At 66.0% G+C, this 52,117-nt stretch carries 48 protein-coding genes and 2 pseudogenes; 23 read left to right on the forward strand and 27 right to left on the reverse strand.

The annotated features are described in order from the left end of the window. The 3 genes and pseudogenes from D0901_RS16405 to D0901_RS16415 all read left to right on the forward strand — a co-directional run. A pseudogene (locus D0901_RS16405) lies at positions 1-209 on the forward strand (sodium:solute symporter); the annotation flags it as partial. 99 nt (positions 210-308) lie between these two features. Beyond that, positions 309-2,000, forward strand: a complete 1,692-nt coding sequence (ilvD, locus tag D0901_RS16410) for a dihydroxy-acid dehydratase (RefSeq protein ID WP_129141377.1) — start codon at positions 309-311, stop codon at positions 1,998-2,000. Positions 2,001-2,005: 5 nt separating this feature from the next. Then, positions 2,006-2,488: a metallophosphoesterase family protein gene (locus D0901_RS16415; protein ID WP_203234885.1), complete on the forward strand. Its 483-nt coding sequence runs from the start codon at positions 2,006-2,008 to the stop codon at positions 2,486-2,488. A gap of 53 nt (positions 2,489-2,541) precedes the next feature. On the opposite strand, the gene D0901_RS16420 is transcribed toward D0901_RS16415, so the two are convergent. From D0901_RS16420 to D0901_RS16430, 3 genes are all read right to left on the reverse strand, one after another. Beyond that, positions 2,542-2,769, reverse strand: coding sequence for an XRE family transcriptional regulator (locus tag D0901_RS16420; protein WP_233440452.1), 228 nt, complete (start codon positions 2,767-2,769; stop codon positions 2,542-2,544). 213 nt (positions 2,770-2,982) lie between these two features. Further along, complete coding sequence (locus D0901_RS16425) at positions 2,983-3,669, reverse strand: SDR family oxidoreductase (RefSeq protein WP_129141379.1); 687 nt, start codon at positions 3,667-3,669, stop codon at positions 2,983-2,985. A 136-nt stretch (positions 3,670-3,805) separates the two neighbouring features. Continuing rightward, positions 3,806-4,909, reverse strand: a complete 1,104-nt coding sequence (locus D0901_RS16430; RefSeq protein ID WP_129141380.1) for a malate dehydrogenase — start codon at positions 4,907-4,909, stop codon at positions 3,806-3,808. A gap of 564 nt (positions 4,910-5,473) precedes the next feature. Here D0901_RS16430 and D0901_RS16435 point away from each other — a divergent pair. Further along, positions 5,474-7,723: a putative bifunctional diguanylate cyclase/phosphodiesterase gene (locus D0901_RS16435; RefSeq protein WP_129141381.1), complete on the forward strand. Its 2,250-nt coding sequence runs from the start codon at positions 5,474-5,476 to the stop codon at positions 7,721-7,723. Positions 7,724-7,737: 14 nt separating this feature from the next. Here the strand turns inward: D0901_RS16435 and D0901_RS16440 are convergent, their stop codons facing one another. Next, positions 7,738-8,532, reverse strand: coding sequence for a TraX family protein (locus D0901_RS16440; RefSeq protein ID WP_203234886.1), 795 nt, complete (start codon positions 8,530-8,532; stop codon positions 7,738-7,740). A gap of 116 nt (positions 8,533-8,648) precedes the next feature. Here D0901_RS16440 and D0901_RS16445 point away from each other — a divergent pair, with 116 nt between their 5' ends. The 6 genes from D0901_RS16445 to D0901_RS16470 all read left to right on the forward strand — a co-directional run bounded on the left by D0901_RS16445 (position 8,649) and on the right by D0901_RS16470 (position 16,379). Further along, positions 8,649-9,605, forward strand: coding sequence for a LysR family transcriptional regulator (locus D0901_RS16445; protein WP_129141383.1), 957 nt, complete (start codon positions 8,649-8,651; stop codon positions 9,603-9,605). Between the two features lie 238 nt (positions 9,606-9,843). Next, on the forward strand, positions 9,844-11,355 hold the full coding sequence (locus tag D0901_RS16450; RefSeq protein ID WP_129141384.1) for an amino acid permease: 1,512 nt from the start codon (positions 9,844-9,846) through the stop codon (positions 11,353-11,355). A gap of 33 nt (positions 11,356-11,388) precedes the next feature. Beyond that, entirely contained in the window at positions 11,389-12,768 is a 1,380-nt protein-coding gene (locus tag D0901_RS16455) for a glutamine synthetase family protein (RefSeq protein WP_129141385.1), read from the forward strand. Positions 12,769-12,941: 173 nt separating this feature from the next. Continuing rightward, positions 12,942-14,327, forward strand: coding sequence for an aldehyde dehydrogenase family protein (locus D0901_RS16460; RefSeq protein ID WP_129141386.1), 1,386 nt, complete (start codon positions 12,942-12,944; stop codon positions 14,325-14,327). 99 nt (positions 14,328-14,426) lie between these two features. Further along, positions 14,427-15,611 (forward strand): iron-containing alcohol dehydrogenase, encoded by a 1,185-nt coding sequence (locus D0901_RS16465; RefSeq protein ID WP_129141387.1) that lies wholly within the window; start codon positions 14,427-14,429, stop codon positions 15,609-15,611. 45 nt (positions 15,612-15,656) lie between these two features. Continuing rightward, complete coding sequence (locus D0901_RS16470) at positions 15,657-16,379, forward strand: glutamine amidotransferase-related protein (RefSeq protein ID WP_129141388.1); 723 nt, start codon at positions 15,657-15,659, stop codon at positions 16,377-16,379. Positions 16,380-16,581: 202 nt separating this feature from the next. Here the strand turns inward: D0901_RS16470 and D0901_RS16475 are convergent, their stop codons facing one another. Continuing rightward, positions 16,582-17,067 carry a hypothetical protein gene (locus D0901_RS16475; RefSeq protein ID WP_129141389.1) on the reverse strand — a complete coding sequence of 162 codons (486 nt, stop codon included), beginning with the start codon at positions 17,065-17,067 and terminating at the stop codon, positions 16,582-16,584. Between the two features lie 429 nt (positions 17,068-17,496). On the opposite strand from D0901_RS16475, the gene D0901_RS16480 reads away from it, so the two are divergent. The 5 genes from D0901_RS16480 to cadR all read left to right on the forward strand — a co-directional run bounded on the left by D0901_RS16480 (position 17,497) and on the right by cadR (position 22,298). Then, entirely contained in the window at positions 17,497-18,519 is a 1,023-nt protein-coding gene (locus D0901_RS16480) for a TRAP transporter substrate-binding protein (protein ID WP_129141390.1), read from the forward strand. 99 nt (positions 18,520-18,618) lie between these two features. Further along, complete coding sequence (locus D0901_RS16485) at positions 18,619-19,053, forward strand: TRAP transporter small permease (RefSeq protein WP_233440453.1); 435 nt, start codon at positions 18,619-18,621, stop codon at positions 19,051-19,053. Further along, the gene (locus D0901_RS16490; RefSeq protein ID WP_129141392.1) at positions 19,050-20,336 is read left to right on the forward strand and encodes a TRAP transporter large permease; all 1,287 of its coding nucleotides are present in this window, start codon (positions 19,050-19,052) and stop codon (positions 20,334-20,336) included. Before D0901_RS16485 ends, D0901_RS16490 begins: the two co-directional genes overlap by 4 nt. A gap of 195 nt (positions 20,337-20,531) precedes the next feature. Beyond that, on the forward strand, positions 20,532-21,575 hold the full coding sequence (locus tag D0901_RS16495) for a GlxA family transcriptional regulator (RefSeq protein WP_129141393.1): 1,044 nt from the start codon (positions 20,532-20,534) through the stop codon (positions 21,573-21,575). A gap of 261 nt (positions 21,576-21,836) precedes the next feature. Then, complete coding sequence (cadR, locus tag D0901_RS16500; protein WP_129141394.1) at positions 21,837-22,298, forward strand: Cd(II)/Pb(II)-responsive transcriptional regulator; 462 nt, start codon at positions 21,837-21,839, stop codon at positions 22,296-22,298. Between the two features lie 20 nt (positions 22,299-22,318). Here the strand turns inward: cadR and corA are convergent, their stop codons facing one another. The 8 genes from corA to D0901_RS16535 all read right to left on the reverse strand — a co-directional run bounded on the left by corA (position 22,319) and on the right by D0901_RS16535 (position 29,219). Further along, complete coding sequence (gene corA, locus D0901_RS16505) at positions 22,319-23,272, reverse strand: magnesium/cobalt transporter CorA (protein WP_129141395.1); 954 nt, start codon at positions 23,270-23,272, stop codon at positions 22,319-22,321. A gap of 150 nt (positions 23,273-23,422) precedes the next feature. Continuing rightward, complete coding sequence (locus tag D0901_RS16510) at positions 23,423-24,193, reverse strand: transporter substrate-binding domain-containing protein (protein ID WP_129141396.1); 771 nt, start codon at positions 24,191-24,193, stop codon at positions 23,423-23,425. Positions 24,194-24,344: 151 nt separating this feature from the next. Beyond that, positions 24,345-25,073 carry an ABC transporter permease gene (locus D0901_RS16515; protein WP_129141420.1) on the reverse strand — a complete coding sequence of 243 codons (729 nt, stop codon included), beginning with the start codon at positions 25,071-25,073 and terminating at the stop codon, positions 24,345-24,347. Continuing rightward, entirely contained in the window at positions 25,073-25,780 is a 708-nt protein-coding gene (locus D0901_RS16520) for an ABC transporter permease (protein WP_129141397.1), read from the reverse strand. The genes D0901_RS16515 and D0901_RS16520 overlap by 1 nt, the downstream gene beginning before the upstream one ends. Before the next feature lie 20 nt (positions 25,781-25,800). Beyond that, positions 25,801-26,571: an ABC transporter ATP-binding protein gene (locus tag D0901_RS16525; RefSeq protein ID WP_129141398.1), complete on the reverse strand. Its 771-nt coding sequence runs from the start codon at positions 26,569-26,571 to the stop codon at positions 25,801-25,803. 241 nt (positions 26,572-26,812) lie between these two features. Continuing rightward, positions 26,813-27,811 carry a succinylglutamate desuccinylase gene (locus tag D0901_RS16530; protein ID WP_129141399.1) on the reverse strand — a complete coding sequence of 333 codons (999 nt, stop codon included), beginning with the start codon at positions 27,809-27,811 and terminating at the stop codon, positions 26,813-26,815. Beyond that, the gene (locus D0901_RS20930; protein ID WP_162500889.1) at positions 27,801-27,977 is read right to left on the reverse strand and encodes a hypothetical protein; all 177 of its coding nucleotides are present in this window, start codon (positions 27,975-27,977) and stop codon (positions 27,801-27,803) included. Before D0901_RS20930 ends, D0901_RS16530 begins: the two co-directional genes overlap by 11 nt. 213 nt (positions 27,978-28,190) lie before the next feature. Then, the gene (locus D0901_RS16535; RefSeq protein WP_129141400.1) at positions 28,191-29,219 is read right to left on the reverse strand and encodes an SMP-30/gluconolactonase/LRE family protein; all 1,029 of its coding nucleotides are present in this window, start codon (positions 29,217-29,219) and stop codon (positions 28,191-28,193) included. 262 nt (positions 29,220-29,481) lie between these two features. On the opposite strand from D0901_RS16535, the gene D0901_RS16540 reads away from it, so the two are divergent. Further along, entirely contained in the window at positions 29,482-31,125 is a 1,644-nt protein-coding gene (locus D0901_RS16540; protein ID WP_233440454.1) for a methyl-accepting chemotaxis protein, read from the forward strand. Positions 31,126-31,306: 181 nt separating this feature from the next. On the opposite strand, the gene D0901_RS16545 is transcribed toward D0901_RS16540, so the two are convergent. Both D0901_RS16545 and D0901_RS16550 read right to left on the reverse strand, forming a co-directional pair. Beyond that, on the reverse strand, positions 31,307-31,744 hold the full coding sequence (locus D0901_RS16545) for a hemerythrin domain-containing protein (RefSeq protein WP_129141401.1): 438 nt from the start codon (positions 31,742-31,744) through the stop codon (positions 31,307-31,309). Between the two features lie 102 nt (positions 31,745-31,846). After that, a complete protein-coding gene (locus D0901_RS16550; RefSeq protein ID WP_129141402.1) occupies positions 31,847-32,926 on the reverse strand; it encodes a tartrate dehydrogenase in 1,080 nt (359 codons plus the stop codon). A gap of 116 nt (positions 32,927-33,042) precedes the next feature. Between D0901_RS16550 and D0901_RS16555 the strand changes: the two genes are divergently transcribed. Next, positions 33,043-33,948 carry a LysR family transcriptional regulator gene (locus D0901_RS16555; RefSeq protein WP_129141403.1) on the forward strand — a complete coding sequence of 302 codons (906 nt, stop codon included), beginning with the start codon at positions 33,043-33,045 and terminating at the stop codon, positions 33,946-33,948. An 85-nt stretch (positions 33,949-34,033) separates the two neighbouring features. Then, positions 34,034-35,347 carry a glycosyltransferase gene (locus tag D0901_RS16560; RefSeq protein ID WP_233440455.1) on the forward strand — a complete coding sequence of 438 codons (1,314 nt, stop codon included), beginning with the start codon at positions 34,034-34,036 and terminating at the stop codon, positions 35,345-35,347. A gap of 16 nt (positions 35,348-35,363) precedes the next feature. Here the strand turns inward: D0901_RS16560 and D0901_RS16565 are convergent, their stop codons facing one another. From D0901_RS16565 to D0901_RS16575, 3 genes are all read right to left on the reverse strand, one after another. After that, the gene (locus D0901_RS16565; RefSeq protein WP_129141404.1) at positions 35,364-36,053 is read right to left on the reverse strand and encodes a TVP38/TMEM64 family protein; all 690 of its coding nucleotides are present in this window, start codon (positions 36,051-36,053) and stop codon (positions 35,364-35,366) included. Between the two features lie 123 nt (positions 36,054-36,176). Beyond that, complete coding sequence (locus D0901_RS16570) at positions 36,177-37,103, reverse strand: ABC transporter substrate-binding protein (protein WP_129141405.1); 927 nt, start codon at positions 37,101-37,103, stop codon at positions 36,177-36,179. 91 nt (positions 37,104-37,194) lie between these two features. Continuing rightward, complete coding sequence (locus D0901_RS16575) at positions 37,195-38,382, reverse strand: TauD/TfdA family dioxygenase (protein WP_233440456.1); 1,188 nt, start codon at positions 38,380-38,382, stop codon at positions 37,195-37,197. Positions 38,383-38,505: 123 nt separating this feature from the next. On the opposite strand from D0901_RS16575, the gene D0901_RS16580 reads away from it, so the two are divergent. Both D0901_RS16580 and D0901_RS16585 read left to right on the forward strand, forming a co-directional pair. Next, positions 38,506-39,393: a LysR substrate-binding domain-containing protein gene (locus tag D0901_RS16580; protein WP_129141406.1), complete on the forward strand. Its 888-nt coding sequence runs from the start codon at positions 38,506-38,508 to the stop codon at positions 39,391-39,393. A 43-nt stretch (positions 39,394-39,436) separates the two neighbouring features. Beyond that, on the forward strand, positions 39,437-39,994 hold the full coding sequence (locus D0901_RS16585) for a hypothetical protein (RefSeq protein ID WP_129141407.1): 558 nt from the start codon (positions 39,437-39,439) through the stop codon (positions 39,992-39,994). 7 nt (positions 39,995-40,001) lie between these two features. On the opposite strand, the gene D0901_RS16590 is transcribed toward D0901_RS16585, so the two are convergent. From D0901_RS16590 to D0901_RS16600, 3 genes are read right to left on the reverse strand one after another with little or no spacing between them, the layout of a single operon-like run. Continuing rightward, positions 40,002-41,741, reverse strand: coding sequence for an ArnT family glycosyltransferase (locus D0901_RS16590; RefSeq protein WP_129141408.1), 1,740 nt, complete (start codon positions 41,739-41,741; stop codon positions 40,002-40,004). Between the two features lie 34 nt (positions 41,742-41,775). Beyond that, the gene (locus tag D0901_RS16595) at positions 41,776-42,060 is read right to left on the reverse strand and encodes a lipid-A-disaccharide synthase N-terminal domain-containing protein (protein ID WP_129141409.1); all 285 of its coding nucleotides are present in this window, start codon (positions 42,058-42,060) and stop codon (positions 41,776-41,778) included. Beyond that, complete coding sequence (locus tag D0901_RS16600; RefSeq protein WP_129141410.1) at positions 42,057-42,851, reverse strand: glycosyltransferase family 2 protein; 795 nt, start codon at positions 42,849-42,851, stop codon at positions 42,057-42,059. The genes D0901_RS16595 and D0901_RS16600 overlap by 4 nt, the downstream gene beginning before the upstream one ends. Before the next feature lie 340 nt (positions 42,852-43,191). Here D0901_RS16600 and D0901_RS16605 point away from each other — a divergent pair, with 340 nt between their 5' ends. The 3 genes from D0901_RS16605 to D0901_RS16615 all read left to right on the forward strand — a co-directional run bounded on the left by D0901_RS16605 (position 43,192) and on the right by D0901_RS16615 (position 46,824). Next, positions 43,192-43,854, forward strand: a complete 663-nt coding sequence (locus tag D0901_RS16605) for a response regulator (RefSeq protein WP_129141411.1) — start codon at positions 43,192-43,194, stop codon at positions 43,852-43,854. After that, a complete protein-coding gene (locus D0901_RS16610; RefSeq protein WP_129141412.1) occupies positions 43,851-45,287 on the forward strand; it encodes an ATP-binding protein in 1,437 nt (478 codons plus the stop codon). Before D0901_RS16605 ends, D0901_RS16610 begins: the two co-directional genes overlap by 4 nt. Before the next feature lie 373 nt (positions 45,288-45,660). Next, positions 45,661-46,824 (forward strand): zinc-dependent alcohol dehydrogenase, encoded by a 1,164-nt coding sequence (locus D0901_RS16615; RefSeq protein ID WP_129141413.1) that lies wholly within the window; start codon positions 45,661-45,663, stop codon positions 46,822-46,824. A 58-nt stretch (positions 46,825-46,882) separates the two neighbouring features. On the opposite strand, the gene D0901_RS16620 is transcribed toward D0901_RS16615, so the two are convergent. From D0901_RS16620 to D0901_RS16645, 6 genes and pseudogenes are all read right to left on the reverse strand, one after another. Next, positions 46,883-47,674 (reverse strand): M90 family metallopeptidase, encoded by a 792-nt coding sequence (locus D0901_RS16620; RefSeq protein ID WP_129141414.1) that lies wholly within the window; start codon positions 47,672-47,674, stop codon positions 46,883-46,885. 10 nt (positions 47,675-47,684) lie between these two features. Next, positions 47,685-49,250 carry a bifunctional GNAT family N-acetyltransferase/carbon-nitrogen hydrolase family protein gene (locus D0901_RS16625; protein ID WP_129141415.1) on the reverse strand — a complete coding sequence of 522 codons (1,566 nt, stop codon included), beginning with the start codon at positions 49,248-49,250 and terminating at the stop codon, positions 47,685-47,687. A 72-nt stretch (positions 49,251-49,322) separates the two neighbouring features. Further along, positions 49,323-50,015 carry a glutathione S-transferase family protein gene (locus tag D0901_RS16630; protein ID WP_129141416.1) on the reverse strand — a complete coding sequence of 231 codons (693 nt, stop codon included), beginning with the start codon at positions 50,013-50,015 and terminating at the stop codon, positions 49,323-49,325. Between the two features lie 105 nt (positions 50,016-50,120). Next, positions 50,121-50,828 carry a dienelactone hydrolase family protein gene (locus D0901_RS16635; protein WP_129141417.1) on the reverse strand — a complete coding sequence of 236 codons (708 nt, stop codon included), beginning with the start codon at positions 50,826-50,828 and terminating at the stop codon, positions 50,121-50,123. Positions 50,829-50,962: 134 nt separating this feature from the next. Further along, positions 50,963-51,229 carry a DksA/TraR family C4-type zinc finger protein gene (locus D0901_RS16640; protein ID WP_129141418.1) on the reverse strand — a complete coding sequence of 89 codons (267 nt, stop codon included), beginning with the start codon at positions 51,227-51,229 and terminating at the stop codon, positions 50,963-50,965. 272 nt (positions 51,230-51,501) lie between these two features. Further along, positions 51,502-52,117: pseudogene (locus D0901_RS16645) on the reverse strand (malate synthase G); the annotation flags it as partial.

A 52,117-nucleotide genomic window follows, 5' to 3' on the forward strand; every position in this document is an offset into this window, starting at 1 on the left:
CCGCCGTGGCCGGGGCGCTGGCCGGCCTGGCGGGGGCGATCCTGCCGGGCTGGATCCTCCGCGGCAGCCTGGGCGATGCCCTGCTGGCGGCGAGCTTTCCCGGCGGCGCGCCGACCCTGGCGCCCTTCGTCGGGGCCCTGGCGGCGTCGGCGCTGGTGGCGCTGCTGGTCGCCGCGCTTCGCCCGCGTCGGGTCTGGCAAGTGGAGTGAGCCGCTTGCGGTGGGCGTGGCGTTTGCGTGGCACCCGGCGGGCTTTCAGACTGGACGCACTATGCTGACACCACAACGAACAGCCCCGAAGGAGATCCCATGAGCGATCAGCACAACCCGGACAAGCGCCGTCGCCATTCCGCGCCGGTGGTGGACGGCCCCGGCAAGGCCGCCAGTCGTGCCATGCTGCGGGCGGTGGGCTTTTCCGACGAGGACTTCACCCGGCCGCAGGTGGGCGTCGCCTCGACCTGGAGCCAGGTGACGCCGTGCAACAGCCATATCGGCGGTCTCGCCGACGAGGCGCGCGCCGGGGCCGACGCGGCGGGCGGCAAGGGCGTGATCTTCAATACCATCACCATCTCGGACGGCATCGCCAACGGCACCGAGGGCATGAAGTACTCGCTGGTCTCGCGCGAGATCATCGCCGACTCGATCGAGGCGGTGGCGGGCTGCGAGGGCTTCGACGGCGTGGTGGCGATCGGCGGCTGCGACAAGAACATGCCGGGCTGCATGATCGGCCTGGCACGCCTCGACCGGCCCGGGGTGTTCGTCTACGGCGGCACCATCCTGCCGGGCGAGAATCATACCGACATCGTCTCGGTGTTCGAGGCGATGGGCGCGCACTCCCGCGGTGACATCGATCGCATCGAACTCAAGCAGATCGAGGAAACGGCGATCCCCGGGCCGGGTTCCTGTGGCGGCATGTACACCGCCAACACCATGGCCTCGGCGATCGAGGCGCTGGGCATGAGCCTGCCGGGCAGTTCGGCGCAGAACGCCGTGTCGCAGACCAAGCGCGACGACAGCCGCGCCGCCGGCGCCGCGGTGCTCGAGCTCCTCGAGCGTGACATCCGCCCCCGCGACATCATGACCTTCGAGGCGTTCGAGAACGCCATCACCTTGGTCATCGCCCTGGGCGGTTCGACCAACGCGGTGCTGCACCTGATCGCCATGGCCAGCGCGATCGGCGTCGAGGTATCGCTGGAGGATTTCACGCGCATCGGCAAGCGCGTTCCGGTACTCGCCGACCTGCGCCCGAGCGGCCACTACATGATGAGCGAACTGGTGGCGATCGGCGGCATCCAGCCGCTGATGAAGACGCTGCTCGATGCCGGCCTGCTGCACGGCGACTGCCTGACCGTGACCGGGCGTACGCTGGCCGAGAATCTCGCCGACGTCGCGCCCTACCCGAGCGATCAGCGGATCATTCAGCCGCTCGACGCCCCCGTGAAGGCACAGAGCCATCTGCGCATCCTGCGCGGCAACCTGGCGCCGGAAGGGGCGGTGGCCAAGATCACCGGCAAGGAGGGCACGCGCTTCACCGGTCGCGCACGGGTGTTCGGTTCCGAGGAGGAGGCCCAGGCGCGCATCAACGATGGCAGCGTGGTGGCCGGCGACGTGGTGGTGATCCGCTACGAGGGGCCGCGCGGCGGGCCGGGAATGCGCGAGATGCTGACGCCGACCTCGGCGATCATGGGGCGCGGCCTCGGCGACGCGGTGGCGTTGATCACCGATGGGCGCTTTTCCGGCGGCAGTCACGGCTTCGTGGTCGGCCACGTCACCCCCGAGGCGTTCAACGGTGGCCCCATTGCGCTGATCGAGGACGGCGACGAGATCACCATCGACGCCGAGGCCGATACCATCGATGTCGCCCTGAGCGCGGAGGCGTTGGAGCGTCGCCGCGCCGCCTGGCGACAGCCCGAACCGCGCTACCGGCGCGGGGTGCTGGCCAAGTACGCACGCACGGTGTCCTCGGCCTCGCTGGGGGCGGTCAGCGACCTGCCGGAGTGAACGCCGTGACCACGCTGCACATCGCCACGCCGCTGGGCGTGATCGCCGACACGCACGGTCAGTTGCGCCCCGAGGCGCTGACCGTGCTGGCGGACTGCGAGGCGATCGTGCACCTCGGCGATGTCGGGGCGCGCGAGGAGGACCGGACGATCCTCGCGCGGCTTGAGGATCGGGCGCGGGTATTCGCGGTCCGCGGCAACATCGACACCGCCGGCTGGGCCGAGTCGCTGCCGGCGCATCTCGATCTCAACGTCAACGGCCGCCGGCTGCATCTGGTGCACGACATCGCCGACGTCGATGCCGCGACCGCCGCCGAGGTCATCCTTCACGGGCATTCCCACAAGCCGCGCAACGAATGGCGCGACGGCCGGCTGCTGTTCAATCCCGGCGCGGCCGGCCGTCGGCGCTTTCGCCTGCCGATCTGCGTCGGCAAGCTGTGGCTCGATGCCTCGGCGGTACGCGGGGCGATCGTCCACCTGCCGGTCTAGCCACGGACTTTTGCGCTTGGTTGGTTTTTCTTCGTCGTTATTCGTCGTGACGGCTAGGGTGGCGTGATTCGCGAGGAGGGCCCCTCCTGATCGACCACGCCGGCCACACTGTCGTGAATGGCTTCGAGATCGTCGGCGGAGAAGTGTTCCAGGCGTCCGGCGAGCAGGTCGCTGATGCGCTGGGTAGGGATGCCGGCGCGCCGGGCGATTTCCCGGTTGCCGAGTTCGGAGAGGGCGATGCGACGGGTCAGTACGCGCATCAGTCGGGTGCGACGTTCCATGTCTCTGACATCGAAATCGCGCTGCAGTGGGGTCGACTGCGCCGGTCTGGCACAGTCACTGCGTCTTCGTACCGGGTCCATGAGGCTCCATCGTCTGGCTATCGGACTGCCTCAGCATGCGAAATTTTTGCGGCTTAGGCCAGAGGAAATTGTCGCTTTTCGGGGTTTTTTCTTGTCGCCCGTCAAGCGCTCCCGCGAGAGTCGGTCGAGACGTCAGTCGCGCGGCGGCGTGGGTCGCACGAGAATCTCGTTGACGTCGACGTGGGCCGGCTGATCGACGGCATACATCACCGCATTGGCGATGTCGCGCGCCTCCAGGGCATTCTCGGGGACCTGATCGAAGAAGGGCGTATCGACCATGCCCGGTTCGATCAGGGTGACGCGGATCCCGCTGCCGCGCAGCTCCTCGCGCAGGTTGTAGCCGATGCCGCTCACCGCCCACTTGCTGGCGCTGTACATCGAGCCGGGTATGGTGGCGCGGCCGGCGGCGGAGCCGGTGAGCAGGATGTGCCCGTGGCTGCGTCGCAATTCGGGCAGCGTGGCCTGGATGGTCAGCCCCACCCCGTAGACGTTGGTCAGCAGCATGTCGCGCCAGGCGTGATGGTCTGCCTCGCTGAAGCCACCGGGTGAACCGCCACGGCCGGCATTGGCGAAGACCACGTCGAGGCGTCCGAAGCGTTCGACGGCCTGCTCGACCATGGCGCGCTGATCCTCCATGGACGTCACGTCGCAACTGACGGTCAGCACCTTTTCGGGGCCGAACTCCCGGGCGAGGGCCTCGAGCTTGTCCGCCGAGCGGGCGGCCAGCACCAGTTGGTAGTCGTGGCGATGGGCGGCGCGGGCGGTGGCGGCGCCAATGCCGCTGGAAGCGCCGGTGATCAGGAATACACGGTCGTTCATGGTCGTCTCCTCGGGCCAGTGTTTCCAGCATGGTAAGCCGCGAGGAGGATTGCAATGTCAGCCCCGGCACGTCGGGGATTGCGGCCGGGCTGGGGGAGCCGGCACGCCCGTGGCGGGCGCGCCGGTGCGGGCGGGGTTACAGCACGCGATCGGTGCGCAGGACGCTGGCCTCGCTATCGTCGAGGGTGTCCTCCTCGCCGTAGCGTGTCGCCCCGGAGCGCAGGGTGGCGCGCATGTCGAGATGCTGGGCCTCGGTCTCGTCGGGGAGCAGATGCTCGACGGCGGCCTTCTCCTCGAGGAGTTCCTTCTCGGTGGCGTCGATACGTTTCTGTCCCGCGTCGTCGATGGGCAGGCCCTGGACGATCTCGTAGCGGCCGTAGCGACAACGCACCGGGAAGGAGAACACGATGCCCTTGGTCACGCCGTAGCTGCCGTCGGAGACCACGCACATGCTGACGAAGTCGTCGTCCGGCGTGCCCTGGTACCAGTCGCGCATCTGGTCGATGGCGCCCTGGGCCGCGGAGGCGGCGCTCGACTGACCGCGGGCGGTGATGATCTCGGCGCCACGCTTCTGGACCCGCGGGATGAATTCGTCATCCACCCACTTGGGATCCAGCTCCGGCCAGATCGCCTGGCCCATGGCCTCGGCGTGATGCAGATCGGGGTACTGGCTGGCGCTGTGGTTGCCCCAGATGGCGACCTTCTTGATGTCGGCGCTGTTGAAGCCCAGCCGGTTGGCGATCATGCCCTTGGCCCGATTGTGATCGAGTCGGCTCATGGCGGTGAACTGGGCGGGTGACAGGTCCGGCGCGTTGCGGCTGGCGATCAGCGCGTTGGTGTTGGCCGGGTTGCCGACCACCAGCACCCGCACGTCGGGATTGGCGTGGTCGTTGAGCGCGCGGCCCTGGGCGCTGAAGATCTCGGCGTTGGCGGCGAGCAGGTCGGCGCGCTCCATGCCGGGTCCGCGCGGCTTGGCGCCGATCAAGAACGCGAAGTCGACGTTGCGGAAACCCTCCTCGGCGTTGTCGTGCAGACGAACGTTGTGCAGCAACGGGAAGGCACAGTCCTCGAGCTCCATCGCCATGCCGCGCAGCGCTTCCATGGCCTCCGGCCGCTCGATCAGTTGCAGGATCAGGGGCTGGTCGTTGCCGAACACCTCCCCGGCGGCAAGGCGGAAAAGCAGCGAGTTGCTGATACTACCGGCAGCACCGGTGACGGCAATGCGAAACGGGCGTTTCATACGGTCTTCCTAGGCTCGTTGAACGGTAGTGCGGACCAGCGGCTGGCTTCCCGCCGCCGGTCGCGCGATGACTCAATGATCGATGGTAGGTCTTTCGAGGTGAAACTTACCACCCTGGCAAGCATAGCAGGACTGAGCGCGATGCAACCGCACGCGTCCAACCCTGGCCGCTGCAAAGGATAGGCGCCTCGCCCCGAGAGTGTTGCCGGGTATACGGCACCCGGCGAAGGGGCGAGCGGGGCGTTGATTCATGTTTTCGCCATCCTTGCCGAAAAACCGGGTAGGGGAGGTCGGGGCGTTCGGCTCGCTAGGCATTTTCTGACGCGAATTCGCCCTATTGCGGGTTGCTTAATTCGTCCGGCGGGTGTTCGCTAAACAAGAGAAAACAAACATGCAAAGTCTGTAAACAGACCCGGCGCGAGGAGCGAAGTGATGTCGTGCGCTCCGGAGATCATCGGGCGTCTAGGTCTATCACCAGGGAACACAGCGGGGGCGTCGGCCTTGCCGAGCAGAGACCAGGACAGCGAACCAACGTGCCACCGAATACGCAGCGAGCAGGTCCGCATGCTCTACGAGGGTGTGTGGCAGCCGGTCGTCGCGAGCCTGTTGGTCGCCGCGTTGCTGGTCGGGGTACTCTGGCCGGTGGTCGCCCACGCCGAGTTGCTGGCGTGGTTCATCGCCATGCTCGTCGTCTCGCTGATCCGCCTGGACTGTGGCCGGCGTTACCGCCGTCTGCCGCCTGACGAACAGGCTCGGCCATGCTGGTTGCGCCTCGCCGCCGTCGGTGCTCTGGTGTCCGGCGCCCTGTGGGGGGCGGCGAGTCTCGCGCTGTTTCCCCATCAGTATCTGCAATACCAGTTGGCCCTGGTGCTCACCATTGCCGGCGTCGGTGCCGCCGGCGTGACGACGCTGGCGTCCGTCTGGTGGGTGGCGGCGCTGTTTCTGGTACCTCTCATCGCACCCTTGGCCCTCCAGTATGCCTGGGTCGGCAGCGGGCCGGCCTGGAAGCTCGCGACGATGGTCGCGTTGTTTCTGGCCTTCGTGCTGGTGGCCAGTTACCGCTTGAGTCGCGTGTTGCACGAGAACATCCGGCTCAAGGTCGAGATGGGGGCCCGCGAACGCGACCTGCGCGAAAGCGAGAGTCGCTATCGGGCGATCTTTCACGCCTCGCCGCTGGGGGTCTTTCATTTCGACCGGGATGGCCGGCTGATCGATTGCAACGACAAGCTGCTCGAGTTCATGGGTGCCACGCGAGAGCGAGTGATCGGTCTGGACCTGTTCGGCACGCTCGAGGATGCCCGCTTCATCCGCGGGATCAGCCAGGCGCTGTCGGTCGGCCAGGGCTATTTCGAAGGCGACTACACGTCGGTCCTGACCCGGGTCTCGCGGCCGTTGCGTGTGCTGTTCAGCGGCATCCGCGATTCCCGTGGCGAGATCACCGGCGGGGTGGCGGTGGTCGAGGATCTGACCGAGCACCGTCAGGCCGAGGCGACCATCCATCGCCAGGCCTTCTACGATCCGCTGACGGCGCTGCCCAACCGGCGTCTGCTGCTCGACCGGATCGACCAGACCCGGGTACGCTGTCGGGCGCGAGGCGAGCGCGGTGCCTTGCTGTTCGTCGATCTCGACCGCTTCAAGAAGGTCAATGAATCGCTGGGTCATGCGGCGGGCGACCAGATACTCACCGTCGCGGCCCAGCGTCTGGTCGCGCTGCTGCGCGACGACGACCTCGCCGCCCGGGTCAGCGGCGACGAATTCGTGGTGATGATCCCCTCGCTCAGGCATGACGACGACCAGGCCGGTGCTGCCGTCAGGCGTGTCGCCGAGCGCATCATGCAGGCCCTGTCGGTGCCCTACCGGATCGCCGAGCGGAGTCTCAAGATCACCCCGAGCATCGGTTTCGTGCTGTTCGGCGATGACGAGACAAGCGCCGTCGATCTGATCAAGCAGGCCGAGACGGCGATGTACCAGGCCAAGGCGGAAGGACGCGCCAGGGCCTGTCATTACCTGCCGAGCATGCATGTGGTCGCCCTGCAGCGCCTGACCCTCGAACAGGACCTGCGCCAGGCGCTCGAGAACCCGGGGCAACTGGAGCTGCATTACCAGCCGCAGGTGGACAGCGACGGGCATATCATCGGCGCCGAGGCGCTGCTGCGCTGGCACCATCCCAAGCGCGGCATGGTCTCGCCGGCCGAGTTCATTCCGGTGGCGGAAGAGAGCGGCCTGATCCTCGAACTCGGCGACTGGGTGCTGGTTCGGGCCTGCGAGACCCTGCAGCGGCTGGATGCCCGTTGCCTGCCGCGGCTGTCGATCAACATCAGTCCGCGTCAGTTCGGTCAGGCGAACTTCATCGAGGCCGTCGAGTCCTGCGTGAGTCGTTCGGGCATCGATCCGGCGCGTTTGCAGCTCGAGATAACCGAAGGGGTGCTGATCGACGACCTGTTCGAGACCATCGAGACGATGCGCATTCTCAAGGGGATCGGCGTGGGACTGGCGATCGACGATTTCGGGGTGGGCTATTCGTCGCTGTCCTATCTCAAGCGACTGCCACTCGACGAGCTGAAGATCGATCGCAGCTTCATTCAGGAACTCGACGACAGCAACGACGCGGCGATCGTCCAGGCCATCATCGCCGTGGCCGGGCATCTGCACCTGAGCGTGGTCGCCGAGGGTATCGAGACCGCGGAGCAGCAGGCCTTTCTCGAGACCCATGGTTGTCACTGCTTCCAGGGCTTCCGGTTCTTTCGGCCGATGCCGTACGCGGCGCTGCTCGAGGTCTTCGAGGAGCGCCGTCACGCCCACTCGAATCGTTGAGGTCCGGCCGACGTTCAGCGAGCGAGATCCGGTACGAGGTACAAAAGCATGGCGATAGCGGCGAAATGCGCCGGATACCAGGCCAGCCAGAGACGGCGCGGCATACGATAGCCGATCGCGGGGATTCGCTGTGAGGCGCCGATGGCCATCAGCAGGACGACCGTGGCGGTGGCGACCGTGAACGACTTGGCCATTGAGGAATGATTCATCAGCCCCGCCGTCAGCAGCAGTGGGAGGCTCGCGGCCAGGGACGATAGGCGTTCCAGCGGTGTCTCACTGGCGCGGTGCAGCGCGTGGATCGCCAGCATGTAGGCGGGGACCAGCAATAGCCCTTGATGCCCGTACTCCATCCAAGGACCCAGCCATAGCCAGACCAGCAGCGAACCGACCAGAACCGGAAGGGTGATGCGCCAGGTCGTGGTGGCGTCGCGGCGGGTGAGTTTGCGCAGCCAGCTGCCCCAGTACAGACCCAGTGTCAGGGTGAAGCAGATGTTCCACTGGAAGCCGTCGCGCGGCATGGTCAGATAGGGCAGTTGGGCGATCAGGCCGATGATCAGGATGCGTCGCGCGTAGCGCATTGGATCGCGGGTGTTGAACAGGGCGTGCCAGGCGACCATGCCGGCGAACAGCGGAAAGGCGATGCGGCCCAGCGACGAGCCGACCCAGTCGGCGTGCCAGGCCTCGGGCAATAGATAGCGCGTGACGTGGTCGAGGGTCATGGTGATCAGGGCGATCCACTGCCCCCAGCCAATCCAGGCCGAGGAGGGGCGGGCGAGTGCCCCGGGACGTGAAGAAACGGTGGTGCGCATAGCGGGCTCCATGGCATGCGACGCGCTACGATAGCGGGAGACTCCGCCGCTTGCCAGTGCCGGCGTGGTATCTGCGAGGGGCCGAAGAGCGGTGTCGATGCCAGGGAGCGGTCAGGATGCGTGGCGGTTTCGGATTCGATCTACGCAGCATGGAGATCTTCGTCGAAGTGCTCGAGCGCGGCAGCCAGACCGCGGCGGCACAGAGCCTGGGCGTGCGTCAGTCGACGGTCTCGCAGAGCCTGGCCAATCTCGAGGAGGCGATGGGTACGCCGCTGTTCAAGCGCCACTCACGGCCCCTGGAGGCCACCTCGGCGGGGCGCTTCTTCTACGACCGGGCGCGCAAGATGCTCGACGATGCCCAGGCGGTGCGCCGCGAGCTGCAGGGGCGTACCTACCGTCAGCTCCATCAGGTCCGGCTGGCGCTGGTCGATTCGCTGGCCACCGCGGTGGGCGCGCCGCTGATCGAGGCGATCAAGCGGCACACCAGCGGCTACACCCTGACCACCGGGCTGTCGCATCTGCATGGTCATGCGCTGTTGACCCGTCACGTCGACATCATCATTTCCGACGATCGCCTCGAGAACTACGACGGCCTGGAGCGCCACTCCCTGTTGCAGGAACCCTTCGTGCTGGTGTTGCCCGCTCACTGGTCGGGCCCGGTGGATAACCTGCGCTGGCTGTCGCGACGGCTCGACTTCGCCCGCTATACCCCGCAGTCGCTGATCGGCCAGGCCATCGAGCGTCACCTGCGCCTCAACCAGCTGGAGCTGCCGGCCCGGCTGCATCTCGACAACACCTTCGCGTTGCTGCGGATGGTCGACGCCGGCATCGGCTGGACCATCAGCACGCCGCTGTGTCTCTATCAGGCCGGGCTGGAGCGCCTGTCGCTGCGTGTCGCGCCGCTCCCCACCAGCGGGCTCGAGCGTGAACTGACCCTGGTCGCCCGTCGCGACGAACTGGCCGATCTGCCCGCCCAGCTCGCCCGCGATGCCCGCCGCCTGCTCGAGGCGCGCTTTCGCCACGAGCTGGCGGAGCATCTGCCGTGGCTCGCCGAACGGGTGCGGGTGCGCTGAGCCGGTGCTGGTCGCCCCATGCTGACGCCACTGACGCGGGTGTATGGCGCATCAGCGGGCATTATCGATTTTTCCGATAGTCGCCGCCACGCCCCGGTTGATGGAAGTTGCCGGTTTCCCGCGACCCTGACCAGACTCGCTCGTGGTATCGGTCGTTTCGCCGTTTTCGGCTTCGTGCCGCGTCTTCAGCGTTCCGGCGAGAGGACCGTCGTCATGGATCAGGCGGTGGAGCGGAACAATGACAAACAAGACGTCGAGCAGCATCCACTACAAGCAGGAAGATGCGAGCTATTTCGAGAAGCGTGGCCTGCGCCGTCACGCCGGGCCCTGGTCGCTGTGGGCACTGGGCGTCGGGGCGGTGATATCGGGGCACTATTCGGGCTGGAACCTGGGACTGGCCTCGGGCGGCTGGGGCGGCATGCTGGTCGCGACGCTCCTGATCGCGATCATGTACCTGGGTCTGACCTTCTGCATCGCCGAGATGTCGCCGGCCTTGCCGCACACCGGCGCCGCCTACTCCTTCGCGCGTTCGTCGATGGGGCCCTGGGGCGGCTTCGTCACCGGGCTTTGCGAGAACGTCGAATACATCCTCACCCCGGCGGTGATCGTGTTCTTCATCGGCGCCTACCTGACCGGCATCTTCGAGACGAGTCCCGACTTCCAGCCGGTCTGGTGGCTGGTCGGCTACCTCGTCTTCGTGGGGCTCAACATCGTCGGGGTCGAGCTCTCCTTCAAGGTCACCCTCAGCGTGACGCTGCTGGCGCTGGCGGTGCTGCTGGTGTTCTGGTTCAGCGCCTTCCCGCACATCGATTTCACGACCTGGGCCCTCGACATCGCTCCCGGCGGCGGCAAGCTGGAGGGCGGCCACGGCCCCTTCCTGCCCATGGGCATCGGTGGGGCGCTGGCGGCGATGCCTTTCGCGGTGTGGCTGTTCCTGGCCATCGAGCAACTGCCGCTGGCGGCGGAGGAATCGGTGGACCCCAAGCGCGACATGCCCAAGGGAATCATCCTGGGCATGATCACGCTGATCGTCTCGGCGTTCATGATCCTCTTTCTCAATCCGTCGCTGGTCGGTGTCGGCGCCTATGCCCTGGGGCAATCCGGCGAACCGCTGCTCGATGGCTTCAAGGCGATCTACGGCGCCGGCACGGCGAAGATCCTCGCCCTGGTGGCGATCATCGGCCTGATCTCGAGCTTCCACACCATCATCTTCGCCCAGGGGCGGCAGATCTATTCGCTGTCGCGGGCCGGTTACTTCCCGACCTTCCTGTCGGTGACCCATGGCACGCGCAAGACCCCGCACGTGGCGATGATCGTCGGCGCGGCGGTCGGCATGGTGATCATGCTGCTGTGCTTCTTCAGCCTGGGCGCGGCGCAGGGCTCGGCGGTGATCGGCGGCACGCTGCTCAACATGGCGGTGTTCGGCGCGATGTGCTCCTACATCGCCCAGGCGGCCTCGTTCATTCTGCTGCGCCGGAACCACGCCTACATGGAGCGCCCCTACCGCAGCCCGTTCGGCAATGCCGGCGCCTGGGCGACCATCGCCATCGCTCTGGTAACCATCTATTTTCAACTCAGTGACGGGACGTATCGCGTCGGGGTGGTCGGCGTGGCCGCCTGGTTCGCGGTGGGCATCCTCTACTTCGCCCTGATCGGCCGTCATCGTCTGATCCTGTCGCCCGAGGAGGAGTTCGCCGTCGAGCACGGCGAGCGGGCCTCCCAGGCCAAGGGGGCGGGCGCCAAGCCCTGACCCGTGCGCAAGACAACGACAAGGAAAGCGACAATGAGTGAAGGTCAAGCGAGGGCGGTGCGTACCGTCGAGGATGCCCGGCGAATCGTCGAGCAGCGCGGGCTCAGCCACGTCAAGGTAGGGATGTTCGACATCGATGGCGTGCTGCTGGGCAAGTACATGAGTCGCAAGAAGTTCTTCAGTGCGCTGGAGTCGGGTTTCGCCTTCTGCGACGTGGTCCTGGGCTGGGACAGCAAGGACGAACTCTACGACAACGTGCGCTTCACCGGCTGGCACACCGGCTACCCCGACGCGGCGTTGCGCATCGTTCCCGAGAGTTGTCGCGAGGTGCCTTTCGAGGGCGACATGCTGCTGTTTCTCGCCGAATTCGACGGCCCGGCCGGCGAACTCTGCCCGCGCGGTCTGCTCGAGCGGGTCCTTGCCCGGGCCGAGGGGCTGGGCTACGAGGCCTTCGGTTCGCTGGAGTACGAGTTCTTCCTGTTCCAGGAGACCCCCGAGTCGATCCGCGAGAAGGGCTTTCGCCACCTCAAGCCGTTGACGCCGGACATGATGGGCTACTCGATGCTGCGCAGTTCGGTGCACGGCGAGCTCTATCACGACCTGCTGGCGCTGGCCGAGAGCATGGACTTTCCCATCGAGGGCCTGCATACCGAGACCGGGCCGGGGGTTCTCGAGGCGGCGATCGGCGTCGACACGGCGCTCGCCGCCGGCGACAAGGGCGCGCTGTTCAAGACCTTCACCAAGGTCTGGGCACAGCGCCGCGGGCTGATGGCGACCTTCATGGCCAAGTGGTCGCCCGACTACCCCGGCCAGAGCGGGCACATCCATCTGTCGCTGCGCGAGCGCGACTCGGGGCGCTCGGCGTTCTTCGACGCCGACCAGCCGCACTGCATGAGCGACGTGCAGCGTCACTTCGTCGCCGGTCAGCAGCGCTTGATGCCGGAGTTCCTGGCGATGTTCGCGCCGACCATCAACAGCTACACACGACTGATTCCCGGCTTCTGGGCGCCCACCGAGGCGACCTGGGGCATCGAGAACCGTACCTGCGCGTTGCGGGTGATTCCCGGCTCGGACGTCTCGCAGCGCGTCGAATACCGCCTAGGCAGTGCCGACGCCAACCCCTACCTGGCGCTGGCCGCGGCGATCGGTGCCGGCCTCTACGGCATCGAGCAACGCCTAGAACCCGACGAGCCGGTCACGGGCAATGCCTACGAACAGCAGCACCCCGCCCATCAGGCGCTGCCGCGCACGCTGTGGGACGCGGCCCAGCGGCTTCGGGCCTCGCGGCCGGCGCGCGAGCTGTTCGGCGATGCCTTCGTCGAGCACTTCGCGGCGACCCGCGAATGGGAGGAGCGGGAGTTCCGCAAGCACATCACGGATTGGGAGCTGGATCGATATTTCGAAATCATCTGAGGAAACGATGAATACGCTATTGCGCTCCACATCTCGCACGCGGGCGGTGCTCGGATTCCTCACCTACTGGAGTAGGCTCCGGATCCTGCGCTCCGGCCGCGTACGACCTGCGTTCGCTCATAACGCGTCTTCAAGGTTTCCTGCGCGACTTCACTGAGAGAGAAAGTTGGATCATGACCCTACAACAAACGATTTCCCCGGTGGACGGCAGCGTCTACGTCGAGCGCGAACAGGCAACGCCGGCGCGCATCGAGATGGCGCTCGCCCAGGCCGTCGAGGCGCAGCGCCGCTGGCGCGAGGTGTCGCTGGACGAGCGGGCGCGGATCTGCCTGGCGATGGTCGATGCCTTCGTGGCGATGCGCGACAGGCTCTGCGAGGAACTGACCTGGCAGATGGGCCGGCCGATCGCCGCGGCGGGCGGCGAGATCGGTGGCTTCGAGGAGCGCGCCCGCGGCATGATCGCCCTCGCCGAGGAGGCGCTGGCACCGATCCGCCTGGCCGACAAGCCGGGTTTCACGCGCTACATCACCCGCGAGCCGCTGGGGGTGTCGCTGATCGTCGCGCCCTGGAACTTCCCTTTCATGACCGCGGTGAACGCCGTGGTGCCGGCGATCATGGCCGGCAATACGGTGATCCTCAAGCATTCCGCCCAGACGCCGTTGTGTGCCGAGCGTATGCAGGCGGCCTTCGACGCCGCGGGGCTGCCCGAGGGGGTGTTCCAGTTCCTGCACCTGTCCCACGAGGCGGTCGAGGCGGTGATTCGCGATCGGCGCGTGCGTCATGTGTCCTTCACCGGCTCGGTGGCCGGCGGGGCGATGGTCGAGCGCAATGCCGCCGGGCGCTTCATCGCCACCGGGCTGGAACTGGGCGGCAAGGACCCGGCCTACATCCGCGCCGATGTCGATCTGGATGCCGCGGTACCGGGGGTGCTGGACGGCGCCTTCTTCAATTCGGGGCAGAGCTGCTGCGCCATCGAGCGCCTCTACGTCCATCGCGAGATATTCGATGCCTTTCTCGAGCGGGCGGTGGCCTGGGTGCGCCAGTTGCGGCTCGGCAACCCCACCGATCCGCAGACCACGCTGGGGCCGCTGGTGCGCCCTTCGGCTGCCGATTTCGTGCGCCGACAGATCGAGGCGGCGGTGGCCGCCGGCGCCAGGGCGTGGATCGATCCCGGTGATTACCCGTTGTCGGCGCCGGGCAGTGCCTATCTGGCGCCGCAACTGCTCACCGGGGTCGACCACTCGATGGCGGTGATGCACGAGGAGAGCTTCGGCCCGGTGCTCGGCATCATGCCGGTGGACTCCGACGACGAGGCGGTACGGTTGATGAACGACAGCGACTTCGGCCTGACCGCGGCGGTGTTCACCCGCGACATCGACGCCGGCGAGGCGATCGCCCGGCGCCTCGAGGCCGGCACGGTGTTCACCAACCGCTGCGACTACCTCGACCCCGAGCTGGCCTGGACCGGCGTCAAGCAGTCGGGGCGCGGCTGCTCGCTGTCGCGGGTGGGGTACGAGACGTTGACGAGGCCCAAGTCCTTTCATCTCAAACATGCTTGAAGCCGTAAGCCGTAAGCCGTAAGCCGTAAGCCGTAAGCTGAATGGGGGTACTTAACGCTTACAGCTTCAGGCTCATGGCTCTAACGAAACGAGGTCCTTATGAGCCACCACGCTACCAGCCCGTTCACCACCACCTGGAACTATCCCGCCGAGATCCGCACCGGGGCGGGGCGCATTCGCGAGCTTGCCGAGGCGTGCCGGGCGCTGGGCATGACCGCGCCGCTGCTGGTCACCGACCCGGGGCTTGCCGAGCTGCCGATGGTCGCGTCGGCCGTCGAGCGCTGTCGCGAAGCGGGGCTCGCCTGTGCGGTGTTCAGCGCCATCAAGGGCAATCCCACCGGGCGTAACGTCGCCGACGGTGTCGCGGCCTTCCGCGATGGCGGCCATGACGGGGTGATCGCCTTCGGCGGTGGTTCCGGGCTCGATGCCGCCAAGGCGGTGGCGCTGATGGCCAAGCAGGCCGACGGGGTGTCGCTGTGGTCGCTGGAGGATATCGGCGACAACTGGAAGAACGCCGATGGCCGGGCGGTCGTCCCGGTGGTCGCCGTGCCCACCACGGCCGGCACCGGCTCCGAGGTGGGGCGCGCGTCGGTGATCACCGACGAGCAGGCCGAGGTCAAGCGGATCATCTTTCATCCCGGCATGATGCCCAAGACGGTGATCCTCGATCCCGAGCTCACCGTGGGGCTGCCGCCGGCGATCACCGCCGCCACCGGCATGGACGCGCTGTCGCACTGCATGGAGGCATGGTGTTCACCCAACTACCATCCCATGGCCGAGGGTATCGCGGTCGAGGGCATGCGCCGGATCCGCGACTTCCTGCCGGCCGCCCATGCCGACGGCGAGGATCGGGTGGCACGCCAGCAGATGCTGGTGGCCTCGATGATGGGCGCCACCGCCTTCCAGCGTGGCCTGGGAGCGATGCACGCCCTGGCGCACCCCCTGGGCGCGCTCTACGACGCCCACCACGGCACGCTCAACGCGGTGCTGATGCCCTATGTACTGCGGGCCAACGAATGCGCGATCGGCGAGCCCATGGTGCGCCTGGGGCGCTATCTCGATCTGCGCCAGCCGGGCACGACGGCGGTGATCGACTGGGTCCTCGAGTTGCGCGAGCGTCTGGGCATTCCACACAGCCTGACCGAGCTGGGCATCGATGGCGCCCGCGCCGAGCGGGTGGGGCGGATGGCCGTGGCGGATCCGTCGTCGGCTTCCAACCCGATCGCCTTCGATGCGCAACGCTACCAGGCGGTGTTCCTGTCGGCGGTGGAGGGACGCCTTTAGACTATTGGCGAAACCGCCACTTTCGCCAACCGAGGAGTCTGCGATATGCGAATCGGCCTGCTGCAGTGCGACGACGTCGACGAGGCGCTGCAGCCTCGTCACGGCAACTATCCCGAGATGTTCGAGCGGCTGTTCAGTGCCGTCGATCCGACCCTGGAATTTCGCGTCTGGCGCTGTCTCGACGGCGAGATTCCCGGGGATGTCGATGCCGTTGATGCCTGGCTGACCACCGGGTCCAAGTACGGCGTCAACGACGGCGATGCGTGGATCGAGTCGCTGTGTGCGTTCATCCGCGAGCTGTGGGCCGCCGACAAGCCGCTGGTGGGGATCTGCTTCGGTCATCAACTGATCGCCAAGGCGCTGGGCGGCGAGGTGGTCAAGAGCGAACGCGGCTGGGGCGTGGGGATGTCGTTCAACCGTCTCACCGAACGCGCCGAGTGGATGCAGCCGTGGCAGGAGGGGCTGGACCTGGTGGTCAGTCATCAGGATCAGGTGAGCCGACTGCCCGCCGGTGCCTGTGTGCTCGCCGAGAGCGACTTCTGCCCGATCTACGTGATGCAGGTCGGCGAGATCTTCCTCGGCGTGCAGGGCCATCCGGAATTCGCCAAGGATTATTCGGCGGATCTGATGACGCGGCGCCGTGACAAGATCCCCGGCAACCGGGTACGCGAAGGGTTGGCTTCGCTCAATGCGCCGGTCGACGACCAGTTGATGGTGCGCTGGATCCTCAACTTCATGCGCGAGGCGATCGAACGGCGCGCGGCGTGACGCTGCGAGCGGATAAAACGAGCGGCGGCACCCGCGAGGGATACCGCCGCTGAGGCGATGCACGGAAGATAAAGCAGTTTCCGTGCCAATCCGCCGAGGCCCGCGGCGGATGCGCCGGCAGCACGCAAGGGCGGGCAAGAGCGAGGGAGGTCGCCCGTCCGCGGTGCGGCTCGGGCTGGGTTCGCCCCGCAACGGTGCGCGGTCAGCGTTCGCTGGTCAGCCGCTGCATGTGCCAGGCATCGCGGCCGTCGATGGCCAGGTAGAGCAGCGGCGTTCGACGGTACCGCCAGAAGCGTATCAGGGCGCGCTGCTGGTGCTGGCGTCGGGTCTTCTCGCGGGCGAAGGCGTTGCCGTGCAGCACCACCAGATCGGCGTCGAGCAGCCAGCCGGGGGGATGGTAGGGCCAGCTGCGATGAATGGTCTCCAGCCAGGGTGCCGTCTCGCCCGAGACCTCGGGCTGCCAGTACCAGTGCTCGCGGGCGTTGCGAATGCCCCGGGCATCCCACCACAGGGCGCTCGCCGGCAGGCCGGACCGCCGCAACCGGCGGCGACGGGCGTCGCTGGGCAACAGGATGACGTTCTCGCGATGACGCACGCGCCAGGTCGTTCCGTCCCCCAGCCGTAGTGTGGTATAGGGCGCCATGAGGTGGGGATCGATGCGTGCCGCTTCCAGTCCGTAGTTCAACATGTCGCCTCCGGGTCGGTGTGGTGATGCCGTGCATCAAGCAATTTCATGGCCAACCGCGGCCTGTGGCTGTCTGTTCAGGGGCTTGGCCGACCCTTGCAACGGCGATTCGCGGTGACGCCGTATGCGCGTGATCGGCCGGCCGTTGTTGGCTGGTGTTGCGGGGACAGGCATTTCCCGAGTTGAGCCTCGGAGCTTGAGAACGTAGCCAGCGCTGAGGTGGTATCCGTCGGTTATCGCGGAGAGATATCAAAAGGACTGCATCGCCTCATGATGGCGTGGGGGAAATGGTTTGGTCATGATTCGTTGGGCTTGTCAATAGTCTGGTTCGGGGTGCCGCATTTGGAGCCTGATTGGTCGCATATAGTGTCGGAAGTTACGGGCTTTTGTGAGAATTTAAAGAAAGACAATCGACAATAACGAGGGCTGAAAATGACAAGAAAAAAACTTCTGATGGGCGTGTCTTCCCTGGTGCTGATGACTGCCGCCGCCAACGCCTGGTCGGATGCCAAGACATTGAAGTTTCATAGCGGGCTGGCGGAGTCGCGTCCCGAGGCGGCCTATCTGGAACGTTTTTCCGATCTGGTCGAGGCATATTCCGATGGCCAGTTGCAGGTCGAGGTTTACCATGCCGGTTCGCTGGGATTGAAAGAAGCCGACATGCTACGCATCATGCAGCGGGGCATGGTCGATATGGCCCTGATGTATGGCGAATACTACAACCGCGATGCGCCGGAAATGGCCTCGATCTATGCCCAGGGCGCCATCACCGAGGCGGAACAGCACCTCGACATCCTACCGACTCTGCGAGAACTGTATCGCGAGGGCTATGCCGACTGGGGCATCCATACTGTCGGCGGCGTCGTCGCGCCGGTCTTCGATGTGGGCCTGCACTGCAAGGAGCCGATCAACACTCTTGAGGGGCTGCGCGACAAGAAGGTCAGGGTGTGGTCCGGGCATCTCGTCGACACCTTTGAGCGGCTGGGGATTTCGGCTCAGGTCATTCCGCAGAATGACATGTACTTGGCATTGCAAACCGGTGTCGTGGATTGTGCCTACTATCTATCGACTGTGGCCAAGACCGTTTCCCTGCAGGAAGTGACCGACTACGAAGCGTATCTGCACCCTTGGGCAGCGTCACCCTGGATGTTTGGGGTCAGTGACAAAACCTGGAATAACCTGGACGAACAGCAGCAGCAGGCCTTGACCCGAGCCGGTGAGGAGATCTGGGAGGAGACCCGTGAAAGCGCGGTGGATCCGGAGCGCGAAGCTCAGGCCCGTAAGGAGCGCGAGGCCATGGGTATCACCATGCTGCCGGCGTTCTCGGATGAGGATGTGAAAACCTTCGTCGATGCGGCTTGGGCGGCTTGGCACGACATGGCCAGTGAGGCTGGAGACGATGGTATCCGCTACTACGAAACGGTGACCAACGAGCTTCAGGATGATGCCACGTAGGTCGTTCGCGAGAGGGGCGCTGGGATGAAAGTCTTGTCTGTGGGGTTGGACAGACTGGTATATGGGATATTCCTGATAGGCGTGTGTGGTGGGGTGTTCATGACGGGCCTGGTGCTCGTCAGCACCCTGATGCGATACCTCGCCGGGAGCCCCATCGGATTTTCCGATGAGCTTTCCGGTCTGCTGTTTCTCTCGCTCTCGTTCCTGTCATTACCCCATGTGCTCAACACCAGTCAGCACATTCGGATCGACCTGCTGGTGCGCACCTTTTCCGAAAGAATGGCCGTGGCAGCGGATATCATTGCCAATGCGATTCTGGTCATCTTCGCCGGCATCTTCGCCTACCAGTCTTGGGATTTCATGATGTTCTCCTTCCAGATCGAGTCACGTTCCGAGATCAGTGGCGTTCTGCTGTGGCCTTGGATGGCGCTGATGCCCGCCTCGATGCTGCTGTGTATTCTGATCGTCGTGAGGAATGGTCTGCGTAGCCCTGCTCGAAACGAAGGTACGGCATCCGGAGATCACTCGTCATGAGTTGGGCGATCCTCAGTGTCAGTCTGCTGGTCTTCCTCGGCAGTGGTGCCGTGCTTGGCGCTGCCCTCGGTCTGACCGGGTTCATTCTGCTGCATTTCCAGGCCGGCGGTGCATCGGCCTTGGCGATAAATTCGGCCTGGAATCTACTGACCGAATTCACGCTCAGTGCCGTACCGCTGTTCATCTTTCTCGGAGACATCCTGCTGGCCAGTGGCGTTTCCACGCGGGTCTACAATGGTCTCACCCCGCTCTTTCGGCGAGTGCCGGGCCAGCTACTGCATACCAATATCGCGGTTTGCACGCTGTTCGGGGCGGTGAGTGGCTCGAGCACCTCTACGGCGGCGGCCATTGGCTCGGTCGGTTACCCCGAACTGAGCCGTCGTGGCTATTCGCCCAGCATGATCGTGGGGACTCTGGCGGCCGGTGGGACGCTGGGATTGCTGATCCCGCCCAGCTTGGCCCTGCTGATCTACGGCGCGACCCAGAATGTCTCGATCGGCAAGTTGTTCCTGGCGGGTATGTTGCCTGGCCTGATGATCGCCTTGGCGTTCTTTGCCTGGATCATGATTCGGTCGAGTATCGGCAGTTCCGTCGCACCGACACGCGATGGTGAAATGGATTGGCGGGCAGTCAGGCGAGGTCTGCTGGAAGTCTGGCCATTGCCTATCCTGATCTTCTTCGTGCTGGGCACCATCTATATGGGCATTGCAACCCCCACCGAGGCGGCCGCGCTGGGGGTGTCGGCCAGTATCGTGCTCGGTATGACGTGGGGCGATCTCACGACCAGGAAACTGTGGGAAGCCTTCAAGCACGCATCGATGATGTTTGGCGCCATCGCCATGATCCTGATAGGAACCGTGATCTTGTCACAGGCAGTGAGCCTGCTTGGCTTGCCCAGGGCCGCCGTCGACTCGATCGCTGGTCTGGGGCTGGGTCGCTACGGCATCTTGCTGATGATCGTGCTCGTATACCTGGTGCTTGGGTGTTTCTTTGACGGGATATCCCTGCTCCTGATGACTCTGCCCATCACATTCCCCATGGTTACCAGTCTGGGCTTCGATCCTGTCTGGTTCGGTGTCATCGTGACGCTGCTGATGGAAATCGGCATGATCACACCGCCCGTGGGCCTCAATCTTTTTGTACTTTGCTCGATAACCCGCAATGAGGTGGCGCTCCCCGAGGCTGCCATGGCCTCGCTACCCTATTGGATGATTCTGCTGGCGGCCGTTGGCTTGTTCACCGCATTACCCGATCTGGTTCTCTGGTTACCTAATCTTTTTTAGGTGGCCCTCGGTAGATGCCTTGAATATTTTCGTCTATTCTTGAGGCGCGCAGATTTTCGTTTCCGCTGATGTTGCCCGAGTGAATTTCGCGGCATTTCCGTCGACTGCCAGACTTGATCTGGCGTTGGCCGAGTTTTTAATATTTTTTGTTTGGTGGGTCCGGATTTAAATGACAATAACTTCCGGTAAAAAAGTATGGTGATTCGCTCGCGATTCGAGAGTCCTTTAGTTGATAAGAATAGGGCTTTTATCAATGAGGGGGAGGCTGGAAAACGTCGCGTCGTCAGGCGTCGATTTGCTTTCTTGCTATTTGATAATTTTTCCCTGATGGCTTTGACAGGCGCACTGGACGTTCTTGTTACGGCTGAACTCGTGAAATCCGATATCGATTATGATTTTGTCGTCGTGAGCCTCGATGGCAACAAGGTTGTCAGTGATCTGGGGCTTGAAATTACCGCTGATTTACCCTTGGACTCCCTGTCGGAGAAAGATTTTGATTATATATTCCTGTGTGGCGGGTTTCGTCTCGAGTTGCGCTCTTCTTCCACTCTCAGAAACAAGCTTAAAGCGGCGGATCATGCAGGCTGTATTCTGGGTGGGTTGTGGAATGGTGCGTATTTTATCGCCGAGGCCGGGTTGTTGAATGGCTACGAGTGTGCTTTCCATCCCGATGGCCGGGCCATGATGGCGGAAGAGTTTCCGGATGTCGGTATTTCGCAGAGAAACCATGTGATTGATAGGGATCGGGTAAGTTGTGCAGGCGCGAACAGTTCCCTGGACATGATGCTGTCGATTATCAATGCAGACTGTGAAAAAGGGGTCGTCAGTGCCGTCGAAGAGATCTTGAGCTGTGACAAGATGGCAGAAGTGGTCGACGTGTCGGCCATGGGTATAGACCGGGACATGACGCTCCCCCAATCGTTGAAGAGTGCGCTGGAGCTGATGCGCCACAATATCGATGAACCCTTGACGATTGAAGATCTGGCCGCCTTCGTGAATATTTCAAGGCGTCAACTGGAGCGCCTGTTCTTCAAGCACCTCGACGCCACGCCCTCACGCTATTACCTTGAACTGCGATTGACTCGGGCTCGTCAACTCTTGCAACAAACCAACAAATCGCTGACCGACATCGCCGTGGCCACCGGGTTCGTCAGTATTTCTCATTTCAGGCGCTGTTTCGGTCGGTTGTTCGGTATCTCTCCGGGGCGCTTCCGCAAGGGGCATCGCGAGGTCCGATGAGAACCGACTGGTGAGGTGGTGTAGCTTACCGTTGTGGCGGCCCGGAGCCGTTGTGGTTCGGCAAGAGGCCCATTTCCCGACTGTATGCTGTGCCGCACCATGCGTTGACTGTCGGCCAGGATGTGATGCCATGGAAAGGACTCGGGCTTTTTCCGCCCAGGGTAATAAAGGGCCGTGGTGTAGAATTTACGGCTTACGGGGTTCTGTCCTCGGGTTCTTGGCAAGCGGGATGGCATGGGACGGTATCTAAAGGAGGCTGTGATGAAGATCGGCGAACTGGCGCGTCAGACCGCCTGCCAGGTGGAGACGATTCGCTACTACGAGAGAGAGGGCCTGCTGCCCGAGCCGTCACGCAGTGCCGGTAACTACCGGCTCTACGACGCCACACACGTGGAACGCCTGACCTTCATCCGCCACTGCCGGGCGCTCGACATGACCCTCGGCGAGATCCGTACCCTCTTGATGCATCGCGATCATCCCGAACGCGACTGTGCCGAGGTCAACGCACTGATCGATGAGCACATCGGCCACGTGGAGACGCGCCTGGCCCAGCTCGCGAGCCTGCGCCAGGCGCTCGTCGATCTGCGGGCGCGCTGTCGCGGCGATGGCGAGACCGGCGCCTGTGGCATCCTGCGTGAGCTCGCTCAGCCCGCCGACGAGGAGAACACCGATACGCCGCCCACCACGGCGGTGGAGCATATCGGCGGTACCCACGCTCATTGAGACGGGCGGTAGGTGGCGGGCTAGAGCCAGTTCTTGTGCTTGAAGTACAGATACGGTGACACCCCGGCGGCGACCATCAGCCCCAGCGCGAAGGGGTAGCCGAACGGCCAGGAGAGTTCCGGCATGTACTCGAAGTTCATGCCGTAGATGCTGGCCACCAGGGTCGGCGGCAGGAAGACCACCGCGGCGATCGAGAAGATCTTGATGATCTGGTTCTGCTGGATGTTGATGAAGCCCTGGGTCGAGTCCATCAGGAAGTTGATCTTGTCGAACAGAAAGGCGGTGTGGCTCATCAGCGTCTCGACGTCGCGCATCACCTCGCGGGCGGTTTCCTGAATGTCGCCGTGGCCGCGCAGGTGGCGAATCAGGAACGACACCGAACGCTGGGTATCCATCAGACACAGACGGATCTTGCCGTTGCTGTCCTCGAGCTTGGCGAGCTGGTCGATGGCATCCTCGAGGTCCGAGTCCTCTTCCTCGAGCACCAGGTGGCTGACGTCCTCGAGCTTGCGATGGATGTCCTCGAGGGTGTCGGCGAGATTCTCCACCTTCTGCTCGAAGATCGTCATCATCAGGTTCTGGGCCGAGTCGGCCTCGACCTGGCCGCTGCGCGCGCGCAGCCGTAGAAGGCGAAAATCGGCGAGTTCGCAATCGCGGAAGGTGATCAGTCGTTCCGGCTGCAGGATGAAGGCCACCGTGGTGGTGCCATGGCGCCCCTCGCTCTGCGACAGGAACAGCGAGTGCACGTGAATGCCGTCGGCATCGACGAAGTAGCGTGCCGAGGACTCGATCTCCTCGACCTCGTCGGTGGCGGGCAATTCGTCGGCGAGAAAGGCATTGAGCCGTTCGCGCTCGGCGTCGTCGGGTTCGTGGGCGTCGATCCAGGTGGCCTGCCCCAGGCGGCTGGCCAGGGGCTGGGTCTCTTCGGTGACTTCCTTGATGGTCTGGCGCTGCAGCTGAAAGGTGCGAATCATCGACGGCCCTGAGTGATTGCGTGGATGCGCACAGAGTAGGCGTTCGAGCCCGTCAAGCCAACCGAGCTGGCAGGCGGGAAGGGGAAATGGAAGTCCGGGAGGAAAGGGAGCGGGGAGGCGGGCGCCCCGGCATGGCCGGGGCGGGTCGGCTTACTGCTGGTTCTCGAAATACTTGTTGTAGATCTCTTCGTAGGTGCCGTTTTCCTTGAGGGTGGCGAGTGCCTCGTTGAACTGCTTGGCGAGATCCTCGTCACGCTGGCGGAAGGCGATGCCGAAACCGTCGCCGAAGTATTTCTTGGGCTTGGTGATCATGCTGCCGACCACCTTGTAGTTGCCATCCTCGCTGTCGAGCAGGGTCGACTTGCCCACCGGGAAGTCGAGGAAGACGATGTCCAGGCGCCCGGCTTCCATGTCCAGCACGATGTCGTCGGCGGTGGAGTAGCGATTGATGTCGGCGACGCTGCCGTACATGTCGGTGGCGTAGTTGTCCTGCAGGGTGCCACGTTGCACGCCGATGGTCTTGCCCTCGAGGGTCTCCTTGGCGGGGACCTGGATGTCACTGTCGGCCGGCACGAACCAGGCGGACGGCGGGGTGAAGTACGGATCGGAGAACAGCACCTGCTTGCGACGCTGATCGTTGATGGTCATCGAGGACATGATGGCGTCGTACTTGCGCGCCTTGAGCCCGGGGATGATGCCGTCCCAGCCCTGGACGGTCCAGGTGCACTCGATGCCGATCTCCTGGCACAGGGCGTTGCCCAGATCGATGTCGAAACCGGTCAGTTCGCCGTTGGGCAGACGATATTCCATCGGCTCATAGGGGACGTCGACACCGAAGCGCACGGTGTCGTAGTCGCGGGCCTGGGCGGTGCCGGCGACGATCGCGGCACCCAGCAGTGTGACGGTGAGCAGTTTTTTCATCGGAAACATAACCCCTGTTTCTTGTAGTGAACGACCCCGGGCAAGCCCCGCCGGGTCGATGACCCGTTCACGGTATATCACCTGCTTACGGGTCGGAAGAGGAAAAAGTGTCGCGGGCGACAGTTTTCCAACGCGCGTTTGATCTCGTGATTCAGGATTGCGGCTTGAGATGCGCCAGCAGCCGGCCCTCCAGGAAGCGGAACAGATAGAGGATGGCGAACGTCAGGCACAGATAGATGGCCGCGACGAACAGGAAGGCATCGAAGGGCGCGTAGAAGCGGGCATACACGAAGCGCGCCGCGCCGGTGAGGTCCATGATGGTCACCACGCTGGCGATGGCGCTGGCGTGGAGCATGAAGATCACCTCGTTGCCGTAGGCCGGCAGCGCGCGACGGAAGGCGCTGGGCAGCACGATGCGCCGCATCATCTTGGCCCGGGACATGCCGTAGGCCCGGGCGGCCTCGATCTCGCCGCGGGGCGTGGCCTTGATCGCGCCGCGGAAGATCTCGGTGGTGTAGGCCGCGGTGTTCAGCGTGAAGGCGATCAGCGCCGGGTAGAAGGGCTTGTCGAGGATGACCCACAGCCAGGTGTCCTGGATGCCCTCCACGAAGACCACGCCGTAGTAGATGATGTAGAGCTGGATCAGCAGCGGCGTGCCGCGRAACACGTAGGTGTAGGCGAAGATCGGCCACTTCAGCCAGGGCCGGGACGAGCTGCGGCCGATGGCCAGCGGCACGGCCAGGACCAGGCCGATCAGCAGCGACAGCAGCACCAGCTGGGCGGTATTGGCCAGGCCGTGCAGGTAGTAGCCCAGCGTCTGCGCCGTGAAGATCTCGTTGCCGGCGAGCAGCTCGGTGAACCAGGCGTCGAGTCGTTCCATCATGCGCTCGTCTCCCCGAAGCCGACGTTGTAGCGTTTCTGCAGTCGCGCGAAGGCCCACTCCGAGACGCTGGCGATCAGCAGGTAGATCACCGCCACCGGGATCAGGAAGGTGAACGGCTCGTGGGTGGCCTTGGCCGCCTCCTCGGCGACGCGGACCATGTCGGTCAGGCCGATCACCGAGACCAGCGCGGTGGTCTTGAGCAGCACCATCCAGTTGTTGGACAGCCCCGGCAGGGCGTGACGCATCATCTGCGGGAAGCGGATGCGGCGGAACATCAGCGACTCGGACATGCCATAGGCGCGGGCCGCCTCGATCTGGCCGCCSTCCACGGCCATGAAGGCSCCGCGGAAGGTCTCGCCCATGTAGGCGCCGAAGATCAGGCCGATGGTCACCACCCCGGCGACGAACTCGTTGATGTTGATGAAGATGTCGATGTCGAACTGGTCGTAGAGCCAGTCGGTGATCAGGTTGACGCCGATCTGGCCGCCGAAGAACAGCAGCATCATCAGCACCAGGTCCGGCACCCCGCGGATCAGGGTGGTGTAGAGCGTGCCGATGCGATGGAGGAGCCAGTTGCGCGACATCTTGGCGGTGGCGGTCGCCAGCCCCAGGACGATGGACAGCAGCAGCGACAGCAGGCCCAGCTCGAGGGTGACCAGGGCGCCCTGGAACAGGCGCGGCCCGTAACCTTGCAGGTCGATCATGAGACGTGTCTCCGGTGGGCTCAGAACTTGGGCGCCAGGAACTGCTTGAGACGCTCCGAACGCGGATTGCCCAGCACCTCGGCGGGGGGCCCGGCTTCCTCGACGCGCCCCTGGTGCAGGTAGATGACCTGGCTCGARACGTCGCGGGCGAAGGCCATCTCGTGGGTCACCACGATCATCGTGCGGCCCTCGTCGGCCAGATCGCGCATGACCTTGAGCACGTCGCCGACCAGCTCCGGGTCGAGCGCCGAGGTGGGCTCGTCGAACAGCATCACCTCCGGCTCCATGGCCAGGGCCCGGGCGATCGCCCCGCGCTGCTGCTGGCCGCCGGAGAGCTGGGCGGGGTAGTAGTCGGCGCGCTCGGCCAGGCCGACCCGCTCGAGCAGGTCGCGGGCATGCGCGAGGGCCTCCTTCTTGGGCTTGCCGAGGACGTGGACGGGGGCCTCGATGACGTTCTCGATCAGCGTCATGTGGGCCCACAGGTTGAAGCCCTGGAAGACCATCGCCAGCTTGGCGCGGATGCGCTCGACCTGTTTCCAGTCGGCGGGCTCGCGACCGTGGCGGGTCTCCTTGAAGCGGATTGCCTCGCCGTGGACGATCAGCTCGCCCTCGTTGGGCATCTCGAGCAGGTTCATGCAGCGCAGGAAGGTGCTCTTGCCGGAGCCGGAGGCCCCGATGAGGGAGATCACGTCGCCCTGGTGGGCCTCGAGGGACAGGCCCTTGAGGACCTCGTTGTCGCCGAAGCGCTTCTTGAGGTTGCGCACGTCGAGCGGAAGGGGTGTGTCGGCCATTGTCGGGCTCCAGTGACGGGTCTCGCCGCGGTGCGGCGCATTCGAAACGAGGCTAGCGTGGCTGGCGCGAAAAAAGCAGCGATTCTAACAGGCGCGCCGGCGAGCACCAGAACCTGTCGGGAAAACCCGGTTGCGACTTTGGTCGATCATTTTAGTCGGGATCATGGGAAAAACCTCTGCCTTGTTGTTGTATTCCGTGATATCGCCCCAGGAACGACCTGGTGGCTGGAAGAAAATTTGGTCAGCCGGTCTCGGGTGGCTCGGTCGGACGCACCAGGAGTGCCGCCCGCGCGCCGAGTTCGACCTCGGCGTTGGGAAAGACCACGGCCAGCGGCGTGCCCTCGACGATGAAATCGCCGGCCTCGGCATCCTCGGCCAGACGGGTACCCACGGCGAACTCGGTGAAGTTCGGCGTATCGTCGGCGAAACATAGCCGGAACGCCCGGGCATGGCGTATCAGCTCGGCGGCGACGCGGAAGAAGGCCATGGTCCCGGGCGAAGCGCCGCCGGGCGGCTCGCGCCCCTCGACGAGGGCCTCGAGCAGTGTCAGCAGGGGCCTCAGGGCGTGCAGGTCGTTGGTACCGAATGGCCGCACCTTGCCGAGCTCCAGGGTGAAGGCCTGAGCGGCGTGGTAGTGCTTGGAATAGTGCGAGAAGGTCCAGCTGTGCCGGTGCTGATGCAGCACCGCCTGGATACCCGCCGCGGCCAGCCAGCGCCACTGTTCGTCGGCGGTCGCGGCCGCTTCGTCGAACGGCTCGACGGCGAAGCGTGGGTAGCGGCTGTCGCGAATCGCGGTATGCAGGTCGTAGTGCAGGCGCGGTCCGGGGTGGCGGGCGAAGAAATCGTCGACCGTGGCCATCAGGGTGGCGGCGCGCGCGCCCTCGTCGTTGTCGGGGAGCACGACATCGCGCTGGAACAGGCGGTTGAGATTGGTCGCGCAGTAGCGCGTGCCGGCACGGATCGCCGGCAGGTTGCCGAGCAGTACGAGCACCGGGGCGCCCGGCCGCAACTGGCCGCTCTCGATCCGGGCGAGCAGCTCGCCGACGAGCTCGATGGGCGCGGTCTCGTCGCCATGGATGCCCGCCGAGATCACCATCGTCCGCGCGCTGGGCCTAGCCGCGGCGGGCTGCAACTCGAGCATGCCGGGACCGTGCAGGACGTAGCGTCCGCCCGGCAGCCGGCCCTCGCGTTCGCCGGTGACGTCGCCGTCGAGGGTCAGGTTCAGCCAGTCACCCAGCATGTCGGGTGCCCTGACTGCGGTTGCCGGTGGACGCGAAGACCCTGACGTCACTGGCGGCGACGACGCCTTCATGGCGCTTGCCGTCGTCGAGGATACGCCGTGTCGGCGGGGTCATGGCGGTATCGCCGTCCCACTGATAGGCGACGACGGTATCGAAAGTCAGCATCAAAGGCGCCTGTCTGTTGTTGTATCCGTTGGCGAGCGGCGGCGAGCACCGAATCGCCGGCAAGTAGCCTGGCGAATACCCGATTAGCCCTCGCGATGCCCTCACCATCCGGGGCCGTTGGGGCCTCGGCAAGGGACCACGTCGGGCTGATGAAAATGGCGGGTGCGATAATGAAAACCGCCCGAACGCTGGGCATTCGGGCGGCGGCATGGCTCAGGCGATGCCCTTGGCACCGGTATAGAGCGTGTAGATCGACTGGCTGGCGGTCATCAGCAGGCGGTTACGGTCCGCGCCCACGAAGCACAGGTTGGCACAGACTTCCGGCAGCAGGATCCGCCCCAGCAGCACGCCCTCGGGATCGAACACCGCGACCCCATCGATGCCCTCGCCGCCCGAGGCGGCGGCCCAGACGTTGCCCTGTTCGTCGCAGGTGAGCCCGTCGTAGACCTCCTTGGGGTTGCTGGCGAGCTGTCGCTTGTTGTCGAGCTTGCGTCCGTCGGGAGCGAGCGACCAGCGGGTGATGGTCGCCGGCTGATCGGGATGATGGGAAGGGGCGGTGTCGCTGATGTAGAGGGTGTCGCCCTTGGGCCCGAGGGTGATGCCGTTGGGTTTGTAGAGTTCCCGGGTGAGCAGGATCGGCTCGTCGAGACTGTCGTCGACATAGTAGACCGCCGGCTGCAGCTCGAGCGGGCGCTTGTGACCTTCGTAGTCGACGTGAGCGCCGTAGCCGGGGTCGGTGAAGATGATCCCGTCGGAGGGGAGTGCCACCAGGTCGTTGGGCGCGTTGAGCCGCTTGCCCTGGTAACTCTCGGCGAGCACCGTGGTCGAGCCGTCCCACTCGTAGCGCACCACGCGGGCCGGCGAGTGCTCGCAGGCGACCAGCCGGCCGCGATGGTCGAAGGTGTTGCCGTTGGAGTGGCCGACCTCGTAGCGCAGCACGCTGACCTCCCCGGTGGCCTCGTCCCAGCGCATCTGCCGGGCGCGAGGGATGTCGCTGAACACCGCATAGCGGCCGACGGCATTCCAGGCCGGGCCCTCCAGCCAGAGCCCCTCGCTCCAGTGGCGCTGCAGCGGGGTGTTGAAGAGAAAGAACTCCTTGAAGCGATCGTCGACCACCTGCCAGACATCCGCCGGGTAGCGGGCGGGTGGGGCGCCGGAGGGTTGTGCGAAGACGTTGGGGATCGTCGAGGCCGCGGCCAGCGCGGCCGACGCGGTAAGGAACTGACGGCGTCCGAGCGTCATGAGAGCACCTTGCTTGTTGTGTCAGTGGGTCGTCGAAAAGAGAGGCAAAGCCGTGAATCGGGCAGACCTCTCCGTCAAATGTAGAAGCTGAAAATTCGTAAGTGGAACATTTGAGGGCTATTTACGACCAAAGACGACCCTGCAAGGGGACATTGCATGACGTGAGAGGCCCGATGACGATGCCGGGTCTCTAAAGTGCCTGACAAGCCGGCCGATATAGCCCCGTTATTGACGAACAGAACAATGGCTGGGGACGCTGACGATGACGGCAATGCAGGGGATGGTGGTGGCGGGGCGGCAGGGGAGCGGTAGCGACGCCACGAGACGCCACAAGAGCGGACCAGGACGGTCCGGCTGGACGCTAAAGCGCAAGCTGTGGGCAACCCTGGGTCTGATGTGGCTGGTGATGATCGGCATCGTGGTCGGCATGGCCTGGCAGGGGCGTGGCACGATGATCGAGGATCGGCGCCAGTCGCTTTTCAACACCGTGGGCATGGTGACGACACTGCTCGACGGTTATGCCGAGGGGGTCGATGCCGGAGAGTTCAATACTGACGAGGCCCAACGGCGGGCGGCGGCAGCTCTGGATGCCATGCGCTTTGGTCGCGACCGCAGCAACTACTTGTTCGTCTTCGATAAGAATGCCGACATCGTCTATCATCCGCGCCGCGAGCCGGGCAGCGACATGAGCGACTACCGCGATCCCAACGGCGTGGCAGTCTATGGTGAACTGGCGCGCATCGCCGGCCAGGGTGGGGGGTATCTGGCCTATCATTCCATGCGCGGCTCGGCCAGCGACAAGACGCGTTATCCCAAGCTCAGTTACGTGGAACGTTTCGCGCCCTGGGGCTGGAACGTGGCGGCCGGGGTCTACGTCGATGATATCCAGCGTGTCTTTTTCGGCAAGTTGTGGCGCTATGCGGTGATTCTGTTGATCGCCGGTGGTGCCCTGACGGCGGTGTTCCTTTTGCTGATTCGCAACGTCTACAACAGCCTCGGCGGCGAGCCCAGCGTGGCGGCCGGCGTGGTCGGGCGTGTCGCCGATGGCGACCTGACCCATGTGACGCCGCTGCGCGACGGCGATCAGAGCAGCCTGATGGCCGCCATCGAGCGCATGCGTCGTGAGCTGGCGAGTACCATCGCGCGGCTGCGTCATGCCAGCGAGTCGATCGATACCGGCGCCCGCGAGATCGCCGCCGGCAACAACGACCTGTCGTCGCGCACCGAGCAGCAGGCGGCCTCCCTGGCGGAGACCGCCGCGAGCATGGAGCAGCTCACTTCCACGGTGAGCCAGAATGCCGACAACGCCGCTCAGGCCAACCGGTTGGCTTCGCAGACCACCGAGTCGGTCGTCAAGGGGCAGGAAGTGATCGCCCGGGTCGTCAGCACCATGGGCGATATCCGCGAGAGTTCCGGTCAGATCGCCGATATCATCAGCCTGATCGACGGCATTGCCTTCCAGACCAATCTGCTGGCGCTCAATGCCTCGGTGGAGGCCGCCCGAGCCGGCGAGCAGGGGCGCGGGTTCGCCGTGGTCGCCGGCGAGGTGCGCAATCTCGCCAGCCGCTCGGCGCAGGCGGCCAGCGACATCAAGACCCTGATCGAACGCTCGGTGGGCCAGGTCACCAGTGGTGCGGACCTGGTCAACCAGGCCGATGGCGCCATGAACGAGATTCGCGAGAGTGCCCAGCGAGTGAGCGATCTGATGGGTGAGATCTCGGCGGCGTCGAACGAGCAGTCGTCGGGTATCGAGCAGGTCAATCAGGCGGTCGCGCAGATGGATCAGGTAACGCAACAGAATGCGGCGCTGGTTCAGCAGGCGGCATCGGCGGCAGAATCGCTGGAAGACCAGGCCAGTCAACTCCATCAGACGGTAAGCCGCTTCCGGGTCAATCCATCGGCCTGAAGGGCGTCTGCGCGCCGTTCCCGCGACGTCATGCACGTCCCGATAGCACCTCGGGGCGTGTTTGTCGTGCGTTGTTATCGGTCGCCCTTCTCTGGGATAGGCGGACGGGCGGAAAGTTGTCAGGCGCTCGCCCGCCTTATGACCGGGATGCGCATGCCGTCAGGCGGCGGGCGTCGCCCGCTCAGCCGCGCTGTTCGGCCATGGTGTTGCGGTAGGTCTCGGCCAGCTGCTGTTTGTGGTCGTCATCGAGGGCGCGACCGGCCAGCTGGAAGACCTCCTGTTCCTCCTCGTCGAGGTGATGGCTCACCAGTTCCTGGAGGTTCCTGGCCTGGGCGAGCCAGCCCGGCGAACTGAAGCGGGTTTCTTCCAGCGTCTCGATCAGCTCGTCGATCTCGTGGTGTTCGGCGACACTGTGACGGGCCTTCTCCTGGGTCAGGTCGTATTCCATCATCGGCACATAGAGCGCGCGTTCCTCGGCCGCGGCGTGGTATTGCAGCTCCGCCTTGACCTTGCGGAACAGTTCCTCGCGGCCTTCGCTGTCCCCTTCGGTCTTGACGAGCAGCTCGAGCAGGGTGCGTTGGGTCTGGTGGTCCTCGCGCAGGGCTTCGAACAGGGTCACGGTCATCTCCTTATGGTCGTTTTGACATCCTGACAGCGACGACGGGGCCGTCGCCATCCCATCCTAGCGCCTGTATGCCGCTTTCGGCGAATCTGCCGCCGTTCAACCCTTGGCGACCACCTCGGCGATCGCCCGGCCCAGGTCTTCGGTGCTGCCCTTGCCCTTGAGGTCCGGGGTCAGCGGTGCCCGATCGGGGCCGTCGCGCAGCACCGTCTCGATGGCATCGACGATTGCCTTGCCGGCATCTTCGTGGCCCAGGTGGTCGAGCATCATCGCGCCGCTCCAGATCTGGCCGATGGGGTTGGCGATGCCCTGGCCGGCGATGTCCGGTGCGCTGCCGTGCACCGGCTCGAACAGGCTGGGGAACTTGCCTTCGGGGTTGATGTTCGCCGAGGGGGCGACGCCGATGGTGCCGGTGCAGGCCGGTCCCAGGTCGGAGAGGATGTCGCCGAACAGGTTGCTGCCCACCACCACGTCGAACCAGTCCGGATGCAGCACGAAGTTGGCGGTGAGGATGTCGATATGGAACTTGTCGACGGTGACGTCGGGGTAGTTCCTGGCCATCGCCTGCACCCGCTCGTCCCAATAGGGCATGGTGATCGAGATGCCGTTGGACTTGGTCGCCGAGGTCAGCTTGCGGCGCGGGCGTCTGGCGGCCAGCGCGAAGGCGTACTCGAGCACCCGGTCGACGCCGGTGCGGGTCATCACGGTTTCCTGGATCACCACCTCGCGCTCGGTGCCCTCGAACATCTTGCCGCCGATGCTCGAATATTCGCCCTCGGTGTTCTCGCGCACCACGTAGAAGTCGATGTCGCCGGGGCCGCGATCGACCAGCGGGCTCTGGATGCCGGGCATCGAGCGACACGGGCGCAGGTTGATGTACTGATCGAAGCCCCGGCGGAACTGCAGCAACGAGCCCCACAGCGAGACATGGTCGGGCACCTTGTCGGGCCAGCCCACCGCGCCGTAGAAGAGGGCGTCGAAGGGGGCGAGGGTCTCGCGCCAGTCGTCGGGCAGCATCTTGCCGTGCGCGAGATAGTAGTCGCAGCAGGCGAAGTCGAAGTGCTCGAAGTCCAGCGCGATGCCGAAGCGCTCGGCGGTGGCTTCGAGGACGCGCAGGCCTTCGGGCATCACTTCGGTGCCGATGCCGTCGCCGGCCAGCACGGCGATCTTGTGACTCATGCGGGGTCTCCTTTCCTGAAATGCTCGGTCGCCCCTGCAGTCTAGCGGCTGTGCACGATGAAATAATCGGGGTAGAGTGCAAGCCATTGTTGCCTGTAAGTGGAGAATCGCGCCGCGTGGACACGCTCAACGACCTGGCCTTCTTTCAACGCCTCGCCCAGTGCGGCAGTCTCACCGCCACGGCGCGAGAGCTGGGGCTGTCGCTGTCGGCGGTTAGCAAGCGGCTGATGCAGCTCGAGGCCCGGCTCGGCGTACCGCTGGCGCAGCGCACCACCCGGCGCTTGACGCTGACCGCCGAGGGCGAGCTCTATCGCCGGCGTGGCGCGGCGATCCTCGACGAGCTTCGCGATCTGGAGGGTGACCTGTGCGACCGCCAGCGCGATCTGACCGGGCGGCTGCGGGTCAACGCCACCTTCGGTTTCGGTCGGCGCCACGTCGCGCCGCTGGTGTCGCGCTTCACCGCCGCCCATCCGCGCCTCGAGGTGCTGCTCGAGTTGACCAATTTCCCGCTCAACCTGGCCGATCACGGTTTCGACGTGGGTATCCGGGTCGGCAGGCCGCCGGATTCGCGGCTGGTGGCGCGACGGGTCCTGCACAACCGGCGTATTCTGTGCGCCTCGCCCGACTACCTGGCGACGATGCCGGCGCTGACACGTCCCCAGGATCTGGCCGCCCACCCCTGCCTGGTGGTGCGCGAGAACGACAGCGACTACGCCGTGTGGCGTTTCGACCGCGACGGCGAGACGCTATCGGTCAAGGTGGGCGGCCGGCTGGCCAGCAACGACGGCGAGGTGATCACCCGGCTGGCGCTCGACGGCCACGGCATCATGCTGCGCTCCTGGTGGGACGTGCATGCCGATCTCGAGGCCGGCCGCCTGTGCGAGTTGCTGCCGGCCTGGCGCGGCGTGGCGGCGGATTTCTACGCCGTCTATGCGCCGCAGCGTCACCTGCCCGCGCGGCTGGGGGCTTTCATCGCCTATCTTGAAGACAGTCTGCCGGGCCGTGTCCCGGCGCCGGGTTGAGCGTATCCTGGCAGGCAAGCGTGGCCTGTCCTGCTATGATGTGCCCCCCGCGGATGGGGGTCCGGTTGCCAAGGGAGTCGCTGGCTTGAATATTCTCATGTTTACCAATACCTATCGGCCGATCGTCGGGGGCGTGAGCGAATCCGTCCAGCGTCTCAAGGGGCGCCTGCAGGCCGAGGGACATCGGGTATTGGTGGTGGCGCCGAAGCTGGAGGGGCAGCCGCGCCACGAACCCGACGTGATCCGGGTGGCGGCGGTGCAGCACTTCAATGGCAGCGACTTCTCGCTGCCGGTGCCGATCCCCGGCCAGCTCTATGAAGCCATCGAGGCCTTCGAGCCCGACATCGTCCACTCCCATCACCCCTTCCTGCTCGGCGATACTGCCGCCCGCGCCGCCGAGACCTACGGCCTGCCGCTGGTCTTCACCCATCACACCCTCTACGAGCACTACACCCACTACGTGCCGGGCGATTCGCCGCGCATGCAGCGTTTCGCGGTGGCGCTGTCCACCGAGTACACCCACCTCTGCGATGCGGTGATCGCGCCCAGCGAGAGCATCCGCGACATGCTGTTGCTGCGTGGTGCCAACCGGGCGATCTGCGTGGTGCCCAGCGGGGTCGATACCCGGCGTTTCGCGAGTGGCAACGGAGCGAGCCTGCGTCGGCGGCTGAATATCCCGGAGTCGGCCTATGTGGTGGGGCACGTGGGGCGCCTGGCCCAGGAGAAGAACCTGCCGTTTCTGGCGCGTACCGTGGCGCAGTGGCTGGCGAACCGGCCCGGAGCGCGCTTCCTGGTGGTCGGTGACGGCGATGCGCGTACCGCGATGCACGATGCCGCGGTACGCCTCGGCGTCGCCGATCGCTTTCACTTCACCGGCAAGCTGCGCGACCAGGAACTGATCGACGCCTATCACGCCATGGACGTGTTCGCCTTCGCCTCGCACAGCGAGACCCAGGGGATGGTGCTGGTCGAAGCGATGGCCGCCGGGTTGCCGGTGGTGGCGATCAATGCCACCGGGGTTCGCGAGGTGATCGCGCACGGCGGCAATGGCCTGTTGCTGGCCGCCGACGACAGTGCCGGGTTCGCCGCGGCGCTCGATCAGCTCGACGATCGCGAGCGCCGCGAGACCCTGCGACGTGGCGCGCTGGCGACCGCCGAAAACTTCGACGAGGCCTGCTGCGCCGAGCGTTGCATCAAGCTCTACCGCAAGGTGATCGCCGCCGGGGGGCCGGTCAGCCACGCCGACGACGGGGCCTGGGAGCGGGTGCGCGGACGTCTCGAGGCGGAATGGCAACTGCTGCGCCACCGCGGCCGGGTGCTGCGCTCGGTGCTGCAGGACGAGCCGATGTTCGGCCTGCCGCTGGTCAAGCCCGACGAGTCCGAAGCTTCCCAGGAGTGACGCTCGGCGCGAGGCGTCAGGAGCGGTGCCGGTTGCGCTGCTTGCGGTCGGCGTAGCGCTTGAGCCCCACCAGTACCAGGACCGCCAGGGTGATGCCGCCCAGCGACCACAGCAGTTCGCCACGGTTCTCGGCGGTGACCAGCTCCCCCAGTTGGCTGCCCAGCAGGGCGACCCCCACCAGGCCGGGAATGATCCCGATCAGCGAGCCGATCATGTAGTCGCGAAAGCGCAGGTGGAAGGCGCCGGCCATCATGTTGGTCAGCGTGAAGGGCGCCAGCGGCAGCAGATTGACCAGTGTCATGGTACGCACGCCGCGTCCGGCGAGATGGCGGGCCAGGCCGTTCAGGCGCTTGCCGCCGTGGCGCAGCAGGGCGTCGCGGCCCAGCTTGTGGCCGATCCAGTAGGTGATCACCGAGGCCAGCAGGGTGCCGACGAGCGAATAGACAAAGCCCCACACCGGCCCGAACATCAGGCCGGTCACGGCAACCAGGATGCTCAGCGGGAACATCAGCAGCGAGGCGCCGACGAAGATGGCGATGACGATCGGAATCGCCCAGGGCGAATCGCGCCAGCCGAAGGCATGATGCGCCATCTCGAGCAGGCGCTGCGGGGAGAGGGCATCGTTCATGGCCAGCCACTGCCAGAGCAGCCCGAAGGCGGCGAGCACGGCCACCAGCACGATGACGAGTCCGAGAGAACGACTCATGGGGGCGAGGATCCCCGTCGATGAATTCGCGCACAGCATACTGGCATCCGCGACGCCGGCCAAACGCGAAGACGCGCCGGCCCCTCGGGACCGGCGCGTCTTCGCGCACGGGTGTGCCCGTCGTTACAGCGACAGTGCCTGCTTGACCGCCGGCCAGGCGGGCTCGCCGTCGGCGGTGGTCACGCCCTGGAGCATCGTCTCGACGCGATCCGGGTGGTCGTGGATCCACTGACTGGCGACCGACTCGGCACTTTTCTCCTCGAGCCCGAAGCCGCGGATCATCCAGCTCTGCTCCTCGGCGCTGAAGGCGAACTGGTTGAAGAAGGTCTTCAGGTTGGGGTGAGCGTCGGCGAAGTCGCTGCGCATCAGCGTCAGCACCTGGCTCTTGCCGTTGTCGGGGCCGAACAGGTCCTTGGAGTCGCTCAGGTAGCGCATCGGCAGTTCGAGGTTCATCCAGTGCGGTGTCCAGCCCACCCAGACGATCGGCTTCTCGTGCTTGATGGCGTCCTTGGCGGCGCTGAGCATGCCCACCGTGCTGGTGTCGACGATCTGCCAGTCGCCCAGTCCCCAGGTATCCGCGTCGATCGCCTTGTGCAGGATTTCGCTGGCCGCCGAGCCGGCGCCGAAGCCGTAGATCTTGCCGTCGAACTCGTCGCGATGGGCATCGAGGTCGGCGAAGCGCTGGATGCCGGACGCGTAGACGTAGTCGGGCACCGCCAGGGTCATCTGCGCGCCGTCGACGTTGTTGGCCAGACGCACGATGTCGCCGCTTTCCTCGCGCGGCTTCAGCATGTCCTGCTGGGCCGGCAGCCAGCCGCCGAGGAAAACGTCGAGGTCACCGGACGACAGGGCCTGGTAGATCACCTGCAGGCCGAGGTCCTGGCTACGGCTGTCGTACCCCAGCGGCGCGAGCAACTGCTCGGCGATCTGGGTCTTGACGGTGATCCCCGGCCAGGCGGGCACGCCGAACTCGACCGTCTCGGCGGCGTGGGCGCCCAGGCTAAGGCCCAGGGCAAGCGGGACTGCGTACCATGCATTGCGGGATTTCATGCGATCTCCTTGTCATCGGGAAGTAAAGCCGCCACGCCTGTTCTGGTTGTGTGCCGGCGCGGCGGTATCGGGCGTCGCGTGGCTGACCGCTTCAGCGGGCCAGCACGCGCAACCGGGATTCCAGCAGATCCAGATCGAGGTAGGTGCCCTGCAAGTGGCGCTTGCCGGTGTTGGGATCGAACGCCTTGCGACCGTGCAGCACGCGACGGTTGTCGAAGGCGACCATCTCGCCCGGCGCCAGGGCGAACTCGAGCTGGTAGCGCGGGTCATGCAGCAGTTGCCAGAAGCGGCGGTAGGCAGCGTACCAGGCGTCGACCTGATCCAGCGGCAGCCGCAGGGTGTCGCGGATCCAGTTGTTGAAGCGGATCTCCAGGGGACGGCCGGCCGCGTCCAACTGGATGATCGGCGCGCGCACCGCGATGTCGTGATCCTCGTCCTGGAAGCGGAAATCGATCGGTGTCTCGGCGAGCCGCCGGAACGCCTCGGGGTCGCTTTCGCGCAGTGCTTCGGCCACGGCGAAGCCGTCGGCGAAGGTCGACTCGCCGCCCTCGGCCTCGTTCTGCAGGCAGTAGAGCAACTGGATATCCGGCGGCTGACGCCAGTTGGGCAGGTCGGTGTGCAGTGCCAGGCCGATCGACGTATAGGCGGCATTGTTGGGATTGGGCTTGGAGCGGACGTCGAAGCGGGCCCCGAAGTTGGTGGCACGCAGCGGGCCGATGCGCCCCGCCAGGCGGCTGACCTCCTCGTCGGCCAGCGGGCCGTCCTCGAGCAGCACCAGGCCGTCGCGCAGCAACGCCTCGAGCCACTCGCGTTCGCCCCGGGTGCGCATGAAATCGTGGTGGGCGATGCGGGCCGGGCGGAAGTCATCGGCCCAGGCCCGCCGCTGCGGGAGCGGATCGGGCGTCGAGTCGGGCGCATCGAGGCGGCGCTGGCGCAGCCATACCGGATCGAAGCGGCTCTCGTGGCCGTCGACCCAGTCGATGCGCAACACGCCATCGTCGATGGCCACGGCGGGGGCGGCATCGATCTCCTGGAGCGGCACGAACAGGCGCTCGCGGGTCAGCGGATGGCGACAAACCGCGCAGGCGCAATGGTCGCGTAGCCAGAGCAGGGGAAAGTGGCTGCGTACGCCATCCGCCCAGTCCACGGTGATGCGGGCGCCGGTCGCCACCGCCTCGACGAGGGCCGGGCCATCGTCGTGGGCCGAGAGTTCGCCCATGGCCTGGCGCGGCTGACGCGTGTCCGGCTGGGTTTGGGGCGACGATGCGGTGACGCTCATGCATGACCTCCTGCGAAGCGATCGGTGATTCGAAAACGTCTACGAGGATGACGGCTGGGAAACAGAGCGACAAACGATTAATCTACGGTCTAAGGCCAAGTTGAACTTATAGGTGCCTTTTTCATGAACCCCTTGCCCCCGTTGCTCTGGTTGCAGGCCTTCGAAGTCGCCGCGCGAACCCTGAGCTTCACCGAAGCCGGCCAGGAACTGGCGATCACCCAGTCGGCCGTCAGTCAGCGGATCCGTCTGCTCGAGGATCGCCTGGGCCAGAAGCTGTTCGTCCGCCACCCGCGCAGCCTGACGCTCACGCCGGCGGGACAGGCCTGGCTGCCGAGCATCCAGGAAGCCTTCGCCCGGCTTTCCGAAGGCACTGCCGAGGTGTTCGGACCGCGCAGCGAGGCGCCGGTGACGCTGCGTGCCACGCCGGTGATGCAGCAGACCTGGCTGGCACCGTTGCTGCTCGACTTCCACCGCGCCAATCCGACGATCGTGGTGCGTCTGGTCAGCGCGATCTGGCGTGACGATTTCGGGCCCGAGGGCGCGGACATCGAGATTCGCTACGGACGCGGCGACTGGGAGGCGGTGGAGGCCGTGTCACTGGGCCGCGAGTCGATGCTGCCGGCCTGTTCACCGCGCGTCGCCGAGCGACTCGCGACGCCCGCCGATCTGGCCGGCGAGACGCTGTTGCATGCGGTGGGCTTCGCCGTGGGCTGGCCGGCCTGGCTGGAGAGCGCCGGCGTGCCCGAGCTGGACCAGCGCTGCGGTTCGCTGCTCTGCGACAGCCAGGTGATGACCCTGTCGCTGGCGGCTCGCGGCGGGGGCGTGGCCCTGACCCATCGCAGCCTGCTAGACAAGCGCGACGACCTGGTGGCGCCCTTCGCGTTGAGCGTCGACAGCGACGAAGGGTTCTGGATGGTACGCCCCGCGCGGCGTGCGCTGCATCCCGAATCGCGACGGCTCTGGGCGTGGCTGGTCGAGCACGGCGCCGGGCCGGGCGAGACGCTAGACTGAGAGAGTCGGCTTGAAAGGATCGCAACGCTTCAGGAGGCGCACCATGCACGGACGACGCGAGACCCGGATCGCCGGCCTGCTGGCCGGCGTGGTAATGGCCTGGATGGGGGCTGGCCCGTTGGCGGCCCAGGCTGGCGAGGGCGGCGCCTATCTGCTCGGCGATGGCCAGGGTGGCTGGACCGTCCAGCCGCTGGACGCCGACGGTCTGGCGCCGCCGCGCGCGCTACGCCACGACGAGTACTGGCGGGGTGTCCCCCGCAACGACGCCCGGTGGTGGCGCCACGACGACCGCTGGCGTGACGGCGGCTATCGCCACTGGCGCGGCGAGCGTCATCCGCCGTGGCCGCCGCGCCATGATCACTGGCCCGGCGGTGACCGCTGGGGCGGGCACTGGCCCCACGGCCCTTACCCACGCTGGCCGGCCCCCGAGATCGAGGTTCACGTCGATGGGCTGTCGGGCGGGGTCAACCCGCCGCGGGCCGAGGATACCGGGCCCGATCAGTGTCATCAGTCGCGTCGCGACACCTGGTCCACCGACGCGCTCGACTGCCCGCAGCCCGACCCGTCGGAGCGGGGCCAGAGCTGGTCGACCTCACCGTAGAGCGGGCTCAGCCGTTGCCGGCCCCGTCGGGTGGCGAGGCGTGGCCGGCCAGCGTGGTCGGCGCCACGTAGAGCGGGGCGGCATCGGCATCGCCGTGACACTCGCCGAAGGCGGTACCCGGGATCAGCAGCCAGTGGTCGTTGTTCTGCAGGCCCAGGTCGCGCGCCTGGGAGAGGTCGGCACACGGCATCTCCTCGGTCATGCCCTGATCGACGAACATCCAGCGTGTCGCCGGGGCCGCGTCGAGCCAGGCGAAAGCCCGCTCGAGCTGGGCCGGCTCGGGCGTCTTGAAGCCGAAATGCACCGTTGGTTGGCGTGCCTGCAGCAGGAACTCCTCGTCGAAGGCGGGCATGGCCAGCCAGGCGTCGTTGCCGGTCAGTTGGACGACGTGCTGCATCATGTCGCGCGGCGAGCGGGTGCCGTCGAGCTGCTGGTAGCCCCAGGTCGACCACAGCCCCCAGAACACCATCAGCCAGCCGGCCAGGGCGAGCATGCCGCGGCGCGGCCGCAGCCCGTAGAGCAGGGCGGCGGCGGCCAGGCCCAGGACGATCCACCACAGCCACGGCGAGACACTGTACTTGGCGGCCAGATCGGCCAGTGCCGGCAGCCCGGCGGCGCCGAGGATGCCGGCGACCAGGAAGATCCCGCCCAGCACCGCCACCAGGCCGGCGCCCAGCCAGTGCAGCCAGCGCTTGCAGAGCAGGCCCGGGAGCAGCGGCGCCATGGCCAGTACCAGCAGGGGCACGCCCGGCAGCATGTAGACACCGCGCTTGCCCGGCGACAGCGAGAAGAAGCCCACCAGCAGGATCACCCCGCTGAGCGGCAGCAGCACCCGCGCATCCAGTCGGCGCGTGCGATGCCACCAGGCCGGCACCAGCCACGGCAGCCCGAGGATTAGCGGCAGCCAGGCCCAGGGGATCACCTCGACCAGGTAGTAGTACCAGGGCTTCAGGTGGTGCCAGGACTCGGCGTAGCGTTGGCCGGTCTGCTTGAAGAGGATGTTATCGCGATAGGCGGCGAGCGTCGGGTCGTCGCTGAAGGTGGTGATCAGGGCCATGGGCACCGCCCACAGGGCGATGGTGCCGACCAGGGTGGCCAGGCCCAGTGCCAGGTCCTTCCAGGCCAGCCGGGTGGCCTGGCCGCGCCACGCCAGCAGCCCCCAGGCCGGCAGCATCAGCAGCGGCAGAAAGCCCACGCCCTTGGTGATCACGCCAAGCCCCATGGAGGCGCAGCCGATGAACCACCAGCGTCGGGCGGGGCCCAGCAGGGCGTGACGCAGCATGCCGTAGGCCCCCAGCGTGATCCACAGGGTCACCAGCATGTCGATCTGGGCGGTCTTGGCCTGGAGCACGAACTGCAGGGTGCTGAGCAGCGCGGCGCCGGCCAGGAAGGCCACCCGGCGGCCATACAGGCGCCGGGAGAGGTCCATGACCAGTGCCAGCGATCCCAGGGCGCCGATCAGCGAGGGGATCAGAAAGCCCAGGCGGACCGAGCCGGTCAGGGCGATCGACGCCGCCGAGGCCCACATGAAGACCGGTGGCTTGTCCGGGTAGGGTTCGCCGCCGCGATGGGGGATCCAGAAGTGGCCGGTATCGAGCATCTCCAGCGCGTTGAGCGCGAAGCGCGGTTCGTCGGCGGGCCAGGGATCGCGCAGGCCGATACCCAGTGCCAGCAGGGCCGTGGCGACGAGCAGCAGCAGTAGCCAGGCCAGGCGCTGCTTGCCGTGGAGATAGGCGGGACGTTGCATGGGACCACTCACCAGTCGGGGATGAAGATCGGGCTCAGCGGGAGGGCTCCTGCTCCCGGCGGGACTCCCGGCGAATCAGGACCATGTTGCGCACGTAGATGAACAGCCCGGCGCCCTGGCCGGCGATGAATACCGGATCGCGGCGATAGAGGGCATAGGCGAACAGCGTGGCGCCACCGGCCAGACTGAAGATCCAGAAAGCCTTGGGGACGATGCTTCGCTTGGCCCGTTCGCTGGCGATCCACTGAACCAGGAAGCGGGCCGAGAACATGGCCTGGCCGACGAAGCCGATGGCCACCCAGATCCATTCCGCGCTCATCGTGGGCTGCCCTCCGGTGGCGTGGCGGGGTGGGGTGCGCTTTGCGGGGCGCTGTCGCCGAGCCCCGGCAGGTCGCGCAGGCCCTCGACCGGTGCCGGCAGGCGCGAGCGCTTGCGCAGCCACATCACGCCGAGCATGTCGACGAGTCCCGCCCAGAGCCGGTTGTTGAGCCCGTAGTGGGATTTTCCGGTGCCGCGCGGGCGGTGATTGACCGGCACCGAGACGCAGCGACCGCCCTGCATCTGGATCAGTGCCGGCAGGAAGCGGTGCATGTGATCGAAGTAGGGCAGAGTGAGGAAGGCGCGGCGCTGGATGACCTTGATGCCGCAGCCGGTGTCGGGAGTGTCGTCGGCGAGCAGCGCAGCGCGCACCCGGTTGGCGACCCGTGACGACAGCCGCTTGAGCCAGTCGTCGCGCCGGTTGACGCGCTGCCCGGCGACCAGCGTGACGTCGCCCTGGCGGGCACGGGCCAGGAGGCTGGGCAGGTCGGCGGGGTCGTTCTGGCCGTCGCCGTCGAGTGTCGCCAGCCAGGTGCCGCGGGCGGCGTGGGCGGCCTGCCAGACCGAGGTGCTCTGCCCGGCGCTGTGGGCATGGTGCAGCGGTCGCAGGCGCGGATCCTGCCGGGCCCGCCGGGTGAGCAGGTCCCAGGAGTCGTCTCGCGAGGCATCGTCCACCACCAGCACCTCGTAATCGGTATCCGGCAGCGCGGTGCTGATTTCATCGAGCAGGGCGGGGAGGTTGCCGGCTTCGTCATGGGCGGGTATGACAATCGATAACAGCGGTGTCGTCACGGTGGTGAACTCTTTTCCTGTCGATGGCGAGGCAGTCTGCCCGGCGCGTCTTAAGATAGCCTTAAGGCAGCCGGCGAGACGCCGCGTCGACCGAGGGTGCAAGGGCAAGTGGCCGGCGCCGGTCTCTGGTGTGCCGCCGCGGGCCGGGCGTTTCCCTAGGATAGCCACAATGGCAGGCGAGCCGGGCGAGCGTTGGCGCGACGTCAAAATCGGCAATGATGCCACTCAACGCCCGGCGGGTATAGAGTGGCGGCCCGAGCCCCGACACCTTAAGCGAGCGTTAAGGAAACCCGCGGATCATTGGCGCTCCGGTAGCCGAGACGCACAACGACGGGACAGCATGCGATTACTCCTGGTGGAAGACGATCCCCTGCTCGGGGACGGCATCAAGACGGCCCTGCAGCGCGAGGGTTACGTGGTCGAGTGGCTCGACAACGGGACCGATGCCATGGCCGCGCTGCGTTTCGACGATTTCTCGGTGGTGGTGCTCGACCTCGGTCTGCCGGACGTCGACGGCATGCAGGTGCTGCGCCATCTGCGCCGCAAGAGCGCCTTGCCGGTGCTGATCCTCACTGCCCGCGACGATGTCGAGGATCGCATCGCCGGGCTCGACGGCGGGGCCGACGACTACGTGCTCAAGCCCTTCGATCTCCAGGAACTGCTGGCGCGCCTGCGGGTGGTGATGCGGCGTGCCGAGGGGCGCGCCTCGCAGGTGCTGGAAGTGGGGCCGCTGCGCATCGACGAGGCGCGCCATCAGGTTACCTGGCGCGGCGAGGCGATCTCGCTGGCGCGGCGCGAGTACGCCCTGCTGCTCGAGCTGGCGCGCCACCCCGACAAGGTGATGACCCGGCCGCGGCTGGAAAGTCTGCTCTACGGCTGGGACGAGGAGGTGGCGTCCAATGCCGTGGAAGTGCATATTCATCACCTGCGCAAGAAACTCGACAAGAGCCTGATCGCCACCGTGCGTGGCATCGGCTACCGCCTGGACCCCCGTATCGAATGATCTCGATTCGCCGCTATCTGACCCGCACGCTGGCGCTGGTCCTGGCGGCGGTGACCGCGCTGGCGATCACCGCCGCCTATCTGATCACCGGCCACGAGATGGAAGAGATTCTCGATGCCCAGCTCAGCCTGCAGAGTCGGGTGGTGGCGGGGCTGATCGAGCCGGACACCTCGCCGGCGACCTACCGGCGGATCGCCGAGCGGCTCAGCCAGCCCGAGCACTTCGCGCACCTCTATCGGGCCGGCGAGGCCCTGCCCGTCGACGCCTCGCAGGCGGCGCGCTACCACCACGAGGAGCGCAAGCTGTCGGTCGGCTTCTGGAATCGCGACGGAACCCCGCGCCTGCTGGGGGCGGTCTGGAACGATGCCGGCCCGTTCCCGGCGCCCCACGAGGAAGGTTACGCCTGGGTCGACTACGACGGCGCGCGCTGGCGGGTCTTCTCGCTCTACGACGAGGCCAGCCGAACCTGGATTCGCTCGGGCATCCACGAGGCGTTCATGCAGGAACTCGAGGGCAAGGTGGCCCTGGGCAACCTGATTCCCATGCTGCTGGCCGTGGTGTTGCTGCTGTGGGCGATGGGCGTGATCATCCGCCGCGGGCTGGGGCCCATCGACGCGCTGTCGCGGCAGGTCGCCGGGCGCAACGATCGCGATCTGAGCTTTCTCGATGTCGAGGTGCCGCGCGAGCTGGGCGGGCTGCGTCAGGCGATCAACGATTTCATCGCCCGTCTGCGCGAGACCCTCGAGCGCGAGCGACGCTTCACCGCCGACGCCGCCCATGAGCTGCGCACGCCGCTGGCGGGCCTGAAGATCCATCTCGACAATGCCCGTGCCGGCGAGTCGGCCTCGCTGGACAAGGCCTACAGCGGTGTCGAACGACTCCAGCGGGTGGTCGAGCAGTTGCTGGTACTGGCGCGACTGGACCGTCAGGACGCCCGCCACGTCGCCGACGTCGACGTCTATCCGCTGGTGCTCGATCTGGTCGCCGAACTCTGGCCCTGGGCCCAGGCGCGCCACCAGCAGATCGAGCTCACCGGCCTCGAATCGCTGTGGGTGCGTGCCGATCCGGTCGAGCTGGGCATCCTGATCCGCAATCTGCTCGACAACGCCCTGCGCTACACGCCGGAATCCGGCACCGTGGAGATCGAGCTGGCGCTGGGCGACGGTCTGGCGCGTCTGATCGTGCGCGACAGCGGGCCGGGCATTCCTGAGGAGTTGATCGACAAGGTCACCGAGCGCTTCCGGCGCGCCGCCGACCAGCGCACCACCGGCAGCGGCCTGGGGCTGTCCATCGTCCTCGAACTCGCCAAGCGCCAGGCGGCCAGGCTGGAACTGCGCAATCGTGATCCCCACGGGCTGGAAGTCAGCCTCGCCTGGCGTTCCCTGGCGCAGGGCACTGTCCCGAGACCACGTCCGGCACCGACTCGCCAGTAGTCGCGCCGACCGTCATGCGTCGGCGGGCCCCCTCATCCATCGCCGGCGGCTTGACGCCTCTGCGAGCCCTGCCTAGCTTGCAGGGAGCGGCGATGCCGACGGCTCCTCTCGGTAAGTTTTTGAAACCATGAGGATTTCGTGGATGGTCGCTATGTGCAAGGTGCTCTGGGACGTTAGGATTTTTACGAAAAGTCGACGAGCGAAGGAAAGACAAGGCAAAAATCGGCGAAAAAGCGGAGTTTACGAGGTGTAAATGAGCATTTTGAGCCGATTTTTAACGCCGTATTGCCGAGCGCAGACAGTTTTCGTACAGAGCCTAGGGCACGCAAGGATCGGGTGACAGGGTGTCACCCTCGCGACTAAGGAGACGGTCATGAAAGCACTCACCTGGCACGGCACGCACGACGTGCGTGTCGACAACGTTGCCGATCCCAGGATCCAGGAACCGCGCGACGCCATCCTCAAGGTCACGGCCACGGCGATCTGCGGCTCGGATCTTCACCTCTACAACGGCTTGATGGCCGGCATGCAGGCCGGCGACGTGCTCGGGCACGAGTTCATGGGCGAGGTCGTCGAGACCGGTTCGGCGGTGAACAACCTGAAAAAGGGCGATCGCGTGGTGGTGCCCTTCACCATTTCCTGCGGCGATTGTTTCTTCTGCAACAAGCACCTGTACTCGCTGTGCGACGAGTCCAATCCCAACGCCGACCAGGCGGCGGGCGCCATGGGCCACTCGCCGGCGGCACTGTTCGGCTATTCGCACCTGCTCGGCGGGATCCCTGGCGGTCAGGCCGAATATGTGCGCGTACCCTACGCCGACGTGGGGCCGATCAAGGTCGAGTCCGACCTGCGCGACGACCAGTTGCTGTTTCTCTCGGACATCTATCCGACCGGCTATCAGGCCGTCGACAACTGTGACATGGAGCCTGGCGACACGGTGGCCATCTGGGGCTGCGGCCCGGTCGGGCAGTTCGCCATCCGCAGCGCCTGGATGCGCGGCGCCGGTCGGGTGATCGCCATCGATCGGGTCCCCGAGCGTCTCGAGCTGGCCAGCGCCCAGGCCGGTGCCGAAGTCATCGATTTCGAGAAGGATGACGTCTATACCCGGCTGCTGGAGATGACCGGCGGGCGCGGCCCCGACTGTGCCATCGACTGCGTGGGCGCCGAGGCCCATGGCCAGGGTGACCCCGAGGCCGAACGGCGCGCGGCGGATTCCGGCGAGGAAAACCACCCGAATGCCATCAACGAGATGGTGCTCTCGGTGCGCAAGGGCGGCCGCCTGTCGCTGCCCGGGGTCTATACCGACAAGGTCGACGGCTTCGCGCTCAACGCATTGATGAACAAGTCGCTGTCGGTCAAGAGCGGCCAGACCCACATGCAGCAGTATCTCAAGCCGCTGCTGAAGACCGTGGAGCAGGGCTTGATCGACCCGTCCTTCATCATCACCCACCGTTACGCGCTGGGCGACGCGGCCGATGCCTACGCCAACTTCAACGCCAAGCAGGATGGCTGCATCAAGGTGGTGATGACGCCCTGACCTCGCGGCAGGTCGACAGCACCTCGAACAGACCTCGTCCGGGCGGGCGGGGTCTTTTTCATGCCGGGAGGCGGCGCAGCGGGTCCTGGGCGAAGTAGCGGCCGAGCAGGGCGTAAAGTTCGGGGTAGACGCCGTGAAGCTGGTCGGGGGCGCTGAAGAAGAGTTCGCAGCACACCGCGAAGCACTCGCCGGGGTGGGACGCGGCGTAGTCGTCGATCGGCGTGGGCCTGCCGTGGGCCAGGTGAGCCTGCAGGTCGTCCCATACCGCGGTGAAGATCCGGTGCCATTCGCGCGGGTCGATGTCGCGCGGCAGCGGCGGAAAGCCGTCGGCGTCCAGCGAGTTGCTCATGTCGAGCTTGTGGGCGAACTCGTGGATCACCACGTTGAAGCCGTTCCAGTCGCCGCTCTCGGCGAGATCGACGAGCGAGATCACCACCGGCCCCTGGAACCAGGTCTCGCCGACCCGTTCGTCCTCGTATTCGTGAACCACGCCGGCCTCGTCCATCTCGCTCACGTGACGGCGGAAGGCGTCGGGCACCACCAGCACCTCGTGGACGTTATCGAATGCCTCATTGGCCTCCGTATCCGACCAGCCGAGGGTCAGCAGGCAGGCCTGGGCGGCCAGCCCCAGCCGCGCCGGCAGGTCGAAGGCCTCGTCGTCCGGCAGGGTGAGGCGCTTGCGACGCACGAAGGCCCAGGCGCGCTCGCCCAGCCGCTCGGCGTCCTCGGTAGAAAGGGCGGCAAGCAGCGGCAGGCGCCGGCAGGCTTGCTGCCAGGCCTCGCGCGGCAACGGGTGCCGGCTGGCCTCGTGCCGCCGGTGCCAGGCCTTGATGGCCTTCCACCACTTCATTGGCGTGGCCTCAGGGGGTGTCCTCCTGACGACTGCCGGACTTCCAGCTCCAGTCGCGCAGGCGCAGGTCGAACAGGTCCTGACGGCGGTCCTTGAGGTTGGTCACCGTGCCTTCGCTGCGCACCACCTTCAGTCGGGTGAGGTCGAGGTCCGAGAACATCACCATCTCGGTGTTGGGGGTGGTCTCGGAGAGCACCGCGTCGTGGGGGAAGGCGAAGTCCGACGGCGAGAACACCGACGACTGGGCGTACTGGATGTCGAGGTTCTCGATCGACGGCACGTTGCCGACGCTACCGCACACCACCACGTAGCACTCGTTCTCGATGGCGCGGGCCTGGGCGCAGTGACGCACCCGCAGGTAGCTGTTCTTGGTGTCGGTCCAGAACGGCACGAAGAGGATGTCCATGTCCTGGTCGGCGAGCAGGCGCGGCAGTTCCGGGAACTCCACGTCGTAGCAGATCAAAATGCCCACGCGCCCGGCGTCGGTGTCGAACACGCGCAGTTCGTCGCCGCCTTCCACCACCCAGTCGCGGCGCTCCTGCGGGGTGATGTGCAGCTTGGCCTGGCGGTCGATCTCGCCGTCCCGCCGGCACAGGTAGGAGACGTTGTAGAGCTTGCCGTCCTCACCCTCCTCGACCATCGAGCCGGCGATGATGTTGATGTTGTAGGACACCGCCATGCGCGAGATCTCGGTCTTGAAGCGCTCGGTGAAGCCGGCCAGGAAGTGGATCGCGGCCAGCTGGTCGGACTGGTCGGTGAGCCCCATCAGCGGCGTGTTGAACAGCTCCGGCAGCACCACGAAGTCGCTCTGGTAGTCGGCGACGGCGTCGACGAAGTATTCGACCTGCTGGAGCACCGCCTCCACCGAGGCGAATTCGCGCATCTGCCACTGCACGGCGCCCACGCGGACCTGGGTCTTGCGCGTCTCGAGGACCCGCTCGGCGGGCTCGAAGAGGATGTTGTTCCACTCCAGCAGCGTCGCGTAGCCCTGCGACTTCTCGTCCTCGGGCAGGTACTTGCGCAGCAGGCGCTTGACCTGGAAGTCGTTGGCCAGCTGGAACGACAGGATCGGATCGTGGATCTCCTTGCGCGCCACCCGTTCCAGATACTCGGTGGGCGACATCTCCTCGGCGTACTGGTGATAGTTGGGGATGCGCCCGCCGGCGAGGATCGCCTGCAGATTCTTCGAGCGGCACAGCTCCTTGCGTGCCTCGTAGAGGCGCCGGCCCAGCCGATAGCCGCGGTAGGCGGGATCGATCAGCACGTCGAGCCCGTAGAGGGCGTCGCCGTCGGGGTCGTTGAGAATGATCTCGCGTTGGCCGATCAGGTCGTCGTACTGGTGCGGGTTGGAGAACTCGTCGTAGTCGACCAGCGCGGTCAGCGCCACGCCGACGATGCGGTCGCCGTCCTCGATGAGGATCTGGCCGTCGGGAAACTCCTGGATCAGCTTGTCGATGGTGTGCTTGGGCCAGGCCCCGCCGATGTCGTGGTAGACGGCATCCATCAGCGTCTTGAGCTGCGGATAGTCGTCGGAAGCCAGGTTGCGCAGATTGAGGTGCAGATCGTCGAGCGACATGGGTGTCGGGAATCCTGAGATGGCGGACTATCGCGCCAGCCTAACATGTTGTGCCGCGCATGCGGACGGCGCTCACGGGGTGCGAGCGCGGCGATCCTCGATTACCCGCCGGCCGCGAATGCAGTCGGCCTCGTGGGGTTCGTCGATCCAGGGTTCGGCGATGCCCTGGGTGATCCAGGCGGCGACGGCCGGGTGCTCGAGCAGGCGTCGGGCATAGGCGGCGGCCATGTCGCCGAGCGTGATGCCGTAGCCGCGCACGCGGATGGCGACCGGTGCGAACATGGCATCGGCAATGGTGAAGGTCTCGCCCGCCAGCCAGGGGCCGCCGAAGCGCTCGAGTCCTTCCGTCCACAGGGCGTCGAGCCGCGCAATGTCCTTTGCCAGGGCTGGACTCGGCGTGCCCAGTTCGATGGTCAGCGCACAGTTCATCGAGCACTCGTCGCGCAGGGCGGGGAAACCCGCATGCATCTCGGCACTGGCACCGCGTGCCCAGGCCCGGGCGTCGCGTTCGCCCGGCCAGGCGGCGGGGTGCTCCTCGGCGAGGTCGTCGAGGATCGCCAATGACTCCCAGATCACCCGGTCGTCGTGGTGCAGGCACGGCACCTTGGCGGTGGGCGAGAAGACCTCGAAGGCCTGCTGTTTGCCGGCACCCTCGAACGGGGTCAGCACCTCCTCGAAGGGGATATCGAGCGCCTTCATCAATACCCAGGGGCGCATCGACCAGGAGGAGTAGTTCTTGTTGGCGATGTAAAGGCGATAGGCCATCGTACGGGGCTCCGCGTGGACGAACAGGATCATGAAACCCGCCCAGGAGCTTTCGGGGCGGGCAGTGGGGGCAGGCGCGTTCGCGCGTCAGGTGCGTTCGAGCATTTAAGTATGTTCGAGAAAGGTCAGCGCGTGGCCGTGAGAGAGCGCCGCGGCGTGGCGGTGATAGGCGCTACGCGCCCAGCAGTTGAAGCCGTGGTCGGCGCCGTCGTAGACGTGGATCTCGACGTCGCCGCGGTCGGCGAAGGCCTGACGGGTCTGTTCGATGTGTTCGTCGGTGATGTGGCCGTCGTTGCCGGCGAAATGGAACTGTGTCGGCACCGTCAGCTCGGCGGCCTTGTCGAGATGCTTGTGGATGCCGCCGGGGTAGAAGCACACGGCCCGGTCGACGCCGGATTCGATCCCCGCCAGATAGGCCAGGATACCGCCCATGCAGTAACCCAGCGATGCCACTTCGCCCTCGCACTCGGGGCGCTGGCGCAGCGCCTGGACGGTGCTGGCCAGGTCCTTGACCGCCACCGTGAAGTCGATCTCGCCGACCAGCTTGAAGGCCTTGTCCATGTCGTCGCCGTCATAGGCGAGTTCCACGCCGGGTTCCTGGCGCCAGAACACGTCCGGGGCGAGCACCACGTAGCCATCCAGCGCATACTGCTCGGCGACGCTGCGGATGTGAGGGTTGACGCCGAAGATCTCCTGGATCAGCACGATGCCCGGCCCCTTGCCGGCCGGCGGCAGGGCCAGGTAACCCTTGAACGACTGCCCGTCGTGGCTGGCGATATCGATCCACTGGGTCGTGACGGCTTGCTGGGTCATGCCTTCCTCCATGGTGCGGTGTCGCGTCGATCCCGCGACACGGTAATGGTTCGTCGGCTAAGCGTAGGCGCTGACACCCAGCGGAACAACTGAAGCGGCGAGCGTTCAACCGATGCGCAAGGCGGCATGGCGACTCAGCGCAACTGGCTGTCCTTGCTGCCGCGGCGATTGTAGCCACTGAATGCCGACTGGCGCTTGTCGGCCTCGCTCTGGCAGGCGACGCACAGGCGCACGCCGGGGACCGCCTCGCGGCGCGCCTGGGGGATCGGCGCGTCGCACTCCTCGCAGTGGGTCAGGCTCTCGCCGCGCGGCAGCTGGCTGCGCGAGCGTTCGACGGCATCCTCGATGGTGCTGTCGATCTGATCCTGTACCGCGCCATCTCTTGACCATCCTCCGGCCATGACGACCTCCTGGCTCCCGTCGCTGTTTCAACTCCAGTCTAGCCGGAACGATCGACGACGAGCTACGAGCTACGAGCTACGAGCTACGAGCTACGAGCTACGAGCTACGAGCATCAGACTAGCCCAAAGCCAGGGTTACCCCGCGGAAAGCGCTGGATAAATCGCCGAGCGGGGCGTAGCGCAAGGCGCACAACACGCAGGAACCGGAGCCTATACGTCATAGGTGAGGATTCCGAGTATTGTGCAACGCCGCGCTACCCCCGCGCAGGCATTTAGGCAGTGCGTTCCTTGGCCTTGTGCACCGCCCGCCAATGATGCAGCAACGGCTCGGTGTAGCCCGCCGGCTGTTCGCGGCCCTTGAAGATCAGGTCCGAGGCGGCCTGGAAGGCGCTGGAGTCGGCCAGGTGCGCGGTCATCGGCGTGTAGCCCGGATCGTGCGCGTTCTGGTCGTCGACGACTTTCGCCATGCGCGCGAGCGTCTCCTTGACCTGGGCCTCGCTGACCACGCCGTGATACAGCCAGTTGGCGATGTGCTGGCTGGAGATGCGCAGCGTGGCGCGGTCTTCCATCAGCCCCACGTCGTGGATGTCGGGGACCTTGGAACAGCCCACGCCGTGCTCGACCCAGCGCACCACGTAGCCGAGGATGCCCTGGCAGTTGTTGTCGAGCTCCTGCTGGATCTCCTCGGCCGACCAGTCCGGGCGCTCGACCACCGGCACGCTGAGCAGGTCGTCGAGGTAGTCGGTGGCCGGGCGCGATTCCAGCGTCTGCTGCACGGCGGCGACGTCGACCTGGTGGTAGTGCAGGGCGTGGAGCACCGCGGCGGTGGGCGAGGGCACCCAGGCGGTGTTGGCGCCGGCCTTGGGGTGGCCGATCTTCTGCTCGAGC

The sequence above is a fragment of the Modicisalibacter coralii genome, assembly GCF_004117855.1.
Lineage (GTDB): Bacteria > Pseudomonadota > Gammaproteobacteria > Pseudomonadales > Halomonadaceae > Modicisalibacter > Modicisalibacter coralii.

Excerpts from the sequence above, each read along its gene's own strand:
- ilvD (WP_129141377.1), top strand. The coding sequence starts at position 309 with ATGAGCGATCAGCACAACCCGGACAAGCGCCGTCGCCATTCCGCGCCG.
- D0901_RS16420 (WP_233440452.1), bottom strand. The coding sequence starts at position 2,769 with ATGGAACGTCGCACCCGACTGATGCGCGTACTGACCCGTCGCATCGCC.
- D0901_RS16425 (WP_129141379.1), bottom strand. The coding sequence starts at position 3,669 with ATGAACGACCGTGTATTCCTGATCACCGGCGCTTCCAGCGGCATTGGC.
- D0901_RS16430 (WP_129141380.1), bottom strand. The coding sequence starts at position 4,909 with ATGAAACGCCCGTTTCGCATTGCCGTCACCGGTGCTGCCGGTAGTATC.
- D0901_RS16435 (WP_129141381.1), top strand. The coding sequence starts at position 5,474 with ATGCTCTACGAGGGTGTGTGGCAGCCGGTCGTCGCGAGCCTGTTGGTC.
- D0901_RS16440 (WP_203234886.1), bottom strand. The coding sequence starts at position 8,532 with ATGCGCACCACCGTTTCTTCACGTCCCGGGGCACTCGCCCGCCCCTCC.
- D0901_RS16445 (WP_129141383.1), top strand. The coding sequence starts at position 8,649 with ATGCGTGGCGGTTTCGGATTCGATCTACGCAGCATGGAGATCTTCGTC.
- D0901_RS16450 (WP_129141384.1), top strand. The coding sequence starts at position 9,844 with ATGACAAACAAGACGTCGAGCAGCATCCACTACAAGCAGGAAGATGCG.
- D0901_RS16455 (WP_129141385.1), top strand. The coding sequence starts at position 11,389 with ATGAGTGAAGGTCAAGCGAGGGCGGTGCGTACCGTCGAGGATGCCCGG.
- D0901_RS16460 (WP_129141386.1), top strand. The coding sequence starts at position 12,942 with ATGACCCTACAACAAACGATTTCCCCGGTGGACGGCAGCGTCTACGTC.
- D0901_RS16465 (WP_129141387.1), top strand. The coding sequence starts at position 14,427 with ATGAGCCACCACGCTACCAGCCCGTTCACCACCACCTGGAACTATCCC.
- D0901_RS16470 (WP_129141388.1), top strand. The coding sequence starts at position 15,657 with ATGCGAATCGGCCTGCTGCAGTGCGACGACGTCGACGAGGCGCTGCAG.
- D0901_RS16475 (WP_129141389.1), bottom strand. The coding sequence starts at position 17,067 with ATGTTGAACTACGGACTGGAAGCGGCACGCATCGATCCCCACCTCATG.
- D0901_RS16480 (WP_129141390.1), top strand. The coding sequence starts at position 17,497 with ATGACAAGAAAAAAACTTCTGATGGGCGTGTCTTCCCTGGTGCTGATG.
- D0901_RS16485 (WP_233440453.1), top strand. The coding sequence starts at position 18,619 with ATGACGGGCCTGGTGCTCGTCAGCACCCTGATGCGATACCTCGCCGGG.
- D0901_RS16490 (WP_129141392.1), top strand. The coding sequence starts at position 19,050 with ATGAGTTGGGCGATCCTCAGTGTCAGTCTGCTGGTCTTCCTCGGCAGT.
- D0901_RS16495 (WP_129141393.1), top strand. The coding sequence starts at position 20,532 with ATGGTGATTCGCTCGCGATTCGAGAGTCCTTTAGTTGATAAGAATAGG.
- cadR (WP_129141394.1), top strand. The coding sequence starts at position 21,837 with ATGAAGATCGGCGAACTGGCGCGTCAGACCGCCTGCCAGGTGGAGACG.
- corA (WP_129141395.1), bottom strand. The coding sequence starts at position 23,272 with ATGATTCGCACCTTTCAGCTGCAGCGCCAGACCATCAAGGAAGTCACC.
- D0901_RS16510 (WP_129141396.1), bottom strand. The coding sequence starts at position 24,193 with ATGAAAAAACTGCTCACCGTCACACTGCTGGGTGCCGCGATCGTCGCC.
- D0901_RS16530 (WP_129141399.1), bottom strand. The coding sequence starts at position 27,811 with ATGCTGGGTGACTGGCTGAACCTGACCCTCGACGGCGACGTCACCGGC.
- D0901_RS20930 (WP_162500889.1), bottom strand. The coding sequence starts at position 27,977 with ATGCTGACTTTCGATACCGTCGTCGCCTATCAGTGGGACGGCGATACC.
- D0901_RS16535 (WP_129141400.1), bottom strand. The coding sequence starts at position 29,219 with ATGACGCTCGGACGCCGTCAGTTCCTTACCGCGTCGGCCGCGCTGGCC.
- D0901_RS16540 (WP_233440454.1), top strand. The coding sequence starts at position 29,482 with ATGACGGCAATGCAGGGGATGGTGGTGGCGGGGCGGCAGGGGAGCGGT.
- D0901_RS16550 (WP_129141402.1), bottom strand. The coding sequence starts at position 32,926 with ATGAGTCACAAGATCGCCGTGCTGGCCGGCGACGGCATCGGCACCGAA.
- D0901_RS16565 (WP_129141404.1), bottom strand. The coding sequence starts at position 36,053 with ATGAGTCGTTCTCTCGGACTCGTCATCGTGCTGGTGGCCGTGCTCGCC.
- D0901_RS16570 (WP_129141405.1), bottom strand. The coding sequence starts at position 37,103 with ATGAAATCCCGCAATGCATGGTACGCAGTCCCGCTTGCCCTGGGCCTT.
- D0901_RS16575 (WP_233440456.1), bottom strand. The coding sequence starts at position 38,382 with ATGAGCGTCACCGCATCGTCGCCCCAAACCCAGCCGGACACGCGTCAG.
- D0901_RS16580 (WP_129141406.1), top strand. The coding sequence starts at position 38,506 with ATGAACCCCTTGCCCCCGTTGCTCTGGTTGCAGGCCTTCGAAGTCGCC.
- D0901_RS16585 (WP_129141407.1), top strand. The coding sequence starts at position 39,437 with ATGCACGGACGACGCGAGACCCGGATCGCCGGCCTGCTGGCCGGCGTG.
- D0901_RS16590 (WP_129141408.1), bottom strand. The coding sequence starts at position 41,741 with ATGCAACGTCCCGCCTATCTCCACGGCAAGCAGCGCCTGGCCTGGCTA.
- D0901_RS16595 (WP_129141409.1), bottom strand. The coding sequence starts at position 42,060 with ATGAGCGCGGAATGGATCTGGGTGGCCATCGGCTTCGTCGGCCAGGCC.
- D0901_RS16605 (WP_129141411.1), top strand. The coding sequence starts at position 43,192 with ATGCGATTACTCCTGGTGGAAGACGATCCCCTGCTCGGGGACGGCATC.
- D0901_RS16610 (WP_129141412.1), top strand. The coding sequence starts at position 43,851 with ATGATCTCGATTCGCCGCTATCTGACCCGCACGCTGGCGCTGGTCCTG.
- D0901_RS16615 (WP_129141413.1), top strand. The coding sequence starts at position 45,661 with ATGAAAGCACTCACCTGGCACGGCACGCACGACGTGCGTGTCGACAAC.
- D0901_RS16620 (WP_129141414.1), bottom strand. The coding sequence starts at position 47,674 with ATGAAGTGGTGGAAGGCCATCAAGGCCTGGCACCGGCGGCACGAGGCC.
- D0901_RS16625 (WP_129141415.1), bottom strand. The coding sequence starts at position 49,250 with ATGTCGCTCGACGATCTGCACCTCAATCTGCGCAACCTGGCTTCCGAC.
- D0901_RS16630 (WP_129141416.1), bottom strand. The coding sequence starts at position 50,015 with ATGGCCTATCGCCTTTACATCGCCAACAAGAACTACTCCTCCTGGTCG.
- D0901_RS16635 (WP_129141417.1), bottom strand. The coding sequence starts at position 50,828 with ATGACCCAGCAAGCCGTCACGACCCAGTGGATCGATATCGCCAGCCAC.
- D0901_RS16640 (WP_129141418.1), bottom strand. The coding sequence starts at position 51,229 with ATGGCCGGAGGATGGTCAAGAGATGGCGCGGTACAGGATCAGATCGAC.